General features: G+C 63.8%; 53 protein-coding genes (2 of these 53 running past the window's edge). 23 read left to right on the top strand and 30 right to left on the bottom strand.

Going from position 1 to position 56,270, the window contains the following annotated elements; genetic code table 11:
• On the bottom strand, positions 1-1,668 hold the 5' portion of the coding sequence (locus R6G97_RS01295) for an ATP-binding cassette domain-containing protein (RefSeq protein ID WP_043208189.1). Its footprint begins 243 nt before the window's first position; only the first 1,668 of its 1,911 coding nucleotides appear in the window; its start codon is at positions 1,666-1,668; the stop codon falls past the left edge of the window.
• Between the two features lie 69 nt (positions 1,669-1,737).
• Between R6G97_RS01295 and R6G97_RS01300 the strand changes: the two genes are divergently transcribed.
• Positions 1,738-2,220, top strand: a complete 483-nt coding sequence (locus R6G97_RS01300; protein WP_317847716.1) for a TIGR02444 family protein — start codon at positions 1,738-1,740, stop codon at positions 2,218-2,220.
• Here R6G97_RS01300 and R6G97_RS01305 read toward each other — a convergent pair.
• Complete coding sequence (locus R6G97_RS01305; protein ID WP_317847717.1) at positions 2,196-3,281, bottom strand: AlgP family protein; 1,086 nt, start codon at positions 3,279-3,281, stop codon at positions 2,196-2,198. The genes R6G97_RS01300 and R6G97_RS01305 overlap by 25 nt on opposite strands.
• 224 nt (positions 3,282-3,505) lie before the next feature.
• Between R6G97_RS01305 and R6G97_RS01310 the strand changes: the two genes are divergently transcribed.
• A complete protein-coding gene (locus R6G97_RS01310) occupies positions 3,506-4,168 on the top strand; it encodes an FKBP-type peptidyl-prolyl cis-trans isomerase (protein ID WP_090344264.1) in 663 nt (220 codons plus the stop codon).
• 9 nt (positions 4,169-4,177) lie between these two features.
• On the opposite strand, the gene R6G97_RS01315 is transcribed toward R6G97_RS01310, so the two are convergent.
• The 7 genes from R6G97_RS01315 to R6G97_RS01345 form a co-directional block, all read right to left on the bottom strand.
• A complete protein-coding gene (locus tag R6G97_RS01315) occupies positions 4,178-4,648 on the bottom strand; it encodes an Rsd/AlgQ family anti-sigma factor (RefSeq protein WP_043213381.1) in 471 nt (156 codons plus the stop codon).
• Between the two features lie 231 nt (positions 4,649-4,879).
• Positions 4,880-5,386, bottom strand: a complete 507-nt coding sequence (locus R6G97_RS01320; protein ID WP_043213384.1) for a disulfide bond formation protein B — start codon at positions 5,384-5,386, stop codon at positions 4,880-4,882.
• A gap of 221 nt (positions 5,387-5,607) precedes the next feature.
• Positions 5,608-6,846, bottom strand: coding sequence for a heme biosynthesis protein HemY (locus R6G97_RS01325; RefSeq protein WP_317847718.1), 1,239 nt, complete (start codon positions 6,844-6,846; stop codon positions 5,608-5,610).
• Positions 6,843-7,943: a uroporphyrinogen-III C-methyltransferase gene (locus R6G97_RS01330; RefSeq protein ID WP_043213388.1), complete on the bottom strand. Its 1,101-nt coding sequence runs from the start codon at positions 7,941-7,943 to the stop codon at positions 6,843-6,845. The genes R6G97_RS01325 and R6G97_RS01330 overlap by 4 nt, the downstream gene beginning before the upstream one ends.
• Before the next feature lie 45 nt (positions 7,944-7,988).
• On the bottom strand, positions 7,989-8,759 hold the full coding sequence (locus R6G97_RS01335; RefSeq protein WP_317847719.1) for a uroporphyrinogen-III synthase: 771 nt from the start codon (positions 8,757-8,759) through the stop codon (positions 7,989-7,991).
• Complete coding sequence (gene hemC, locus R6G97_RS01340; RefSeq protein ID WP_043213392.1) at positions 8,756-9,697, bottom strand: hydroxymethylbilane synthase; 942 nt, start codon at positions 9,695-9,697, stop codon at positions 8,756-8,758. The genes R6G97_RS01335 and hemC overlap by 4 nt, the downstream gene beginning before the upstream one ends.
• A 105-nt stretch (positions 9,698-9,802) precedes the next feature.
• Positions 9,803-10,546, bottom strand: a complete 744-nt coding sequence (locus R6G97_RS01345) for a LytR/AlgR family response regulator transcription factor (RefSeq protein ID WP_043213393.1) — start codon at positions 10,544-10,546, stop codon at positions 9,803-9,805.
• Between the two features lie 308 nt (positions 10,547-10,854).
• Here R6G97_RS01345 and argH point away from each other — a divergent pair, with 308 nt between their 5' ends.
• Positions 10,855-12,249: an argininosuccinate lyase gene (gene argH / locus R6G97_RS01350; protein ID WP_070572082.1), complete on the top strand. Its 1,395-nt coding sequence runs from the start codon at positions 10,855-10,857 to the stop codon at positions 12,247-12,249.
• A gap of 196 nt (positions 12,250-12,445) precedes the next feature.
• Here the strand turns inward: argH and R6G97_RS01355 are convergent, their stop codons facing one another.
• On the bottom strand, positions 12,446-13,105 hold the full coding sequence (locus tag R6G97_RS01355) for a glutathione S-transferase (protein ID WP_317847720.1): 660 nt from the start codon (positions 13,103-13,105) through the stop codon (positions 12,446-12,448).
• A 145-nt stretch (positions 13,106-13,250) separates the two neighbouring features.
• On the opposite strand from R6G97_RS01355, the gene R6G97_RS01360 reads away from it, so the two are divergent.
• From R6G97_RS01360 to R6G97_RS01370, 3 genes are all read left to right on the top strand, one after another.
• A complete protein-coding gene (locus R6G97_RS01360; RefSeq protein ID WP_043213398.1) occupies positions 13,251-13,559 on the top strand; it encodes a hypothetical protein in 309 nt (102 codons plus the stop codon).
• A 64-nt stretch (positions 13,560-13,623) separates the two neighbouring features.
• The gene (locus R6G97_RS01365; RefSeq protein WP_043213401.1) at positions 13,624-13,869 is read left to right on the top strand and encodes a TIGR02647 family protein; all 246 of its coding nucleotides are present in this window, start codon (positions 13,624-13,626) and stop codon (positions 13,867-13,869) included.
• A gap of 183 nt (positions 13,870-14,052) precedes the next feature.
• Positions 14,053-16,917, top strand: coding sequence for a class I adenylate cyclase (locus R6G97_RS01370; RefSeq protein ID WP_090344248.1), 2,865 nt, complete (start codon positions 14,053-14,055; stop codon positions 16,915-16,917).
• Between the two features lie 163 nt (positions 16,918-17,080).
• On the opposite strand, the gene rnk is transcribed toward R6G97_RS01370, so the two are convergent.
• The 3 genes from rnk to cyaY all read right to left on the bottom strand — a co-directional run bounded on the left by rnk (position 17,081) and on the right by cyaY (position 18,179).
• The gene (gene rnk, locus R6G97_RS01375) at positions 17,081-17,491 is read right to left on the bottom strand and encodes a nucleoside diphosphate kinase regulator (protein ID WP_043213405.1); all 411 of its coding nucleotides are present in this window, start codon (positions 17,489-17,491) and stop codon (positions 17,081-17,083) included.
• A gap of 133 nt (positions 17,492-17,624) precedes the next feature.
• Positions 17,625-17,846, bottom strand: coding sequence for a DUF1289 domain-containing protein (locus R6G97_RS01380; RefSeq protein ID WP_043213407.1), 222 nt, complete (start codon positions 17,844-17,846; stop codon positions 17,625-17,627).
• Complete coding sequence (gene cyaY, locus R6G97_RS01385; RefSeq protein ID WP_043213409.1) at positions 17,847-18,179, bottom strand: iron donor protein CyaY; 333 nt, start codon at positions 18,177-18,179, stop codon at positions 17,847-17,849. It lies immediately after the preceding gene.
• Positions 18,180-18,456: 277 nt separating this feature from the next.
• Between cyaY and lptM the strand changes: the two genes are divergently transcribed.
• Genes lptM through R6G97_RS01415 form a run of 6 tightly spaced genes read left to right on the top strand, consistent with a single transcriptional unit; the run spans position 18,457 to position 23,082 of the window.
• Positions 18,457-18,675: an LPS translocon maturation chaperone LptM gene (gene lptM, locus R6G97_RS01390; RefSeq protein ID WP_052352483.1), complete on the top strand. Its 219-nt coding sequence runs from the start codon at positions 18,457-18,459 to the stop codon at positions 18,673-18,675.
• A gap of 9 nt (positions 18,676-18,684) precedes the next feature.
• Positions 18,685-19,932 (top strand): diaminopimelate decarboxylase, encoded by a 1,248-nt coding sequence (lysA, locus tag R6G97_RS01395; RefSeq protein WP_070572091.1) that lies wholly within the window; start codon positions 18,685-18,687, stop codon positions 19,930-19,932.
• Positions 19,933-19,936: 4 nt separating this feature from the next.
• Positions 19,937-20,767 (top strand): diaminopimelate epimerase, encoded by an 831-nt coding sequence (gene dapF, locus R6G97_RS01400; RefSeq protein WP_043213413.1) that lies wholly within the window; start codon positions 19,937-19,939, stop codon positions 20,765-20,767.
• Positions 20,768-20,780: 13 nt separating this feature from the next.
• Complete coding sequence (locus tag R6G97_RS01405; RefSeq protein WP_043213416.1) at positions 20,781-21,491, top strand: DUF484 family protein; 711 nt, start codon at positions 20,781-20,783, stop codon at positions 21,489-21,491.
• A complete protein-coding gene (xerC, locus tag R6G97_RS01410; RefSeq protein ID WP_102081141.1) occupies positions 21,491-22,390 on the top strand; it encodes a tyrosine recombinase XerC in 900 nt (299 codons plus the stop codon). The genes R6G97_RS01405 and xerC overlap by 1 nt, the downstream gene beginning before the upstream one ends.
• On the top strand, positions 22,387-23,082 hold the full coding sequence (locus tag R6G97_RS01415) for an HAD family hydrolase (RefSeq protein WP_043213427.1): 696 nt from the start codon (positions 22,387-22,389) through the stop codon (positions 23,080-23,082). The genes xerC and R6G97_RS01415 overlap by 4 nt, the downstream gene beginning before the upstream one ends.
• Before the next feature lie 85 nt (positions 23,083-23,167).
• Here the strand turns inward: R6G97_RS01415 and sutA are convergent, their stop codons facing one another.
• The 3 genes from sutA to glnK all read right to left on the bottom strand — a co-directional run bounded on the left by sutA (position 23,168) and on the right by glnK (position 25,664).
• On the bottom strand, positions 23,168-23,494 hold the full coding sequence (sutA, locus tag R6G97_RS01420; RefSeq protein WP_043213429.1) for a transcriptional regulator SutA: 327 nt from the start codon (positions 23,492-23,494) through the stop codon (positions 23,168-23,170).
• A gap of 457 nt (positions 23,495-23,951) precedes the next feature.
• Positions 23,952-25,283, bottom strand: a complete 1,332-nt coding sequence (locus R6G97_RS01425; RefSeq protein ID WP_043213430.1) for an ammonium transporter — start codon at positions 25,281-25,283, stop codon at positions 23,952-23,954.
• A gap of 42 nt (positions 25,284-25,325) precedes the next feature.
• Positions 25,326-25,664 carry a P-II family nitrogen regulator gene (gene glnK, locus R6G97_RS01430; protein ID WP_002555808.1) on the bottom strand — a complete coding sequence of 113 codons (339 nt, stop codon included), beginning with the start codon at positions 25,662-25,664 and terminating at the stop codon, positions 25,326-25,328.
• A gap of 387 nt (positions 25,665-26,051) precedes the next feature.
• On the opposite strand from glnK, the gene R6G97_RS01435 reads away from it, so the two are divergent.
• The 4 genes from R6G97_RS01435 (at position 26,052) to R6G97_RS01450 (ending at position 30,999) form a co-directional block, all read left to right on the top strand.
• Positions 26,052-26,315: an accessory factor UbiK family protein gene (locus tag R6G97_RS01435; RefSeq protein WP_043213432.1), complete on the top strand. Its 264-nt coding sequence runs from the start codon at positions 26,052-26,054 to the stop codon at positions 26,313-26,315.
• Positions 26,316-26,495: 180 nt separating this feature from the next.
• Positions 26,496-27,983 (top strand): YifB family Mg chelatase-like AAA ATPase, encoded by a 1,488-nt coding sequence (locus R6G97_RS01440; RefSeq protein ID WP_317847721.1) that lies wholly within the window; start codon positions 26,496-26,498, stop codon positions 27,981-27,983.
• A gap of 164 nt (positions 27,984-28,147) precedes the next feature.
• Positions 28,148-29,935: a monovalent cation:proton antiporter-2 (CPA2) family protein gene (locus tag R6G97_RS01445; protein ID WP_090344245.1), complete on the top strand. Its 1,788-nt coding sequence runs from the start codon at positions 28,148-28,150 to the stop codon at positions 29,933-29,935.
• A 152-nt stretch (positions 29,936-30,087) separates the two neighbouring features.
• Positions 30,088-30,999 carry a LysR substrate-binding domain-containing protein gene (locus R6G97_RS01450; protein WP_043213439.1) on the top strand — a complete coding sequence of 304 codons (912 nt, stop codon included), beginning with the start codon at positions 30,088-30,090 and terminating at the stop codon, positions 30,997-30,999.
• A gap of 95 nt (positions 31,000-31,094) precedes the next feature.
• On the opposite strand, the gene R6G97_RS01455 is transcribed toward R6G97_RS01450, so the two are convergent.
• The 4 genes from R6G97_RS01455 to ycaC all read right to left on the bottom strand — a co-directional run bounded on the left by R6G97_RS01455 (position 31,095) and on the right by ycaC (position 35,326).
• Positions 31,095-32,936, bottom strand: coding sequence for an amidohydrolase (locus tag R6G97_RS01455; RefSeq protein WP_317848183.1), 1,842 nt, complete (start codon positions 32,934-32,936; stop codon positions 31,095-31,097).
• Between the two features lie 291 nt (positions 32,937-33,227).
• Positions 33,228-34,046: an alpha/beta fold hydrolase gene (locus tag R6G97_RS01460; protein ID WP_043213444.1), complete on the bottom strand. Its 819-nt coding sequence runs from the start codon at positions 34,044-34,046 to the stop codon at positions 33,228-33,230.
• Between the two features lie 39 nt (positions 34,047-34,085).
• The gene (locus R6G97_RS01465) at positions 34,086-34,637 is read right to left on the bottom strand and encodes an antibiotic biosynthesis monooxygenase (protein ID WP_090344239.1); all 552 of its coding nucleotides are present in this window, start codon (positions 34,635-34,637) and stop codon (positions 34,086-34,088) included.
• Positions 34,638-34,696: 59 nt separating this feature from the next.
• Positions 34,697-35,326, bottom strand: coding sequence for an isochorismate family cysteine hydrolase YcaC (ycaC, locus tag R6G97_RS01470; protein WP_043213448.1), 630 nt, complete (start codon positions 35,324-35,326; stop codon positions 34,697-34,699).
• 237 nt (positions 35,327-35,563) lie between these two features.
• Here ycaC and R6G97_RS01475 point away from each other — a divergent pair, with 237 nt between their 5' ends.
• Positions 35,564-36,991, top strand: a complete 1,428-nt coding sequence (locus R6G97_RS01475) for a mechanosensitive ion channel family protein (RefSeq protein ID WP_253131342.1) — start codon at positions 35,564-35,566, stop codon at positions 36,989-36,991.
• A 91-nt stretch (positions 36,992-37,082) separates the two neighbouring features.
• Here the strand turns inward: R6G97_RS01475 and amaA are convergent, their stop codons facing one another.
• Complete coding sequence (gene amaA, locus R6G97_RS01480) at positions 37,083-38,369, bottom strand: L-pipecolate oxidase (protein WP_043213452.1); 1,287 nt, start codon at positions 38,367-38,369, stop codon at positions 37,083-37,085.
• A gap of 157 nt (positions 38,370-38,526) precedes the next feature.
• Positions 38,527-40,017 (bottom strand): L-piperidine-6-carboxylate dehydrogenase, encoded by a 1,491-nt coding sequence (gene amaB, locus R6G97_RS01485; RefSeq protein ID WP_043213031.1) that lies wholly within the window; start codon positions 40,015-40,017, stop codon positions 38,527-38,529.
• 136 nt (positions 40,018-40,153) lie between these two features.
• On the opposite strand from amaB, the gene R6G97_RS01490 reads away from it, so the two are divergent.
• Positions 40,154-41,044, top strand: coding sequence for a LysR family transcriptional regulator (locus tag R6G97_RS01490; RefSeq protein WP_043213029.1), 891 nt, complete (start codon positions 40,154-40,156; stop codon positions 41,042-41,044).
• Between the two features lie 119 nt (positions 41,045-41,163).
• On the top strand, positions 41,164-42,549 hold the full coding sequence (gene hglS, locus R6G97_RS01495) for a 2-oxoadipate dioxygenase/decarboxylase HglS (RefSeq protein ID WP_317847722.1): 1,386 nt from the start codon (positions 41,164-41,166) through the stop codon (positions 42,547-42,549).
• A gap of 64 nt (positions 42,550-42,613) precedes the next feature.
• Here the strand turns inward: hglS and R6G97_RS01500 are convergent, their stop codons facing one another.
• The gene (locus R6G97_RS01500; RefSeq protein ID WP_052352480.1) at positions 42,614-43,564 is read right to left on the bottom strand and encodes a LysR substrate-binding domain-containing protein; all 951 of its coding nucleotides are present in this window, start codon (positions 43,562-43,564) and stop codon (positions 42,614-42,616) included.
• Between the two features lie 156 nt (positions 43,565-43,720).
• On the opposite strand from R6G97_RS01500, the gene R6G97_RS01505 reads away from it, so the two are divergent.
• On the top strand, positions 43,721-45,109 hold the full coding sequence (locus tag R6G97_RS01505) for a NorM family multidrug efflux MATE transporter (RefSeq protein WP_090344226.1): 1,389 nt from the start codon (positions 43,721-43,723) through the stop codon (positions 45,107-45,109).
• A gap of 61 nt (positions 45,110-45,170) precedes the next feature.
• On the opposite strand, the gene R6G97_RS01510 is transcribed toward R6G97_RS01505, so the two are convergent.
• Positions 45,171-46,835 (bottom strand): putative bifunctional diguanylate cyclase/phosphodiesterase, encoded by a 1,665-nt coding sequence (locus R6G97_RS01510; protein ID WP_317847723.1) that lies wholly within the window; start codon positions 46,833-46,835, stop codon positions 45,171-45,173.
• Positions 46,836-47,087: 252 nt separating this feature from the next.
• Here R6G97_RS01510 and rep point away from each other — a divergent pair, with 252 nt between their 5' ends.
• Both rep and xpt read left to right on the top strand, forming a co-directional pair.
• Complete coding sequence (gene rep, locus R6G97_RS01515; RefSeq protein ID WP_043213020.1) at positions 47,088-49,097, top strand: DNA helicase Rep; 2,010 nt, start codon at positions 47,088-47,090, stop codon at positions 49,095-49,097.
• A gap of 71 nt (positions 49,098-49,168) precedes the next feature.
• Positions 49,169-49,741, top strand: coding sequence for a xanthine phosphoribosyltransferase (gene xpt, locus R6G97_RS01520; RefSeq protein WP_043213018.1), 573 nt, complete (start codon positions 49,169-49,171; stop codon positions 49,739-49,741).
• 29 nt (positions 49,742-49,770) lie between these two features.
• On the opposite strand, the gene R6G97_RS01525 is transcribed toward xpt, so the two are convergent.
• The 6 genes from R6G97_RS01525 to dadA all read right to left on the bottom strand — a co-directional run bounded on the left by R6G97_RS01525 (position 49,771) and on the right by dadA (position 55,772).
• Entirely contained in the window at positions 49,771-51,636 is a 1,866-nt protein-coding gene (locus R6G97_RS01525; RefSeq protein ID WP_317847724.1) for an acetyl-CoA hydrolase/transferase C-terminal domain-containing protein, read from the bottom strand.
• A gap of 127 nt (positions 51,637-51,763) precedes the next feature.
• A complete protein-coding gene (locus tag R6G97_RS01530) occupies positions 51,764-52,168 on the bottom strand; it encodes a c-type cytochrome (protein ID WP_043213033.1) in 405 nt (134 codons plus the stop codon).
• Positions 52,169-52,321: 153 nt separating this feature from the next.
• The gene (locus tag R6G97_RS01535; protein ID WP_043213014.1) at positions 52,322-52,870 is read right to left on the bottom strand and encodes a cupin domain-containing protein; all 549 of its coding nucleotides are present in this window, start codon (positions 52,868-52,870) and stop codon (positions 52,322-52,324) included.
• A gap of 110 nt (positions 52,871-52,980) precedes the next feature.
• Complete coding sequence (gene alr / locus R6G97_RS01540; protein WP_043213012.1) at positions 52,981-54,054, bottom strand: alanine racemase; 1,074 nt, start codon at positions 54,052-54,054, stop codon at positions 52,981-52,983.
• A 91-nt stretch (positions 54,055-54,145) separates the two neighbouring features.
• Positions 54,146-54,499: a RidA family protein gene (locus tag R6G97_RS01545; protein ID WP_043213010.1), complete on the bottom strand. Its 354-nt coding sequence runs from the start codon at positions 54,497-54,499 to the stop codon at positions 54,146-54,148.
• Complete coding sequence (gene dadA / locus R6G97_RS01550; RefSeq protein ID WP_317847725.1) at positions 54,471-55,772, bottom strand: D-amino acid dehydrogenase; 1,302 nt, start codon at positions 55,770-55,772, stop codon at positions 54,471-54,473. Before dadA ends, R6G97_RS01545 begins: the two co-directional genes overlap by 29 nt.
• A 155-nt stretch (positions 55,773-55,927) precedes the next feature.
• Between dadA and R6G97_RS01555 the strand changes: the two genes are divergently transcribed.
• Positions 55,928-56,270 carry the 5' portion of an Lrp/AsnC ligand binding domain-containing protein gene (locus R6G97_RS01555; RefSeq protein ID WP_043213006.1) on the top strand. Its footprint extends 146 nt past the window's final position, so the window shows 343 of its 489 coding nt (coding positions 1-343); it begins with the start codon at positions 55,928-55,930; its stop codon lies beyond the right edge, outside the window.

A 56,270-nucleotide genomic window follows, 5' to 3' on the forward strand; every position in this document is an offset into this window, starting at 1 on the left:
TGCCAGTTGCTGACGCAACGCGGCGGCGGCCTGACGCTGGGCCTTCTTGTCGGTCTTGTCCGGGTTGGCCGGGGCATTGCTGACCGGCGCACTGCGTTGGCGATAGTCGATCAACCACCGGCTGTAGTCGTCCAGGTCACCGTCGAAGGCTTCGACCTTGCCATCGGCCACCAGCAGGAAGTCGTTGGTGGTGCTCTTGAGCAGGTGACGGTCGTGGGAAACCACCACCACCGCGCCGCTGAACTCCTGCAGGGCCATGGTCAGGGCCAGGCGCATCTCCAAGTCCAGGTGGTTGGTCGGCTCATCGAGCAACAGCAGGTTCGGACGCTCCCAGGCGATCAACGCCAGGGCCAGGCGCGCCTTTTCGCCGCCGGAGAAGTTCACCACCGGCTCGTCGACGCGGTTGCCGTGGAAATCGAACCCACCGAGGAAGTCACGCAGGGTCTGCTCACGTTCGGCCGGCGCAATGCGCTGCAAGTGCAGTAGGGGGCTGGCCTTGTCGTCCAGGGAGTCGAGCTGGTGCTGGGCGAAGTAGCCCACCGCCAGGTTCTCACCCCGCACCAGGCGCCCGGCGATGGGTTCGAGCTCACCAGCGAGGTTCTTGATCAGGGTCGACTTGCCGGCGCCGTTAGGGCCCAGCAGGCCGATGCGTGCACCGGGCGCCAGCTGCAGCTTGACCTTCTCCAGGATGGCCTTGTCGCCATAGCCCAGACGGCCTTCGGAAAGGTCCAGCAGCGGGTTGGAGATTTTCTCCGACTCGCGGAAAACGAAGTCGAACGGCGAGTCCACATGGGCGGCAGACAGCTCCTCCATGCGCTCCAGGGCCTTGATCCGGCTCTGCGCCTGACGGGCCTTGGTGGCCTGGGCGCGGAAGCGCGCGATGTACTTTTCCATGTGCGCGCGGCGGGCCTGCTGCTTCTCATAGGCCTGTTGCTGCTGTGCCAGACGCTCGGCACGGGTGCGTTCGAAGGCGCTGTAGCCACCTTTGTAGAGGTTGAGCTTGCGCTGCTCGACATGCAGCACATGGTCGACCACCGCATCCAGGAAGTCGCGGTCGTGGGAAATCAGCAGCAGCGTGCCGGGATAGCCCTTGAGCCAGTCCTCCAGCCAGAGGATTGCGTCCAGGTCCAAGTGGTTGGTGGGCTCGTCGAGCAGCAGCAGATCGGATGGACACATCAGGGCCTGTGCCAGGTTCAGGCGCATCCGCCAACCGCCGGAGAAGTCGCCGACGCGTCGGTCCATCTGCTCGGTGGTGAAGCCCAGACCTGCCAGCAGCTTACGCGCGCGGGCATCGGCGGTGTAACCGTCGGCGCTGTCGAGCTCACTGTGCAGACGCGCTACGGCGGTGCCATCGTGGGCTGCCTCGGCGACAGCCAGGTCAGCCTGGATCTTGCGCAGGCGTACGTCGCCGTCGAGCACATAGTCCACCGCCAGGCGATCGAGGGTGTCGACCTCCTGGCGCATGTGGGCGATGCGCCAATCGCCAGGCAGTTGGCAGTCGCCTGCATCGGGCGATAGCTCACCGCGCAGCAAGGCGAACAGGCTGGATTTTCCGGCACCGTTGGCGCCGATCAGGCCGGCCTTGTGACCGGCGTGCAGGGTCATCTCGGCGCCTTCTAGCAAGCGCTGCGGACCACGCTGTAAAGTGAGATTCGATAGTCTGATCATGATGGTCGCGGAGTCTATCAGCTTCCCTTCTGGGCACACAGGCCACCTTGACCACTGGCGAGTCCGAACATGCAGAACGAATTGTGGAATCACGCCTTGGCGCTGTATCGCCAGCCCGGGGTCGAAGCGGCCTGCCTTGCACTGCAAGGGGCAGGCGCGGATGTCTGTCTGCTGCTTTGCGGGACTTGGCTACAGGCCCGCCGTGTCGCACCCGATGCGATGCGCGCGGCTGCGCTACAAGCCATTGCCGGCCCATGGCAGCAACAGGTCATAGCTCCCCTGCGCGTGCTGCGCCAACAATGGCGCGAAGCGGCGCAAGGCGATGCGCAGTTGGCGTCGCTGCGCGAGCAGGTGAAGGGATTGGAGCTGGAAGCGGAGCGCACGTTGCTGGCGCGTTTGCAGGCGTGTGCGGGGCAATGGCCTGCGGACCCGAGCGGCCCGCCAGGCGATTGGCTGCAATGGCTGGTGCCCGAGCAAGCCCGTGGCCACGACGCGCTGAATCAGCTGCGCGCCGTGGCCAATGGGCGTCAGGAGGCCGACGGCGCCGACTGAGCCGGGGTGCTGGCCGGTGCTGGCGACGCGGCGGCAGGCGCTGCCGAGTTGGTCGCTGGCGCAGGGCTGCTGGTCACCGGTGCGGCAGGCTTGGCTTCTGCTGGCTTGCTGGCGGCAGGCTTGGCCGCAGCTGGTTTGGCCGGGGCCTTACGCGCAGCAGGCTTGGCAGCCGTGGTCTTGGTTGCGGCTGGTTTGGCGGTAGTCGCCCTGGCTGCGGCGGGCTTGGCTGCAGGCTTGGCGACGGCAGGTTTGGCGGCAGTCGGCTTAGCGGCGGCTTTGGCAGCGGGCTTGGCGGCGGCGGTCTTGGTCGTAGCCGGCTTGGCGGTGGCCTTGGCAGCGGCAGGTTTTGCGGCAGGTTTTGCAGCCGCGGTACGGGCGGCAGCCGGCTTGGCGGCGGCTTTGGCTGGGGCCTTGGCCGCAGGCTTGGCAGCGGCTTTCGCCGGGGCCTTGGCCGCAGTCTTGGCAGCGGCTTTCGCCGGGGCCTTGGCCGCAGGCTTGGCAGCGGCTTTCACCGGCGCCTTGGCAGCGGGCTTGGCGGCTGCGGTCTTGGCAGCGGCGGTTTTGGCGGTGGGTTTTGCGGCTGGTTTTGCAGTCGCCTTGGCAGCCGGACGGGCAACGGCTTTAGTCACTGCCGGCTTGGCAGGTGCCTTAGCGGCCGACGCGCGCTGGTCGAGCGCCTTGCTGGCAGCCTCGCGCACTTTGCCAACACCCTGCGCAAGTTTCAGGCTTTCCTGAGCGTCACGTTTAAGTTGTTGAATATAAGTGCGAGTCTGCGCCTGACGCTCCTTGAGCGAGTCGAGCAACTCCTCAAGTTCAGCGGACACTTTATGTGCCTTGTTCTGAGCCTTGGCTTTACCGGCCTTGGCGGCGTCCTGCAACTTCAGGCGTGCGTTGTGCAGTTTTTCCTGGGCTTTGCCGCGCTGTTTTTCCAACTTGGCCAGCAGTTTCTCGGCATCCGCCAGCGCTTGCGAGCAGGCATCTTCCAAATGTTCGAGCAGACTACCCGAAAGTTGCTGGAGCAGGTGCAACGGCGTACTGACTGGCTTCTTCTTGGCCGACATGGTTTACCTCCTGGCTGACGAGATTGCGGCTCATACTATGCTTCTGCTGCTACCGCCGCTAGGGCATGTGGACAGTATTATGAACGCCGCGTTGCATGCCTGGGCAAAGTTGTCATCTTGCAGCTCGGTGCAAGTGTAGTTGCCCAATAAAGTGTTGCTGATATTTACACATCTTTGGCCAACAAGGCTGGCATACTTTGCGCTCATCGCAGCAGGAGTTGACCGTGCCTCGTTATCTTATTCTCGGCCTGTGCCTGACAGCGCCTTTGGCCTGGGCCAACCCTGAAGCATCCCCCTCCAACCACGACCTGGCGTACAGCCTTGGCGCCAGCCTGGGTGAACGCCTGCGTGACGAAGTGCCCGGCCTTGAGCTCGACGCTTTGGTCGAGGGCCTGCGCCAGGCCTACCAGGGCAAGCCACTGAAGCTCGACAAGCCGCGCATGCAAGCCATTCTCCAGCAACACGAAGAACAAGCCAGCGCGGCCGCCGAACAGGCCCAGATTGATAAAAGCCTGGCAGCGGAGAAACGCTTCCTGGCCAACGAGCGGGCGCGGGCCGGTGTCCACGAGCTGCCAGAAGGCATTCTTTACAGCGAGCTGGCAAGCGGTACGGGCAACTCACCCAAAGCCGGTGGCAAGGTCCAGGTACGCTACGTAGGAAAGCTGCCGGACGGCTCGGTGTTCGACCAGAACCAGCAGCCCCAATGGTTCAACCTGGACTCGGTGATCGAAGGCTGGCAAGTGGCATTGCCGCACATGAAGGCAGGGGCGAAGTGGCGCCTGGTGATCCCGTCGGCACAAGCCTATGGAGCCGAAGGTGCGGGCGACCTGATCGCGCCCTACACCCCCTTGGTCTTTGAAATCGAACTGCTGGCGGTGGCCGACTGACGCCTGCCCTCAGGCCTGCACCGCGCCCTCTTCCTTGTGCGCGTTGTGCAGTACCTCGATCAGGCAGTCCTCGAGTTCGAAGCGCTCGTGCAACAGGCTGCCGAGTTCGCCCAATTTCTTGGAGAAGCGCTCGGGGTCCTTGCACTCGCCCTTTTCGCAATGGTCGTTAAAGGCCAGTGCAATCTGGGTGATGTCGTTGATTCGCGGGTTGATCTGCTCGGCGAGCTGCAGCGCACCCTCGTCACCGAACGCCTTGGCCTCGGTGACCAGTTGCTCACTCACTTCGAAATGCCACGCCGAAACGTAGTCGACGAGCACCGCGCAAAAATCACGGTTTTTGTCTTTGTCGGCGAAGGCCGGTTTGGCGTCGCGCAAGGCGCGAAAGGCCTGGACCAGCTCCGCTCGTTCCTGGAGCCAACGGTCGATCAGCTTGTGAACCCCACCCCAGCGTTCCTGAGCGTTCTGACAACTATCGAGCATGGCGATCTCTTCCCTTCTGGGTAGATGCCGCTGCACCTCGTGCGCTAATACCGCGGCACAAAGGTGACATCAGCAGGACGGCATCGAGCAGTTGTGTTTTCGGTAAGCGTGCTGCGAGATTATTCCCGCACGTGCTGGGCTTCAAGGTACGCAGTGGACAAAGTTCATACAAGCGTTTAATACCCTGGCAGGACACCGCTGGTCGTGCGATCCCATGACATTTGTCGTGGATCAACCTTTGCCGAGTTGGCGCATGCGGTAGCCCAGCAACCAGCTCAGCGGAAGGGCCGACAAAGACAGGAACGCCAGCAGACTCCACTCGGGCAAGGTCAGGTCAACGAAGCTCCAGGTCAGCGAGGTGCAGTCGGGGCCACCCAGTACCAGCATCTTCAACGCCTGCTCCCACGACTGCTCCAGCATCCACGCGAACGGCATCTGGCAGGCATCGACCGTCAGCCCCGCCCCTTGCAACCAGACATGCCTGGATGCCAGCAGCGCCCCACTCAACGAACAACCCAGCGCCAGCACCGCATAGTTGCGCTTGCCGACCATGCCCGGCGAATGCAACACCGCACACATACACACCCATGCGTACAACCCAAGCAGCAATCGCTGACTGAAACACAGGGAGCACGGCACCAGGCCAAGGGTGTTTTCGAGACAGAACGAGGCAAGCAGGACCGCCGCCGAGGCGAAACCGCCAATCAGAAAAAAGGTGCGCAAGCGGGCCGGCAGCATGAGCGAGAAGGTCCCGGATCAAAATGAAGTAGCCCGGAACGGTAGTGGAAAGAGGCGCTTTGTTTCAAGGCGCTACAGGAGAGACAACTCCCTGATTGAAAAAGGAAAGTCTGCAACTTCGAGTAGGAGATTTCCGAAGAGAGTTAGCGTAAATGCCGCCAACCTAACAGGAGAAGTTACAGCGCCAGGTACCCACGGCTCGGCGTGGGTACCTGGTTCGGTCAGGCTCGCACGCCCTCGGGCAGTGGCAAAGCCAAGAGTCGCTCGTCCAGCAGGCCCAGCCCCTCCTGGAATAACTGATTACTGCGTTCGGTCTCACCCAGCCCGGCCAACAGCCGGGCCAGCTCAGCACAGGCTTCCGGATTGCGCTCCATACGCAGGCTGCTTTCGAGGTAGTCCCGGGCCTTGCCCCACAGTCGGTTCTGCAGGCTCAGACGGCCCAGGGTGAGCAGCAGGCTTGGGTCCTGCGGGTGGTCCTTGAGCCAGCCTTCGGCCGTTTGCAGCTGTCGGGCCGGATCGTCGCCGCGCACCAGCCCATACAGACGGGCCAGGTGGCTTTCGTATTGACGCTTGAGCGCCGTGCGCAGCACCTGTTCGGCTTCGCCCTGGGCACCGAGCTGGCGCAGCTGCTCAGCGTAGGCCGATACCAATTGCGCCTCCTGGCGCTGCGCCGCCGTAAGCTGTTGCCAGGCCCGCTCCAAGGCTTGGCGGGCAGCTTGGGCATCTTCGCCGCGGGTCGCCGCCAGGCCGAGGTTCTGACCCCAGGCGCGTTGCTCCAGCTCGGCGAGTTCCTTGGCCGGCAGCACTTTGCCTTTGCGCAGCTCCGGCAGCAGACGGATCAACGCCGACCAGTCACCTTGCTCCAGATGCAGGCGGTACAACAGGCGCAGCACCTGGTTGTTGTGAGGGTGACGCTCCTGCATGGCCAGCAGGGTTTCATGGGCACCGCCAATGTCGCCGCGATCCATCTGCAATTGCGCATGAGTCAGGGCGATGGCCAACTCGGCCTGGGGCTGACGCTCCAGGGCGCGCTCGAGCAGACTGTCGCTGTCTTCGACACGCCCCAGCTCATTGGCGGCTCGGGCCGCGCCAAGGTAGTAAAGCAATGGCTGGCGCTCGGCCTCGGCAGCGCGGTGCAGGTGGCGCTGGGCACTCGCCCAACGGCCTTCGGCAAGGTCCAGTTGCCCCTGCTCGATAGCGATGCGTGTACGACGGCTGCGGTTGCGCCGCGACCAGGGGTTGACCACACCGCTCGAAGTCAGCACCAGACCGATCAAGTAACGCACCAGCCAGAGCACCACGACAATGCCGACCAGCGCTGCCAAGGCCGCCCACAGTCCGGACTGGTAGCGGAACCCACCGTAGGCGACCAATACATAGCCACTGTGCTTGGCGACTGCGATGCCCAGTGCCGCGGCTATCACGATCGCCAGCACCGCCAGCAGGTAGACGCGCTTCATGGCTTGCCCCCTTCGGCTTCCGCTGGCAGGTGGCGACGCTGGATGTACGCCTGCACCGCGGCCAGGCTCTCGGACAGGTCAGGAGTGACCACCGAGACCGGCTGTTCGGCCAGTTCGTTGAGGCTGGCGAGCATGGCCTTGCTCTGCGGGTTGTCGGCGTTGAAATTGGCCAGCAATACGCTGCGGGCATCGTCCAAGGCCTGTGTATAGACCTTCGCTTGGCCGTTGAGCGCCGCCCATTGTGCCTGCTCGATGGTCAGACTCAGCGCCAGACGCAGCTGGTTGAGCGATTGTCCGGACAACAGCGGCCGCACGTTCTCGTCGGCGTTGAACTCGATCTGGAAGTACTTGGAAATCTCCGCCCACCATTGGGAGAGGCGGCTGGCGCCATCGCCATCGGCCGTCAGGGCGCCCAGGGCATCGGCCTTGGTTTCGAACTCAGGCGATTGTGCACTGAGCTGCTGGACCAGCTCGCGCTGGGCTGCCAGCTTGAGGAACAGACCGGTGCGGTCCGGCTGCTCGGTGCTGTTCAGGGTGGCCAGGCTGCGCGCCAGTTGTTCTCGGGCAGCGAATGCCCCAGGGTCGCTTTGCTCGCGAAGAATCTCGTCCGCCCCTTCGACCAGGGCCTTGGCGCTGGCGATGTCCTGCAGCGCAGAAAGACGCAGTGTCGCCAGGCGCAGCAGGTGCTCGGCCTCGGCCAGGCGCCATTCCTTGCGGCTCTCGCCCAGAATGGTTTCCAGACGCTGGTTGAGGCGTTGCTGGTCGCCCTGCAACTGTGCCACCAGGCGACGGCGGTCCTCCAGCTCGCTGGCCGCCGGCAGGGTGGCCAGTTGCGCGCTGATCTGCTGCTCGCGTTGTTGCAACGCCTCGGTGCGCTCGTTCAGGGCCTGCAGATGCTGGCCCTGGCCCTGCTCGCTGCCTTGCAGCTGACGGACCTGCCAGACACCCCAGCCACCGACGGCGACCCCTGCCGCGCCGAGCAGCAGGGCCAACAGTGCCAGGCCGTTGCCAGAGCGCTTGGCAGGCGTGGCGGAGGTGGATTCCGGCGTATCGGACGCCGTGGGTTGTTCGTTGTTGGACAAGACAGTTTCGCTCACGTATCCATCCTTTGCATGGGGGCGCGTCGCATTGAGCTTAGCGCCTTAGTCGGCAGGTGCAGTAGTTCGCTGCACGGCTGCCATCAAGGCCGCGGCATTGGCGCCACGGCAATCCACTATCTGTTGGGCGCCCAACGCCCTGGCTTGTTCGGCTACCCGCGGGCTCGGCACGAACAATGGCAGGCGCGCCAGGCGTGGCCAGTCGGCCCCCGCCAGCTGCAGCAGGTGCTCCAGCCCCTGCCCACTGCTGACCACCAGGCCATTCAGGCGTTCCGCCTCGATGCGGCGCAGCAGGGTGCCAGCCGGATACACCGGCAGGTTGCGTCGATACAGTTCCAGATAATCGACACTAGCACCTTGCTCTGCGAGACGCCCGGCCAGCAGTTCGCGACCTCCGACGCCCCTCGCGATCAAAACGCGAGGGGTGGCGGCCCGGTTCATAGCCTCGCGCAGGTGCGGTAGCGCGAGCAAGGCCTCGCTGTCGTCACCTTGCGCCGAAAAGTCAACTTTCAAGCCCTGCGCCTGCAGCACTTGCGCCGTGGCCGCCCCCACAGTGAACCAACCTTCTCGCGGCGGCTGCAGGCCGGCCTGGCCCAACTGCTCGAGTAACAGGCGCGCGGCTGGCTTGCTGACCACGATGATCACCTGGTAACCGTGCAAGTCCGCCAGGTATTGGCGCTGCCCGGCCTGCAGCGCCACCGGTTCGATGGCCAGCAAAGGCAGGCTGCTGCTGGCGATCCCTGCCTGCGCGAGGCTTTGCGCCAGCGCCTGGCACTCCTCTTCGGGGCGGGTCAGCAGCAGGCGCCAAGGGCTCACGGGTGCCCAGCCTCGCCGTAGACCTCCTTGAGGATGGCCTCGGCCCCCTGGCCAAGCAGATCTTCAGCGACCTGCACACCCAAAGCCTCGGCCTGGCCACGCGGGCCGCGGGCTTCGGCCACCAGCAACGTGCCGCCGCTGGGCTGGCCGACCAGGCCACGCAGCCACAGTTGCTCGCCTTCAAGTACCGCGTAGCAGGCGATCGGCACCTGGCAACCGCCGTTCAGGCGTTTGTTCAGCGCCCGCTCGGCCACCACGCGATCGGCGGTGTCGGTGTGATGAAGCGGCGCCAGCAAGGCGTGGATCGCCTGGTCCGCACTGCGGCATTCGATGCCCACCGCGCCCTGGCCACCGGCGGGCAGGCTCTCGTCGACGCTGATGGTGGAACTGATGCGGTCTTCGAAACCAAGGCGGATCAAGCCAGCCGCGGCGAGGATGATGGCGTCGTACTCGCCAGCATCGAGCTTGGCCAGGCGGGTATTGACGTTGCCGCGCAGGAAGCGGATCTGCAGGTCCGGGCGTCGCGCGAGCAACTGAGCCTGGCGGCGCAGGCTGGAGGTACCGACGATACTGCCGGCCGGCAGCGCATCGAGGCTGGCGAAGGTATTGGATACGAACGCATCGCGTGGATCTTCGCGCTCGCAGATGCAGTACAGGCCCAAGCCTTCAGGGAAGTCCATGGGCACGTCCTTCATCGAATGCACGGCGATATCGGCCTCGTGCTCGAGCAGGGCGGTTTCCAGTTCCTTGACGAACAGGCCCTTGCCGCCGATCTTCGACAATGGCGAGTCGAGCAGCTTGTCACCGCGGCTGACCATGGGCACCAGGGTCACGACCAGGCCAGGATGGGCCTCTTCCAGGCGGGCTTTGACATATTCGGCCTGCCACAGGGCCAGGGCACTTTTACGGGTGGCAATGCGGATTTCACGAGTGGACATGGAACGCCCCGATCCAGGAGAAATGCCGCCGATGATAACAGCTCCGCCAGCGCACCTAGCAGATTCAGGTCATCACCCGGCCTTCCCTGGCCGACATCCGCCGGTTCAGAGCGTCTGCATCATCTTGCGCACACCCGCCACGTGGCGGCGACTGACTGTCAGCGCATCGCCGTCGAGCCCTTTGAGGAACAGCTGGAAGTGCCCAAGCGGCGTGCGTTGCAGGCGTTCGATACGCTCCCGGGCGACCAGGGCGTTGCGGTGGATGCGCACGAAGCGCTCGCCGAACTCGTCCTCCAGGGCTTTGAGCGGCTCGTCCAGCAAGACCTCCCCGGCCTCGTGGCGCAAGGTCACGTACTTGTGGTCGGCAATGAAATAGATCACCTGGGGCAAGGGAATCAGCTCGATACCCTTGCGGGTCCGCGCACTGATATGACTGCGCGGGCCGCCGCCTTCATTGGCCGGGCGGGTGAGCGCGGCGAGCTGGGCGCGGTTGGGTTTGTCGGCCTTGCGCAAGGCTTCGCGCAGGGCCTGAGGCTGGATGGGTTTGGTCACATGGCTGAGGGTGCTTTCCCGGAAAGCCTGGCTTCCGTACTCGTCGTCACCGGTACAGAACACCACCGCCGGTGGCGCTTCGCGCTCGCACAGCCGGGCGGCCACCTGAAGGCCATCCAGACCAGGCATGCCGATGTCCAACAGCACCACATCAGGCTTGAGGCTGTCGATCAAGGCCAGGGCCTCCTCGCCGTTGGTGGCACTGGGCTCCAGCACGGTGTAGCCCTCCAGCTCGCCAAGCATCCGGGTCAGGCGTTCACGGGCCAGGGGTTCGTCATCAACGATCAGGACATTCATAATTACGCTGGATTCCTGAGTGAGTCTCGCATGGGTATAGCGTAGACAAGGTGTAGGGCGACCGACACGCGGTCACGCTCTAGACCGATGCGACGGCCAAAGATTCACTGGCCCGGCAGATTCGCCGCCAGTCCTCTGTCCAACTGTAGACGGTCCGTGGAACACTGCCGTTCAATCGTTGAATATCCCCACACACCGATTCACCCTGGGCTTTGCGAGATTTCTCTCGACCAGCGCCCTGCGGCGCGCGCTCCAACCCTGTTATGATCGGCGCCACTTTTTCGTTCACGCCTTCAACGAGTGAATCCATGAGCACCGACAAGACCAATCAGTCCTGGGGCGGCCGCTTCAGTGAGCCCGTCGACGCCTTCGTCGCCCGTTTCACCGCCTCGGTCGATTTCGACAAGCGCCTCTACCGCCACGACATCATGGGTTCGATCGCCCACGCCACCATGCTGGCGCAGGTCGGCGTACTCACCGACGCCGAGCGCGATGCCATCATCGACGGCCTGAAGACCATCCAGGGCGAGATCGAAGCGGGCAGCTTCGACTGGCGCGTCGACCTGGAAGACGTGCACATGAACATCGAGGCCCGCCTGACCGACCGCATCGGCATCACCGGCAAGAAGCTGCACACTGGCCGCAGCCGCAACGACCAGGTGGCTACCGACATCCGCCTGTGGCTGCGCGACGAGATCGACCTGATCCTGGCCGAGATCACCCGCCTGCAGCAGGGCCTGCTGGAGCAGGCCGAGCGCGAAGCCGAGACCATCATGCCCGGCTTCACCCACTTGCAGACCGCGCAGCCGGTGACTTTCGGTCATCACCTGCTGGCCTGGTTCGAGATGCTCAGCCGCGACTACGAGCGCCTGGTCGACTGCCGCAAGCGCACCAACCGTATGCCGCTGGGCAGCGCCGCGCTGGCCGGCACCACCTACCCGATCGACCGTGAGCTGACCTGCAAGCTGCTGGGCTTCGAGGCCGTCGCCGGCAATTCGCTGGATGGCGTCTCGGACCGCGACTTCGCCATCGAATTCTGCGCCGCGGCGAGCCTGGCGATGATGCACCTGTCGCGCTTCTCCGAAGAGCTGGTGCTGTGGACCAGCGCGCAGTTCCAGTTCATCGACCTGCCCGACCGCTTCTGCACCGGCAGCTCCATCATGCCGCAAAAGAAGAACCCGGACGTCCCGGAGCTGGTGCGTGGCAAGAGCGGCCGCGTGTTCGGCGCCCTGACCGGCCTGCTGACCCTGATGAAAGGCCAGCCGCTGGCCTACAACAAGGACAACCAGGAAGACAAGGAGCCCCTGTTCGACGCCGCCGATACCCTGCGCGACTCCCTGCGCGCCTTCGCCGACATGATTCCTGCGATCAAGCCCAAGCACGCCATCATGCGTGAAGCGGCCCTGCGCGGCTTCTCCACTGCCACGGACCTCGCCGATTACCTGGTCCGTCGTGGCCTGCCGTTCCGTGACTGCCACGAGATCGTCGGTCACGCGGTGAAGTATGGCGTCGACACCGGCAAGGATCTGGCCGAGATGAGCCTGGACGAACTGCGCCAGTTCAGCGATCAAATCGAGCAGGATGTCTTCGCCGTGCTGACCCTGGAAGGCTCGGTCAATGCGCGCAACCACATTGGCGGCACCGCACCGGCCCAAGTACGTGCAGCCGTGGCCCGCGGCAAGGCACTGCTGGCTTCGCGTTAAGCCGCTTCGCGAGGGTTTGCCCTCAGTCGCGGCAGTTCGGCGCCTCGATGAACTCACGCCCCCAGCGTTTTAGTGATTTCAGTGGGAGCGGGTTCATCGAGGTGCCGAACCGCCGCGAACACCGGCAAAGCCGGTGCCTTGCAGCACGATGGGTGATGAACCCGCTCCTCTTGGCCGCATACGGCCGCTACTTCTCTCAGCGCTTGCTGCGAACCATCTCCAGGAAAGCCGGCATCGCCGCCTCCTTGTCCGCCACGATCTTCGCCATGTGCGGGTTCGCCCCCAGCACCTCCAGCAATGCCTTGGCCTCGGGGAATTCGGCCAGGAAATCGACGTTCAGCACCTTCTTGCCCACTGCGCAGGCCAGGTCCACCGAGAAGCAGAACATCAGATCGGCCAGCGTCAACGTTTCGCCTGCCACGTAAGGGGCAAACTTGCCGTTGCGCTTGAGCGTGGCAAAACCGGCCAGCAGCTCGGTGCGGGCGCGCTCCTTGATCAGCGGCTCGACGGCCATACCGAAGAAAGCCTCGGAATAACAGGTCCGCGCCGGAAGCTCGATATACAGTTCGATTTCCTTGACCAGCTCCCGCACCTTGGCCTGTGCGAAGGCATCTGCCGGCAACAGCGGCTTACCGCTCTGGGTCTGCTCGATGTAATCGAGGATCACTGTGGTTTCGCTGAGAAAACCGTGCTCGGTCTCGAGCACCGGTACCTTGCCGCGGGGACTGATCGCCAGGGCTTGCGGGGTCTGATTGGGAACGAACAGCACCTCTTCGAATGGCAGGCCTTTCTCCAGCAAGGCCAGTTTGACCATGTTGTAGTAGTTGCTGACCGCGAATCCGTGAAGCTTGAGCATTGTTACAGCCTCCAGGCCGTGTGGGGATGGCCCGGCTTTTATAGACTCATCCCCAGGCTCTGACCAGCATCATCGACCCTATCGATGGCCAGGCATGGCCCGCGCAAGCATGGCAAACTGTGCATCCCACTCCAGGAGCACTGCCATGAGCGAGCCCAGCGACATCGACAACAACGAAGAGGAAGCCTTCGTAGAGGCAACCCTGACCCAGGCCATCGAGAACCAGATCGAAAGCGGCGAGCCGCCGGCAGCCAAGGCCACATTCAACAAACTGACCCTGGTCGGCTACGAACGCGAGGACATCCTCAACCTCATGGCCCATGTCCTGGCCATCGAGATCGACGCCATGCTCGACGAGGACCGCCCCTTCAATGGCGAGTGGTACGAGAACGCCTTGCGCGCCTTGCCCGAGCTGCCACCTGAAGCAGATCAAGGCGACGACGACGAAGCCTGACTACACTCCAGGATCAGGCACCGATCACGGTGCCTCCGTCCTTGTCTGGAAGTCAGGAGTCCCCATGTCCTTTACCCCCGAACTGATCGCTGAACTGGAAGTCCTCGCCCTGTTCAACCTGGATTCCCACCAGGAAGGCATCAAGGTCCACAGCAACGCTGCCCCTGCCCTGGTGGCCGCAGCCCGCCGCCTGTACGACAAGCAACTCACCGACCAGCCCGATGGTGGCTACCTGACCAGCCTGGGGCTGGATGCCGCCCAGAGCGTTCAGCAAGTGCTGACCATCCTCAAGGCCGCGCAGCCAGCCTGAGTCTTTCGCCGCCGTTACGTACAGCCCAATCCGCCCGACATGTCTGTCGGGACGGGTTTGGTTGTGAATGCGGCCTGCAATGACGGGGAAATGACGCCAAAAAACCCGTTTTTTTGCTTATCCGACCCCATCACTCAGGCTAAACTCGCCGGTGCTTCCCCTGGCCGTGTCCTTGAGTGTGCAATGAACAGCCCCCACGAAATCCGCCCCGACCTCGAGCAAGGCATCGACCGCAAGGAACTGGCGAAACTGCGTGCGCGCTTTCTGCACCTGAACCAAGGCCGCCTGGAGCGTGCGCGGGAAGGGCTCTCCACCCGCCAGCAACAGGTGCTGACCGCACTGCCCCTGCTGTTTCACGTCAACCACCCCGTGCTCCCAGGTTATGTCTCGGGCACGACGCCAGCGGGTGTCTCGGGCTTCGAGCCTGGCCCCGATCTGCTGGCCGAAGCCCAGCGCCTGGCCCGCTCCTTCACCTACAAACCCCGCCACGGCACGGCGCCGCAGCCGATCCACGGGCTTTTTCTGATGGGCAGCCTGGGCACGCTGGCCCAGGCCGAGCAGAGCGACATGGACCTGTGGGTATGTCACGCCCCAGGGTTACAGGAAGACGAACTGGCCGAACTGCGGCGTAAATGCCAGCTTCTGGAAACCTGGGCCGCCAGCCAGGGCGCCGAGGCGCATTTCTTCCTCATCGAGCCCCAGGGGTTCGTCCAGGGCGAGCGCAATGGAGAGCTCAGCTCCGACGACTGCGGGACTACCCAGCATTACCTGCTGCTCGATGAGTTCTACCGCACCGCGATCTGGCTGGCCGGGCGCACACCACTGTGGTGGCTGGTGCCCGTGTACGAGGAACACAACTACCGGGCCTACACCCAGACCCTGCTGTCCAAACGGTTCATCCGCGCCGAGGACGACCTGGACCTCGGTCACCTGGCGCATATCCCGCCCGGAGAATTCGTCGGCGCCGGCTTGTGGCAGTTGTTCAAGGGGATCGACTCGCCCTACAAGTCATTGCTCAAACTGTTGCTCACCGAGGTCTATGCCAGCGAACACCCCGATGTGCGCTGCCTGAGCCTGGAATACAAGCAGGCGGTGTTCGCCAACCAGCTGGACCTCGACGCGCTGGACCCCTACGTGATGGTCTACCGGCGCATCGAGCAGTACCTGCAACAACGGGGTGAGTCCACCCGCCTGGAGCTGGTACGTCGTAGCCTGTACCTGAAAGTGAACAAGAAACTCAGCGAGCTCGGCCGCTCCCGCGCCAGCGGCTGGCAACGCCAGTTGCTCGCGCGTCTGACCAATGAGTGGGGCTGGGACGAACGCCAACTGGCCATGCTCGATACCCGTAGCCAATGGAAGGTACGCCAGGTAGCCGCGGAACGCCGTGAGCTGGTAGCCGAGCTCAACCACAGCTATCGCTTCCTCACCCAGTTCGCCCGCGACCAGAGCGCCAGCAGTCGTGCCGACCAACGCGACCTCAATGTGCTGGGTCGACGGCTATATGCGGCCTTCGAGCGCCGGGCCGGCAAGATCGAGGTGATCAACCCGGGTATCGCGCCGGACCTGGCCGAAGACACCCTGACCCTGGTCCAGTCGCCCAACCGCAAGGAGCCGGGCACCACCCATTGGGGCCTGTACAACGGCAACCTGGGCGTACACGAATGGGAGCACTTCAGCCCACTCAAGCGTTGCCGCGAGCTGCTAGAGCTGCTCACCTGGGCCCATCGCAATGGCGTGATCGACAACACCACGCGCCTGGCCTTGCACCCCGGCGACAGCGACCTGACCGACTTTGAGCTGTTCAATCTGCTGGGCAGCTTGCAACAGAGCATCCCGCTGCCACTGGGGACGGTCAGCGAAGTCCGCCTGCTGCAACCGAGCGTGGCCGATGAGGTCCTGCTGCTGGTCAACGTCGGCGTCGATCCGCTGCGTCATCATCGCGATCTGAACATCCTGATGACCACCGAACGCACCGACTCGCTGAGCTACGCCGGGGTGCGCGAAAACCTCGTCCTGACGCTCGATCAGGTCACCCTCAACAGTTGGAACGAGGTGCTGGTCCAGCGCTACGACGGCGAACACGCGCTGGTGCGCTGCCTGCGCGACTTCCTCAACAGCCTCGGCCAGCGCAATCAACGCCCCCGGCTACGGGTGCGCTGCTTCTGTCGCAATCGCGCCCAGGCCATCGCCCTGCGGGTCGAGGAAATCTTCGACACCGCTCAATTGCTGCTCGAGCAGAGGCTCAACCATCGCTACCTGCTGCAGGTGGCGCAGCACACCCACGTACTGGAACTGCAACCTGGACAAGTCACCCTGACCACCCTGCCCGATCATGACGCGGTACTGGGTTGTCTGGGCGAGGAGCGCGGCCAGTACAGCCCTCTGCACCTGGATGCCAACGCCTTGCAGGACCATGACCTGCCGCTGGTGCTGGAACAGGGCCGCCGCGATTGCCTGCAGGTGTTCTATCGCCTGCTGGAGGGGTGGGCCGACCTGTACGTGCTGGATGAATACAACGCCCTGTGGCATCAACGCCTACCGTTGCAGGACGAGGCACACTTGTTGCTGCCGCTGCAACGCTTCCTGCGCTCGGTCGTGGTGCGACACGATGCGCAGCTGCCGCTGGACAGCCTGCAGCAGGCGTCGCTGGAAATCCTTTACTACCAGTTGCTGCCATCAGGCCCTGGCAAGGCGCGCAGCCTCGAGCCACGGCCGTCACCGCGCGAAGGCATCGGCCAGCCCTACTACGAGGTTCAGGCGATCCTGCAGGCCGGGGCGGCAGACGAGATGCACATCACGCTCTATTGCAACCAACAGGAGTTCTCCGAGCTGGAGCATGGCGACCAGCTGTACGCCGTGGTCGCTCGGCAGATCCTGGGGCAACGCCGTGGCGCGGGCAGCTATCGGTGCTACATCACCGACCTGGACTTGTCCGAACTGCTAGGTGACGACCAAGGCTCCACCGCGCTTTATCTGCGCTACAAAACCGAGTTGGAGCGGGCGCTCAACGATGGCCTGGAGCAGTTGCAGGCGACCTTGGAGCCTTGATGCCTCCAGGGCGCGGACCGGGCCAAGAGCCTGGCGGTGGCACTTGCGTAGTATCGCGGGTGGACCCCGCTCCCACAGGGCCGACGTAGATCCTTGCGAGAGCGGGTCTACCCGCGAAAGTACCCGATCAGACAATGCAAGACGGTGAGCCCATCTGTGTGTCTCAGAGGTCGTAGTCGCCCGCAGCTTCCGGCTGGTACTCAACGGCCAGCAGCTTGAGCTTGAGCGTCTTGCCGCCCGGGGCTGGCCAGTCGATCTGGTCCCCGACCGACAGCCCCAGCAACGCACAACCGATCGGCGCCAAGATCGAGACGTTGCCTTCGGGGCCGGCATCCTTCGGGTAGACCAGGGTCAGGTGATAGTCCTTGCCACTGGCTTCCTCGCGGCAGTGCACACGCGAGTTCATGGTCACCACACCGGCCGGGACGTCCTCGTGACCGACCACCTGATCGGCGCGGTCCAGCTCGTCCTGAAGGGCGAGCACACCCGGCGTACTTTCGTCGAGGCTGTCGATCAGGCGCTCGAGACGCTGTACGTCCAATCGGGTGAGGATGAGGGAAGGCTTGGTGCTCATGATCCAGTCAGACTCCTTTTTAACAGGCAGATAAAGCAAAACCCCGCCCAAGGGCGGGGTTTGTGAATGCTTTTGACGTCATCGACGCAAGCCCGACACTACCACAGCCGGACAAATACTCAAGCCCGGACCGTCAATGGCCGATGTGCTGCCCTCGCAGGGCCTGGGCTTCACGGCAGATCTGCCGGCGCCGTTCGTCGTCGGCCGAACGCCATTCGCGGATGTGCTCGACATGACGGAAACACCCGGTACAGACCCGGCGCTCGTCGAGCCGACACACGCTGATGCAAGGCGACGGCACCGCCGGGCTGACGTTACTGTAAAGCGGCTTGGGTGGCCGAGGCTGGTCGCTCATTCAGATCTCGTCGAAGTCCAGCTTCTCGCCGGCTCGCTCCCAGACGATACGCTCGAGCATCTCGCCCAGCAGCTCTTCGCTCTTCTCGCAGACCCACTTGCCGCTCTCTTCGTCGTAGTCGAAGTGGAATCCCCCGGAACGGTCGGCCAGCCAAAGCTGGCGCAGCGGCTCCTGGCGGCTGAAGATCAGCTGGCTGCCGCTGTCGAACTTGATGGTGAGCACCCCGGCGGAGTTCTCCATGTCCACGTCCAGGCCGCTCTCATCGAACAGGTCTTCCAGGGCCTGTTGGGTCGCGTCGACCAGATCGTGGAAACGCGCTTCGCTCAAACTCATTGCAGGTACCTCGAAATTGGCTGCTTACGGCAAGCCGGGCAAGATACGGGCGACTTGCCGGGAATGCAAAGCATCAAGCTATAAGCTTCGCGCTATAAGCTTCAAGCTTCGAGCGGGAAGCTGCAAGCGGCGGAAAAAAAGCTGAGCCTGCGTCGAACCGTACGTCCTTGTCAGTGAAGCTTGATCGGGCCGCCAGGCGGACCGGTCCTTGCATAGGCAATCCGGCAGGCGCTCGGTATACTCGGGCGCAATACTGCATATTTCAAAGGATTCGCCAATGAAGCGCCTGATTTCCTCCCTCGCGGCGCTGGTCGCGGTTGCCTGCCTCGTTTCGGCCTGCGGTCAGAAAGGCCCTCTGTACCTGCCGGAAGACGGCAAGGACGGCAAGGACGCCCGTAAATCGCACCAGCATCAAGCGGTCCAGCCGGCCCAACCGGCCGAGACGCTCGAGCCTGCCGAACCCGCCCAGCCAGAGTCGCAGCCCGCGCAGTACTAAGGAAATCCAATGGACGCTTTCAACTACCGCGACGGCGAGCTGTTCGCGGAAGGCGTGGCCCTGTCGGCCATCGCCGAACGTTTCGGCACCCCGACCTACGTGTACTCGCGCGCCCACATCGAGGCCCAGTACCGCAGCTACACCGATGCCCTGCAAGGCACCGAGCACTTGGTCTGCTTCGCGGTCAAGGCCAACTCCAACCTGGGCGTGCTGAACGTCCTGGCGCGCCTGGGTGCAGGCTTCGACATCGTTTCCGGCGGTGAATTGGAGCGTGTGCTAGCCGCTGGCGGACGCGCCGATCGGGTGGTGTTCTCCGGTGTCGGCAAAACCCGTGACGACATGCGTCGCGCGCTGGAAGTCGGCGTGCACTGCTTCAACGTCGAATCCACCGAAGAGCTCGAGCGCCTGCAAGTGGTGGCGGCCGAGATGGGCAAGGTCGCCCCGGTCTCGCTACGCGTGAACCCGGATGTCGATGCCGGCACCCACCCGTACATCTCCACAGGTCTCAAGGAAAACAAGTTCGGCATCGCCATCGCCGACGCCGAAGCCATTTACGTGCGCGCCGCGCAACTGCCCAACCTGGAAGTGGTGGGCGTGGACTGCCACATCGGCTCGCAGCTGACCACCGTCGAGCCCTTCCTCGATGCCCTGGACCGCCTGCTGGTGTTGGTCGACCGCCTGGCCGAGTGCGGTATCCACCTGCGTCACCTGGACCTGGGCGGTGGTGTCGGCGTTCGCTACCGCGACGAAGAGCCACCGCTGGTATCGGACTACATCCAGGCCATCCGCGAGCGCGTCGGCGAACGTGACCTGGCCCTGGTGTTCGAGCCGGGCCGTTACATCGTCGCCAATGCCGGTGTCCTGCTGACCCGCGTCGAGTACCTCAAGCACACCGAACACAAGGACTTCGCCATCATCGATGGAGCGATGAACGACCTGATCCGCCCGGCCCTGTACCAGGCCTGGATGGGCGTCAGCGCGGTCAAGCCGCGTGCCGGCGAAGGCCGCACCTATGACCTGGTCGGTCCGATCTGCGAAACCGGCGACTTCCTGGCCAAGGACCGCGTACTGAACCTGGCCGAAGGCGATCTGCTGGCCGTTCAGTCCGCCGGCGCCTATGGTTTTGTCATGAGCTCGAACTACAACACCCGTGGCCGCTGCGCCGAAGTGCTGGTCGATGGCAACGAGGCTTTCGAAGTCCGTCGCCGGGAAACCATTGCCGAACTGTTCGCCGGCGAAAGCCTGCTGCCGGAGTGAAACCATGCTGCTGCGTTTCACCAAGATGCACGGGCTGGGCAACGACTTCATGGTCCTGGACCTGGTCAGCCAGCACGCGCACATCCAGCCCAAGCATGCCAAGCAGTGGGGTGACCGCAACACCGGCGTCGGCTTCGACCAGCTGCTGATCGTCGAGGCGCCGAACAACCCGGACGTGGACTTCCGCTATCGGATCTTCAATGCCGACGGTTCCGAGGTCGAGCAGTGCGGCAACGGTGCGCGCTGTTTCGCCCGCTTCGTGCTGGACAAGCGCTTGACCGCCAAGAAGCGCATCCGCGTGGAAACCAAAGGCGGCATCATCGAGCTGGACGTGCGCAACGACGGCCAGGTGTGTGTCGACATGGGCCCGCCGCGCTTCGCCCCGGCCGAGATACCCTTCATCGCCGATGAACAGGCCCTGAGCTATCCACTGGAAGTCGACGGCCAGGTCCATTCGATCGCTGCCGTGTCCATGGGCAATCCCCACTCAGTGCTGCGTGTCGACGACGTGAGAACGGCCCCGGTGCATGAGCTGGGCCCGAAAATCGAACACCATCCGCGCTTCCCGCAGCGGGTCAATGCCGGCTTCATCCAGGTCGTCGACCGCCACCACGCCAACCTGCGGGTCTGGGAGCGTGGCGCCGGCGAAACCCAGGCGTGCGGTACCGGGGCCTGTGCGGCCGCGGTAGCCGCCATCAGCCAAGGCTGGATGGATTCGCCGGTGAGCATCGACCTGCCGGGCGGCCGCCTGAACATCGAGTGGGCCGGCCCCGGCAAGTCCGTACTGATGACTGGCCCAGCCGTACGCGTGTATGAAGGACAGGTTCGTCTCTAATCGAGTAACCGCCATGACCGATCAGCCCCAGGTTGTACCCGAGCAGGCCCCCAGCCTCGATGCCGAGGCCGTGGTCGCCTACCTGCGCGCCCACCCGACCTTCTTCGCCGAACACGACGAGCTGCTGGTAGAGCAGCGCATCCCCCACCAGCGTGGCGACAGCGTGTCGCTGGTGGAGCGTCAGCTGAAGTTGCTGCGCGATCGCAACATCGAGATGCGTCATCGCCTCTCGCAATTGATGGATGTGGCCCGGGACAACGACCGGCTGTTCGACAAGACCCGTCGCCTGATCCTCGACCTGCTCGACGCGGGCAGCCTCGAGGAAGTGGTCATGGCCGTGGAGGACAGCCTGCGCCAGGAATTCCAGGTGCCTTTCGTCAGCCTGATCCTGTTCGGCGAAAGTGCAGCCCCTGTCGGCCGCTGGGCCAGCAACGGCGAAGCCCAACAGGCCATCGGCGCGCTGCTGGGCAGCGGCAAGACTGTCAGCGGCAACCTGCGCGAGCATGAGCTGGCGTTCCTGTTCGGCGAGGAGCAGCGCAAGGAAGTCGGCTCCAGCGCGGTCGCCGCGCTCGACTACCAAGGGCTGCACGGCGTACTGGCGATCGGCAGCCGCGACCCGCAGCACTACAAGAGCAGCGTCGGCACCCTGTTCCTGAGCTATATCGCCGAAGTGCTCGGCCGCGTCGTCCCGCGCTTCACCCAGACCCTGCGACCGGTGCGCTGATGGAACGCCAGTTGGAGGCTTATTGCGCTCATCTGCGCAATGAGCGCCAGATGTCCGAACATACCCAACTGGCTTACCGTCGCGACCTGCAGAAGGTCATCGAATTCTGCGCCGCCCAAGGCATCACCGACTGGAATGCCCTGCAGGTCCAGCAGTTGCGCCAGATGGTGGCGCGCCTGCACCAGCATGGCCAGTCCGCTCGAAGCCTGGCACGCCTGCTTTCGGCAGTGCGCGGGCTGTACCGATACCTGAACCGCGAAGATCTGTGTCAGCACAACCCGGCCAATGGCCTGGCCGCGCCCAAGGGCGAGCGCCGACTGCCCAAGGTCCTGGACACCGATCGAGCCTTGCAGTTGCTCGACGGCGGCGTGGACGATGACTTCATTGCCCGTCGCGACCAGGCGATTCTCGAGCTTTTCTACTCCTCCGGGCTACGCCTGTCTGAGCTGACCAACCTTGACCTGGACCAGCTGGATCTGACCGCCGGGCTGGTTCAGGTACAAGGCAAGGGCAACAAGGCCCGTGTGTTGCCGGTCGGGCGCAAGGCCCGCGAGGCCCTGCAGCAGTGGCTGAAGCTGCGCGGCATCAGCGCACCTCGGGACAACGCAGTGTTCCTGACCCGCCAAGGCACCCGCCTCGGCCAACGGGCGATCCAGATGCGGGTCAAGGCCGCGGGCGAGCGCGAGCTGGGCCAGCACCTGCATCCCCACATGCTTCGCCACTCTTTCGCCAGCCACCTGCTGGAGTCCTCCCAGGACCTGCGCGCAGTGCAGGAAATGCTTGGCCACGCCGACATCGGCACCACGCAGATCTACACCCACCTGGACTTCCAGCACCTGGCCGCGGTGTACGACAGCGCCCATCCTCGGGCCAAACGCAGCAAAGGCACAGACTCATGAGCATCAAGCTGATTACCTTCGACCTGGATGACACCCTGTGGGACACCGCACCGGTAATCGCCAGCGCCGAAATCGTCCTGCGCGACTGGCTCGCGGCCAATGCCCCGATCCTGGGCGGCGTGCCGGTCGAGCACCTGTTCGCCATCCGCGAGCGCCTGGTGCAGGCCGAACCCGGTCTCAAGCACCGCATCAGCGCCCTGCGCCGCCGTGTGCTGTTCCATGCGCTGGAAGAGGTCGGCTATAGCGAGAAACAAGCCTTGGAGCTGGCCAACGAAGGCTTCGAGGTGTTCCTGCACGCACGCCATCAGGTGGAGGTGTTCCCCGAAGTGCAACCTGTGCTGGAAATCCTGCGCCACCAGTACATGCTCGGCGTGGTCACCAACGGCAACGCCGACGTGCGTCGCCTGGGGCTGGCGGACTACTTCAGGTTTGCCTTGTGCGCCGAGGACCTGGGCATCGGCAAGCCGGACCCGGCACCGTTCATGGAAGCCCTGCGTCGGGGCGAGGTCCAGGCCGGTGCTGCAGTGCACATTGGCGACCATCCCGCTGACGATGTCGCGGGCGCCCAGCGCGCCGGGCTGCGGGCGGTGTGGTTCAATCCCCAAGGCAAGGCGTGGGTGGGCGAACGGGCACCGGATGCAGAAATCCAGCGGCTGTCGCAGTTGCCGGACGTTCTGTCGCGCTGGCGCTGAAAGGGGCGGTTTACCGCACAGCCCGACAAAACCCGCGCCCACAAAAAAGCCCGCAGCGACGGCGGGCTTTTTTGCGTTCAGCCACTCAGATAGGGCGGCTGCCGTACTTGTTGTCCGGCTTTTTGGGTGGATCGGCGACCACGTTGGCTTCGACCTCCTGAACCTTGCCACCACGCGCAAGGAACTCTTCCATGGCCTTGGCCAGCGCATCGCGCTCCTTCTGCTTGGCTTCCATGCTTGGCATCTCGTCCACCGAGACCGCCGCCTTGGATTTACCCTTGGCTACCGGTGCGGGGCTGTCGTCTTCGCCAGCGTCTTCCGCGCCGTCGTCGGCCGCAGCTTCAAGGCCCTCATCGGCCTCGTCTTCATCGCCTACTTCGAGGTCGTCATTTTCCAGATCGTCGTCGCTCATGTTCTACCTCATGACTTGCGAAAAGCAGGTTAGTTATAGACCAGTGGAGCCGTAGACCGGCAGCCACCAGTGAAAATTCAACTGGCCGTGGGTTGGCCACTGCCCGGGCGTCCCTCTCCTGATGTGGAGACTGTCGCCCAACAGGCTCTGCTCCTGGCAGAACCTGAAAAATCATCGAGCCATCGGCCGGAAAAAAGCGCCGGCAGCACCTGCTGGCCATGCGCTACTGGCAAGCCTAGCAAAGGGTGGAGAAGTGTGTGGACAGCTCATCGAACACCCTTCGGCGCGCATTCTAGCGCGCTCGTTGAAAAAGCAAAGCTCCCTGAACGCCCAGCGCGTTGTAAGTTTTAGGCCTGTGTCACGAACGTGCCGGGTAAACCGTTTGCTCTTCGCTAAACAGCGAATTCCAGGCAAAAAAATGCCCGGCGAACCGGGCAAGTTTTCCAGCGCGTCGCGGTTACAGGTTGTAGCCGCGCTCGTTGTGTTGAGCCAGATCGAGGCCGACCGACTCTTCTTCTTCGTTGACCCGCAGCCCCATCAACACGTCCAGCACCTTGAGGATCACGTAGGTGACGATGGCGGTGTAGACCACGGTGAACAGCACGCCCTTGGTCTGCACCCAGACCTGCGCGGCGATGTCGGTGACCGCGCCGAAGCCGCCCAGGGCAGGCGCCGCGAACACACCGGTGAGAATGGCGCCGACGATACCGCCGATGCCGTGCACACCGAAGGCGTCCAGGGAGTCGTCATAGCCCAGCTTGCGCTTGAGGCTGGTGGCGCAGAAGTAGCAGATCACGCCTGAAGCCAGGCCGATGATCAGCGCGCCCATCGGCCCCACGGTGCCTGCCGCCGGGGTGATGGCCACAAGGCCTGCGACCACACCGGAGGCGATGCCCAAGGCGCTGGGTTTGCCGTGGCCGATCCACTCGGCAAACATCCAGCCCAGCGCTGCGGCGGCGGTGGCGATCTGGGTGACCAGCATCGCCATGCCGGCGGTACCGTTGGCCGCGGCGGCGGAACCTGCGTTGAAACCGAACCAGCCGATCCACAGCATGGCCGCGCCCATCAGCGTATAGCCCAGGTTGTGCGGGGCCATCGGGGTGGTCGGGTAGCCTTTGCGCTTGCCCAACACCAGGCAGCAGACCAAGCCGGCGATACCGGCATTGATGTGCACCACGGTGCCACCGGCGAAGTCGAGTACGCCCCAATCCCACATCAGCGCGCCATCACCGCTCCAGACCATGTGCGCGATCGGCGCATAGACCAGGGTGAACCAGACACCCATGAACACCAGCATGGCCGAGAACTTCATGCGTTCGGCGAAGGCGCCGACGATCAGCGCCGGGGTGATGATGGCGAAAGTCATCTGGAACGTGATGAAGACTGCCTCGGGGAACAGCGCGGTGGCCGAGGTCAGGTTCTGAGGCGTGACGCCGCTCAAAAACGCCTTCGAGAAGCCGCCGACGAAGGAATAGAGATTGACCACGCCCTTTTCCATACCGGTGGTATCGAATGCCAGGCTGTAGCCGTAGACCACCCACAGAATGCTCATCAGCCCGGTAATGGCGAAGCATTGCATCATCACCGACAGCACGTTCTTGGAGCGGACCATGCCGCCATAGAACAAGGCCAGACCCGGAATGGTCATGAACAGCACCAGCGCCGTGGCAGTGAGCATCCAGGCGGTATCGCCGGAATTCAACGCCGGGGCAGCTTCCTCTGCCAAGGCCAGGCCGGGCATTACGAGGGACAATAGGGCTCCTAGCCCTGCGATCTTACGCAGAGTCATGTTGTTTTCTCCTGGGGCGTTGGGTTTGTGAGGCGGTGTTACTTAGATCGCGTCGGTATCGGTTTCGCCGGTACGGATGCGGATGGCCTGCTCCAGATTGACCACGAAGATCTTGCCGTCACCGATCTTGCCGGTGTTGGCGGCCTTGGTGATGGCTTCGATGACACGGTCAAGGTCCTTGTCGTCGATCGCGACGTCGATCTTCACCTTGGGCAGGAAATCGACCACGTACTCGGCACCGCGGTACAACTCGGTATGGCCTTTCTGCCGACCGAAGCCTTTTACTTCGGTCACGGTGATGCCCTGCACGCCGATTTCCGACAGCGACTCGCGCACGTCGTCCAGCTTGAACGGCTTGATGATGGCAGTGACTAGCTTCATGAAACTTCTCCCGATTTGGTGGACTTGCCCCAGGAAAACAAACCCGTCTCAAGTCTAAGCGCAGCGGTTGGCTTTGTAACCCGTCGTCGGAGCCCTCTCGCCAAAGTCGAGGGGCCGTTGGTTCCAGCCTCGCACTGCCTGGTCACAAGAACTGCATCAGTGCATGGCTCGAAATGGTCTTTGCAGAAACCTTGCCACTTCGAATAACCCGAGCAAAAACAGTCGATTACGCTCAGAGGCAGGCTTTGGCCAATCGCCAGCAGAGAAAACACGCACAACTTCGGTGCGTCGAACCGCTGCAGACTGCGCAAAAAATGTGCAGGGCAAACGCCATCCAGGTGCGTGCTACACTGCGCACCTCTCAACGATTCAAGCGGACAGCCCAACATGCTCGCGCCCAAAGCCTTTCTCGACGCCCTGAGCGACCAGGCCTCTCGCCTGTTCAGCGGCGACACCGCACAGCCACGCGCCGAACTGGAGAGCCAGTTCAAGGTCCTCATGCAGGGCGCCTTCAGTAAGCTGGACCTGGTCAGCCGGGATGAATTCGACAGCCAGATGGTAGTCCTGGCGCGCACTCGCGCACGCCTGGAAGCCCTGGAAAAGCAGGTGGCCGAGCTGGAAGCGCGGATCGCTCCGTCCGCTGAGCAATAACAGCCGCCCGCTTTCGCCGATGCCTGTTCTGCGGTGTTCTCATGAACACCGCTGTCCCTACAGGCCGTCGGTCACTCCCTGCAAAACCCCGACGCACTCTTTCGCAATCGCCCTTCCCCAGGCGCTCTATGCTTGCCCAACCGCAGGAAGCGGTTTTCCCCAAGCGACCACGGAGTGTCCATGTCCCTCGCCCTCGTCCACAGCCGCGCCCAGGTCGGCGTGCTGGCGCCTGCTGTCAGTGTCGAAACCCATCTGGCCAACGGCCTGCCCACCCTGACCCTGGTCGGTCTGCCCGAAGCCACGGTCAAGGAGAGCAAGGACCGCGTGCGCAGCGCCATCGTCAACTCCGGCCTGGACTACCCCGCCCGACGCATCACCCAGAACCTCGCCCCGGCCGATCTGCCCAAGGACGGCGGGCGTTACGATCTGGCCATCGCCTTGGGCATCCTGGCCGCCAATGGCCAGGTTCCGGTGGCGCCCCTGAGCGAAATCGAGTGCATCGGCGAGCTGGCGCTGTCGGGTGGATTGCGCCCAGTGCAAGGCGTGCTGCCTGCTGCACTGGCCGCGCGAGAGGCTGGGCGAGCCCTGGTGGTACCCAGGGAGAACGCCGAGGAAGCGAGCCTGGCGAATGGCTTGGTGGTCTACGCGGTGGGCCATCTGCTCGAGCTGGTGGCCCACCTCAACGGCCAGTGGCCCCTATCACCCTTTGCAGCCAACGGCCTGCTGCTGCGGGAGCGGCCCTACCCGGACCTCAGCGAGGTCCAGGGCCAGACTGCCGCCAAGCGTGCGCTGCTGGTGGCTGCGGCCGGTGCACACAATCTGCTTTTCACCGGACCGCCCGGCACGGGCAAGACCCTACTCGCCAGCCGCCTGCCCGGGTTGCTCCCGCCGCTGGATGAGCACGAGGCTCTGGAAGTGGCGGCAATCCAATCGGTCAGCGGTCATAAGCCGCTGGACTGCTGGCCCCAGCGCCCCTTCCGTCATCCTCATCACTCGGCGTCAGGCCCGGCCCTGGTGGGCGGTGGCAGTCGACCTCAACCGGGCGAGATCACCCTGGCGCATCATGGCATGTTGTTTCTGGACGAACTGCCGGAGTTCGAGCGACGCGTGCTCGAAGTGCTCCGCGAGCCGCTGGAGTCAGGGGAAATCGTGGTGGCCCGTGCCAAGGATCGCATACGCTTTCCTGCACGCTTTCAGCTGGTAGCGGCCATGAACCCCTGCCCTTGCGGTTACCTGGGTGATCCCACCGGGCGTTGCCGGTGCAGCACCGAGCAAATCCAGCGTTATCGCAACAAGCTGTCCGGCCCGCTGCTCGACCGGATCGATCTGCACCAGACCGTGGCCAGGGAAAGCACCGTACTGACCCACCAGCCCTGCGGCGAGTCCAGCGCCAGCGTCGCCCGCCTGGTGGCCGAGGCACGTGAGCTACAGCAGCGGCGCCAGGGCTGCGCCAATGCCTTTCTCGACCTCAACGGCCTGCGTCGCCACTGTGCGCTGGAAGCGGTCGACCAGGCCTGGTTGGAAAATGCCTGCGAGCGCCTGACTTTGTCCCTGCGGGCGGCCCATCGCCTGCTCAAGGTAGCCCGTACCTTGGCAGACCTTGAACAGAGAGAATGCATTGGGCGTGCGCACCTGGCCGAAGCGCTCCAGTATCGACCAAGCACCTGATCATCAGACAGCAACCGGTTCGCGGATAATCCGCTGCCCAAAGGTATCGATTCCGGAACGATGCTTCCCGAAGCGACGGGATTGTCCTGTTTGCTGCTCAAGACGAAAATGCCCGCCTCTGCTATCCATTGCCTAACCCTCTCGTCGCTCAAGGAGTCCGAGCCATGCCCCACGAAGCCAGCCTGCTGCAAACGGCGGTGATTTTCCTGCTTGCCGCCGTCGTTGCCGTACCCCTGGCCAAGCGCCTGCAACTGGGGGCGGTGATCGGCTATCTGCTCGCTGGTGTGGCCATCGGGCCCCAGGCACTGGGACTGATTCGCGACACCGAGAGCGTCGCGCACATCTCCGAGCTGGGCGTGGTCCTGCTGCTGTTCATCATTGGCCTGGAGCTCTCGCCACGGCGGCTGTGGCTGATGCGCAAGGCGGTGTTCGGCGTGGGTCTGGCCCAGGTGCTGATGACCGGTGCGGTCATTGGCGCCATCGCCCTGTTCGGCTTCGGCCAGCCGCTGCCCAGCGCCATGGTGCTGGGCTTGGGCCTGGCCTTGTCGTCCACCGCATTCGGCTTGCAGAGCCTGGCCGAAAGCAAACAGCTCAATGCCCCTCACGGTCGCCTGGCCTTCGCCATCCTGCTGTTCCAGGACATCGCCGCCATCCCCTTGATCGCCCTGGTGCCACTGCTGGCCGCCAGCGGCCCGGACACCAGCCATGGCGACAGCCTGCAGCATGGTCTGCAGGTATTCGCCAGCATCGCCATCGTCATCGTCGGCGGCCGCTACCTGCTGCGCCCGGTATTCCGCACCGTGGCCCGTACCGGCCTGCCGGAGGTGTCCACCGCGACTGCGTTGCTGGTGGTGATCGGCACCGCCTGGCTCATGGAGCAGGCCGGCATTTCCATGGCCTTGGGCGCCTTCCTCGCCGGTCTGCTGCTGGCGGACTCGGAGTACCGTCACGAGCTGGAGTCACAGATCGAGCCGTTCAAAGGTCTGTTGCTGGGGTTGTTCTTCATCAGTGTGGGCATGGGCGCCAACCTCGGGTTGCTGCTGGAGATGCCGCTGGTACTGCTCGGCCTGACCCTGCTGCTGGTGGCAGTGAAACTGCCGTTGCTGATGCTGGTCGGGCGCCTGGCCGGCGGCTTGAACACCGCCAGCGCCCTGCGCCTTGGCGTGGTGCTGGCGGCAGGTGGCGAATTCGCCTTCGTAGTGTTCAAGCTGGGCAAGGACCAGGGCCTGTTCGATGCCCGTACCCACGACATGCTGCTGATGACCATCACTCTGTCGATGGCCATCACCCCGCTGTTGCTGCTGGCCTGCGCACGCCTGCTCAAGCGCCCGCAACCGGCTCGCGAGGTGCCGGAGCACTACAAGAGCATCCAGGCCGACACGCCACGGGTGGTGATCGTCGGCATGGGCCGCATGGGCCAGATCGTCTCGCGCATCCTGCGGGCGCAGAAAATCCCCTTCATTGCCCTGGACACCTCGGTGGACACCATCGAGATGACTCGCACCTTCGAACAGGCTCCGGTGTTCTACGGCGACCCGCAGCGCCCGGAGGTCTTGCATGCGGCCAAGGTTGGCGAGGCCGAGTACGTCATCATCACCACGGATGATCCGGAAGTGACCACCCGCACCGCCGAGCGGGTCAAGCGCCTGTATCCGCACCTGAAGGTGATCGCCCGGGCGCGCAACCGCCAGCATGTGCACAAGCTGATGGACGTGGGCGCCGAGCCGATCCGTGAGACGTTCTATTCCAGCCTTGAGATGAGCCGCCGCACCCTGCTCGGACTGGGCTTGTCGGGCGAGCAGGCCGCAGACCGCATACAACGCTTCACCGAACACGACGAACAAGTGCTCGAAGCCCAAGGCCGCGTGCGCGACGACCGGGCCAAGGTGATGCAGACCGCCCAGGAAGCGCGCAAGGAGCTGGAGCGGCTGTTCGAGTCGGATGCACCGTAGGCCATAGCCTCAGCGCACCGCTATGCCTGCGAAGATGGACTGATCCTGCATGGGCCGCACAGCGGCCCCTACTCATTCATGGGCCTTCGCCGCTCAAAACAGACTCGCTACGGTAGACTGCGAAATCCCTCGCCTGCGTTTCGAGAATGCCCATGGAAGACCTCAACTCCCTCTACTACTTCACCCAGGTAGTCGAGCACGGCGGTTTCGCGCCGGCCGGCCGAGCCCTGGACATGCCCAAATCCAAGCTCAGCCGGCGCATCGCCGAACTGGAAGAGCGCCTGGGCGTGCGTCTGCTGCATCGCACCAGCCGGCACTGCTCGCTGACGGAAGTCGGCCAAGCCTATTACCAGCGCTGCCTGGCCATGCGGGTGGAGGCCGAGGGGGCCGCCGAAATCATCGAGCGCAACCGCAGCGAGCCCCGCGGCCTGGTACGCATCAGTTGCCCCACGACCTTGCTCAATGCCTGGGTGGGGCCGATGCTGACGCGCTACATGGCCAAGTACCCGCAGGTGGAGTTGTTCATCGAGAGCACCAACCGCCGGGTCGACCTGCTTCACGAAGGCTTCGACATCGCACTGCGGGTGCGCTTCCCGCCGCTGGAGAATACCGACATGGTGATGAAGGTGCTGAGCAATAGTACTCAGTGCCTGGTGGGGCAGCCGTCGTTTCTCGAACAACTGCCGGAAAACTTCGAGCCGCAGATGCTGGGCCAACTGCCCAGCCTGCATTGGGGCAGTTCGCAGCGTGAGTACCAGTGGGAATTGTTCCAGGACGAAAGCATGGCGCAGAAGCTGGTGATCGCACATAAGCCCAAGGTAGTCACCGACGACCTGTTCGCCTTGCGTCACTTTGTGGTGGCAGGTGTGGGAATCGCGCATTTGCCACGAGTAGCGGTGCGCGAAGACCTGGCGGCAGGCAGGTTGGTGGAAATGCTGCCGGGTTGGCACCCGCGCTGCGGGATCGTCCATGCGATCTTCCCGTCCCGGCGGGGGTTGCTACCGTCAGTGCGGGCGTTGATCGATCATCTGGCCGAGGAGTTCGCGGTCAGCGATATGGCGTGAGTTGGCGGGTGACGCTTTGCAGCCCTGGCACGCGGTCGCCAGCCCCCACAAGAGCCTGTTGAATGCTGTGGGGGCCGGCGCCAGCCTGGTGGCTTTCAGAAGGCGAAGCAGGAACAGCCCAACGCTCCCCAGAAGCCCTGGAAGTCATTCACCGGCACGGTCGAATGACGCGCTTTCTCATGGCTGTGCGCATGTACGCCGCACGGCCCGACACATTGATGTGCCACCGCCGCCAAGGACGGTGTACCCACCCGCCAATGCCCCGGAACCTTGGTCACCGGCGACCACTCCGGCAGCACCGGCACCTGGGGCGGTCCGAGCTTGTCGAACTCCGCTGCGCCATAGACCACCTTGCCATCGACAATGGTCAGCACCGACTCGATGCCCTTGATCGCCTCTTCATCGACACTGAAGAAGTCAAGTGACAGTGCCGCCAGGTCCGCCAACTGCCCCACCTTGATCTGACCTTTCTTGCCCTGCTCGCTGGAGAACCAGGCGCTGCCCTGGGTGAACAGTTGCAGCGCAGTCTCGCGGCTCAGTCCCTGCGGATACAACGCCATGCCACCCACGGTCTTGCCGCTGACCAACCAGTACAGCGAGGTCCACGGGTTGTAGCTGGACACCCGTGTCGCGTCGGTACCGGCGCCCACCGGCACGCCCATGTCGAGCATGCGCTTGATCGGTGGCGTCTGCTCGGCAGCCTTGGCGCCGTAGCGGTCGACGAAGTATTCCCCCTGGAAGGCCATGCGGTCCTGGATGGCGATGCCACCGCCCAGCGCACGCACTCGCTCGATGTTCTGCGGGGTGATGGTCTCAGCATGGTCGAAGAACCATGGCAAGCCATTGAACGGGATATCGCGATTGACCTTCTCGAACACGTCGAGCATGCGCGAGATCGATTCGTTGTAGGTGGCGTGCAGGCGGAACGGCCAGCGCTGCTCAACCAGATGGCGCACCACCGGCTCCAGTTCCTGCTCCATGGTCTGCGGTAGATCCGGGCGCGGCTCGAGGAAGTCCTCGAAGTCGGCGGCGGAGAACACCAGCATCTCGCCGGCGCCGTTATGGCGGAAGAAGTCGTTGCCGCCATGCAGCTTGACGCTGGAGGTCCAGTTCTTGAAATCGGCCAGCTCCTCCTTAGGCTTCTGGGTGAACAGGTTGTAGGCAATCCGCACGGTCAACTGGTTGTTGTCGGCCAGTTCCTGGATCACCTGGTAGTCGTCCGGGTAGTTCTGGTAGCCACCACCGGCATCGATAGCGCTGGTCAGGCCCAGGCGGTTGAGCTCACGCATGAACTGGCGCGTGGAGTTGACCTGATACTCCAGCGGCAGCTTCGGCCCCTTGGCCAAGGTGGCGTAGAGGATCATCGCGTTGGGACGCGCAATGAGCATGCCGGTCGGGTTGCCGAACTTGTCACGCTGGATCTCGCCGCCTGGTGGGTTGGGCGTCTCCTTGGTGTAGCCCACGGCGTTGAGGGCGGCACGGTTGAGCAGCGCGCGGTCGTAAAGGTGCAGCAGGAACACCGGCGTGTCCGGCGCGGCCTGGTTGATTTCTTCCAGCGTCGGCATGCGCTTTTCGGCGAACTGGAATTCGTTCCAGCCACCGACCACTCGCACCCATTGGGGCGTGGGGGTGCGTGCGGCCTGGTCCTTGAGCATGCGCAGGGCATCGGCAACCGATGGCACGCCTTCCCAGCGCAGTTCCAGGTTGTAGTTCAGGCCACCGCGGATCAGGTGCAGGTGCGAGTCGTTCAGACCGGGGATCACCGTGCGTTGCTTGAGGTGGATGATCTGCGTGGTGTTGCCTTTGTGGGCCATGGCCTCGGCGTCGCTGCCCACGGCAATGAAGCGGCCGTCCTTGATGGCGACGGCGGTCGCGGTGGGCTTCTCGCGGTCAACAGTATGCAGTTTGCCGTTGAACAGAATCAGGTCGGCGGACATGGAACCTCCTTGGCTTGTTGCGTAAGCGGAACCGGCTTGGCCGGCGAAAGGCAATGCGGACCAGAGCGCGCCGGCGGCACCGAGGACAGTACTGGTGGCGAGGAACTGGCGACGGGTCTTGTCGTTGCGATCCTTGGACATGGTCTTCTCCGTCTAGGCGGCAGCGGCCGGAGCCGCTGCGGGGCATGCCGATAAGTGCAGTGCGGTGGGTTGTGAAAGGGTAGCCCTGTTCACCATTTGTGCTGCCTGGCGAGCTTGATTCGCGGGCTCACCCGTGAAAGCCTGCCACGATCACTTCTGAAGAAACGCCAGCAGATCTTCGTTCAGCTGCTGGGCATGGGTCACTGCAAACCCATGCGGTGCCCCGGCATACACCTTCAGCTCAGCCCCGCGGATCAACGCCGCCGCCTGCTTGCCGGTGGTCTCGAACGGCACGATCTGGTCGTCGTCGCCATGGATGACCAACGTCGGTACATCGATCTTCGCCATGTCCGGACGGAAGTCGGTCTCGGAGAAGGCTGTCACGCAGTCCAGGGTGCCCTTGATCGAGGCCATCAGGGCGATGTTCAAGGTCTGGGTCTGCACCCCTTGGGAGACCTGCTGCCCATGGTTCAGGCCATAGAACGGTGTGGCGAAATCGGCGATGAACTGCGCACGGTCGGCACGCAGACCGGCACGGATGCTTTCGAACACCGACAGGTCGACCCCCTCGGGGTTGTCGTCACGCTTGCCGAACACCGGGGTCACCGCCCCCAGCAACACCAGCCCGGCCACCCGCTCGCTGCCGTGACGGGCGATGTAACGGCTGACATCACCGCCCCCCATCGAGAAGCCGACCAGGGTCACGTCACGCAGATCGAGGTGTTCGATCAACTGGGCGATGTCATCGGCGAAGGTGTCGTAGTCGTAGCCATCCCAGGGCTGGCTCGAACGCCCGAAACCACGGCGGTCGAAGGCGATGGCGCGGTAGCCGCGGCTGGCCAGGAACTCCATCTGCGAATCCCACATGTCGGCGTCCAGTGGCCAGCCGTGGCTGAACAGCACAGGCTTGCCGCTGCCCCAGTCCTTGTAATAGATCGAAGTGCCATCGCGGGTAACGAGGGTGGTCATATCGGTATCTCCTTGAAAGTGTCGAGCTAAAGGCGTGGTTCAGCCGCGCAGCCAGTCGGCGCAGCGACGGGTTACCCACGGCATGATGTAGAACACCACGGGCAGGATGACGAACAGGTTGACGATCAAGTTGCCGGTGATCGCGCCGCCCAACTGCGGAAAGCGCGCGAAAAGCGGCGACAGCAGTTGCGGGATGACCAAGGTCATGGGGCAAATCACCAGGTAAGTCAGCAGCGCCTGCTTCCAGCGCGGCGGTTGGGATGCACCGGTGGTGGGCGGGGTGAACCAGAACTCCGGATCGTCATGGACCTGGGTCTGGTCGCCCTCCTCCAGCAGCGGCAGCACCTCGTTGATCAGCGCCTGGCGCTCGGGAGAGTCGACCCAGGCCTGCAGCTGGTCGGCCTCGGCGAAGCGCACCACGGTGGTGAACTGACGGCCATCGTCGTCAGGACGGATCACATTCACATCCAGATGACCCGGCTGCTGGCGGGCCACGCTGACGGTGTGCCGCAACCAGGCTTCATAACGCGCCAGCGCATCGGTGCGCACTTTGTGCTGGATGACCAGCGTCACCACGGTACGGTTGTTCATCGGCCTTCCCCTGGACAAGATGAGGCCAGACGCCGGGATCCGGCGCCTGGTGAAGTGGGTTACTTGCCAGCAGTCAGCGTGCTGTAGCTGGTCATCAGGTTGCGGTAGTCCGGGATGTGGTTGGAGAACAGGGTACCCAGGCCCTCGATGTCGTTGCGCCAGTCGCGGTGCAGCTCACAGGCCACGCCGAACCAGGTCATCAGTTGCGCACCGGCCGCTTCCATCCGGCGCCAGGCGGCGTCGCGGGTCATCTCGTTGAAGGTCCCGGAGGCATCGGTGACCACGAACACTTCGAACTCTTCTTCCAAGGCCGACAGCGCCGGGAAGGCCACGCACACTTCGGTCACCACACCCGCGATGATCAGTTGCTTCTTGCCGGTGGCCTTCACCGCCTTGACGAAGTCTTCGTTGTCCCAAGCGTTGATCTGGCCTGGACGCGCGATGTAGGGGGCGTCCGGGAACTGCGCCTTGAGCTCCGGTACCAGCGGGCCGTTGGGGCCTTGCTCGAAGCTGGTGGTGAGGATGGTCGGCAGGTTGAAGTACTTGGCCAGGTCCGCCAGGGCCAGCACGTTGTTCTTGAAGCGGTCAGGCTCGATGTCCCGTACCAGCGAGAGCAGGCCTGCCTGGTGGTCGACCAGCAGTACGGCAGCGTTGTTCTTGTCCAGGCGGTTGTAGGTGAATTTGCTCATGGTCTGTGTTCCTTCAGTGAGTGAGTTGGGGTGTTGCCTTGACTGCATGGGCACAGATTAAAAACATCACCTTTGAAGCACTAGATAGCGAAAACTGGCTCTAGCGTTCTATTTTCGGAACGATGATCGAAGCGACACCCTTTGCGAGCCTTTTGCCGCTGTGCGGCCCCGGCTCCATTGCCTGCCCGCCCAACCTGCTCTTTACTACCCACAGCCTTTCTCTGTCGCGAGACTTCCATGCTGGCGTTCATTCAGTCCTCCCCGCTGTTGCTCGGCGCCGCCCTGCTGCTGCTCGACCTGGTGTTATGGCAATTGATCCCGGTCCAGCGCCGGGCCTGCCGTATCGGCGCTCGGCTGGTTATTTTCCTGTTGTTCAGCTGGGTCCTGTTGGCGGCGGGCATGAGCCCGTTGCAACCGGCGCCCTGGGTGGACGACGTGCCCCGCAACCTGATGGCCACCGCGCTGGAGATCGCCTGGTGGCTGTTCTTTGCCCGTACCGTGACAGTGGTGTTCGGCCTGGTGCTGATCGCCCGGGGCGGTCATGGCGGGCGGTTATTGCAAGACGTGCTCGGGGCACTGATCTTCGTGGCAGCGGTGATCGCGGCAGCGGCCTACGTGATGCAACTGCCGGTCAAGGGGCTGCTGGCAACCTCAGGCGTCATGGCCATCGTCATCGGCCTTGCATTGCAGAGCACCTTGGCGGACGTGTTCTCAGGCATCGTGCTCAACACTACGCGGCCTTATCAGATTGGTGATGCGATCTCCATCGACGGTACCGAGGGCAAGGTGCTGGACATCGACTGGCGCGCCACGCGCCTGCTCACCGGCAATGGCAGCCTGGCGGTGGTGCCCAACTCGGTGGTGGCCAAGGCCAAGCTGCTCAATTTCAGCCGTCCGGCGGACGTGCATGGGGTGTCGATCAGCGTGGTGGTGCCGGCCAAGGTGCGCCCCAAGCGGGTATTCGATGCGCTGGAAAAAGCCCTGCAGGGCACCAGCGCGCTACTCACGACACCGCCGCCCAAGGTGACCGTGAAAGCCTCAACGCTAGAGTCGGTGGAGTACGAGGCCAGCGGGTTCGTGGCGACCATGGAGCGCAAGGTCGAGGTGCGCAACCAACTGTTCGACCTGGCCCATCGTCATCTGGAGGCCAACGGGGTGATGTGGAACGTGGACCTCGCCCTGCCCCCACGCAGTCGCCAGCGCGAGCTGCTGGATGACGTGCGGGTGTTCCGCTCCTTGACCAGCGATGAACGCGACGCCTTGAGCCAGCGCATGACCGCGGTGGAATACCTGGCGGACCAGGTGATCCTGGGCGTGGGGGAACACTCCGACTATGTGCTGGTGATCGGCAGCGGCGTGGTGTCGGCGTCGATTCGCGATGGCGAACGCCTGATCGAAGCCGGGCGCATGGGGCCTGGCGAGGTGCTGGGAATCGAAGGCCTGATCGACGAGGAGGAGTCGCTGGCCGAATTTCGGACCCTGACAGGCTGCCTGCTCTATCGCATCGACAAGGAGCAGGTGCGCAACTGCCTGGCCCAGCGGGGCGAGGTACAGACCGCTCTGACCAAACTGCAGCGTTTCCGTCGTCAGAACCGGGAGTCCTTGCTGATGCAGAAACCGCCCGTGGTGAAGAAAGGCGGCTTCCTCAGCTGGCTGCACAAGTGATGCGCCCAGGCGCCTTTCGCGGGTAGACCTAGTCCTACAAGGCCAGCGCTGCCCTGTGGAAGCGGGTTTGCCCGCGCACAAGCCGACGCGGTCAGAGCACCACCCGCAGGCATTGCCCCGCGTGATACAGCGAGAAGCCCGACTCATAGAAGGCCGTGCGCAGCGAAGGCGCGCTGACCGGCTTCATTGGCGAGAACGGGATCGGCAGGCTGTTCGGGTCATCCTTGAGCAGGAACTCGGCGAACGCACGGCCAATCACCGTCCCGGTCGTGTTGCCCCGGCCGTTGTAGCCAGTCACCGCCACCAGCCCAGGGGCCGGCTCGAACAGGCGCATCAAGTGATCCGGCGTGAAGTCGATGCAACCGGTCCAGTGCATCTCCCACTCGACCTTGCCCAGCTCCGGGTAGTAATGGCTCTGGATGCGGTCTGCCCAGCTGCGCACGAACCAAGCCGGCTTGTTGTCCACTCGGCCGAGGCTGCCGAGCAGCAGACGGCCTTGGTCGTCGCGGCGAATGCTGCTGAGCACGGTGCGGGTGTCCCAGGAGCCCTGGCCATGAGGCAGGACCTTGTCGGCCGCGGCGCCCTGCAGCGGCTTGGAAGCCACCTGGTAGTAGTAGCCACGGAAGAAGTGCTTCTGCAGGTTGCTCCACTCGCCTTCGGTGTAGGCACCGGTGGAGATCACCACCTTGTCGGCGCGCACCGAGCCGCGAGCGGTGTTCACTCGCCAGCCATCGCCGTCGCGCTCAAGGCCTTCGACCGAAGATTGCTGGAATACCCGTCCGCCCAGGCGTGCCACGGCGGCAGCCAAGCCCTGGGTGTAGGCCATTGGGTTGATGGTGCCGGCGCGGCGGTCGAGCAGCGCGGCGGAAATCTTGTCGGTGCCGCAGTATTCCTGGCAGCGGGCCCCGGTCAGCAGCTCGACATCCGCGCCGCGACGACTCCACTGGGCGTGACGCGCCTCGAGGTCGGCAATGCCAGTGGCGTTGTGTGCCATGTGCAGGGTGCCTTTGTGCTGGGCCTGGCAGTCGATGCCGAGGCGCTCGATCATCGCGAACACTTCGGCAGGCGCTGCGCCGAGCACTTTGTTCAGGCGGCTGCCCTGCTCCAGGCCGAGGGTCGCCTCGACATCGTCGGGACGGATCCAAGTGCCGGCATTGACCAGACCGACGTTGCGTCCAGAGCCACCATGGCCGATCTTCCAGGCCTCCAGCAGGATCACCGACTTACCCTGTTCGAGCAGGTGGATCGCTGCGGACAGCCCGGTGATGCCGCCGCCGATCACACAGACATCGGCCTTGTGCTCACCCGCCAGCGCCTGGGCGGCGACGGTCGGCTTGGTGACGAACTCCCACAGACATTCTTGACGCAATTCGGACATGGCCCGGCTCCAGCAGTGTTGTTCTTGTTGGGGCCGCTGCGCGGCCCTTTCGCGGCTGGACCCGCTCCCACAACTACATCACAGGTCAAAAACCCTGTTGTACCTGTGGGAGCGGGTCCACCCGCGAACCGGGGGCAAGGCCCCCGGCCTGCGATCATCAGTCGAACACGATCCCCTGCGCCAGCGGCAGCTCGCGCGAGTAGTTCACGGTGTTGGTCTGACGACGCATGTAGCCTTTCCAGGCATCGGAACCGGACTCACGACCACCGCCGGTTTCCTTCTCGCCACCGAACGCGCCGCCGATTTCCGCGCCGCTGGTGCCGATGTTGACGTTGGCGATACCGCAGTCGCTGCCCGAGGCGCTCTGGAAGCGCTCGGCCTCACGCAGGTCGGTGGTGAAGATGCACGACGACAAGCCTTGCGGTACTTCGTTATTCAGGCGCAGGGCCTCTTCGAAGTCGTCATAGGCCAGCACATAGAGGATCGGGGCGAAGGTCTCGTGGCGCACCACCTCGCTCTGGCCCGGCATCTCGACGATGGCCGGCGAAACGTAGTAGGCGTTGGGGTATTCGCTGGCCAGCTGGCGCTCGCCGCCGAAGACCTGGCCACCTTCGTCGCGGGCCTTGGCCAGCGCGCCTTGCATGGCGTCGAAGGATGGCTTGTCGATCAGCGGGCCGACCAGGTTGTCCTTGCGTGGGTCACCGATGCGCACCTTGCCGTAGGCGGCTTTGACGCGGGCAACCACTTCGTCCTTGATGGAGCGGTGCACGATCAGGCGACGCAGGGTGGTGCAGCGCTGGCCCGCAGTACCGACCGCGGCGAACAGGATGCCGCGCACGGCCAGGTCGAGATCGGCGCTCGGGGCCAGGATCATGGCGTTGTTGCCACCCAGCTCGAGGATGCTGCGGCCAAATCGGGCGGCTACACGTGGGCCCACTTCGCGGCCCATGCGGGTGCTGCCGGTGGCGCTGACCAGCGGTACGCGTGGATCATCCACCAGGGCTTCGCCGGCTTCGCGACCACCGATCACCAGCTGGCTCAGGCCTTCTGGTGCATCGCCAAAGGCTTTCAGGGCCTTTTCGAACAGTGCCTGGCAGGCCAGGGCGGTCAGCGGGGTCTTCTCGGACGGTTTCCACACCACGGCGTTGCCGCAGACCAGCGCCAGCGCGGTGTTCCAGGCCCAGACCGCTACGGGGAAGTTGAAGGCGCTGATGACGCCGACCACGCCCAGCGGGTGCCAGGTCTCGCGCATGTGGTGGCCTGGACGCTCGGAAGCGATAGTCAGGCCGTACAGCTGACGCGACAAGCCAACGGCGAAGTCGCAGATATCGATCATTTCCTGCACTTCACCCAGGCCTTCCTGGGTGATCTTGCCGGCCTCGATGGACACCAGTTCGCCCAGCTCGGCCTTGTGTGCACGCAGCACTTCACCGAACAGACGCACCAGCTCGCCACGGCGCGGGGCCGGCACGCTGCGCCAGGCTTCGAAAGCTTTGTGGGCCTGGTCGATGCGGGCAGTGGTCTCGGCTTTGCCGAGCAGTTTCACCGAGGCGATCTGGCTACCGTCGATCGGGGTGTGAACAGGGTAGTCACCCTGGGTGTAAGCCTCGGCGGCAACGCCAAGGCGCTCGAGCAATCCAGCGACCATGTGCTTCTCCTACAGGGGGTGAAGGGTTGAAAACCTGATGTGGATCAGTATTAATCCGATGACACTAGCGCAACAAACGACCTTTATTCCGCATATCATTCCGTCAGGTAATGATCCTCCTGCCGTAGAGACCGCTATGTCCAAACGCCTGGTACCCTCGATGACCGCCTTGCAGTGCTTCGAGGCTGCTGCTCGCCACTTGAGCTTCACCCGCGCGGCCGAAGAGCTGCACCTGACCCAGAGCGCGGTCAGCAAGCAGGTCGCGCAGCTCGAAGAGATGCTCCGGCATCATCTGTTCCTGCGTATCCGCCGACGTTTGCAACTCACACCAGCCGGCTCGCTGTACCTGGCCGAAGTCAACAAGATTCTCACCCAGGTGGACATGTCCAGCCGCTACGTCCTGACCTATGGCGAGCAGACCGAAGTATTGAAGGTAGCCACCCAACCAAGCTTTGGCGTGCGCTGGTTGATTCCGCACCTCAAGGGTTTCGGCAAGCGCTACCCGAACATTCATTTGGACATCCGCAACGAAATGGAGCCTTTCGCCCTGCTTCAGGGCTCGGCGGATGCAGTTTTTTTCTATGGCCAGGGCACCTGGCCAGGCGCCACCTGCGTGGAGCTGTTCGGCGAAGAGGTGGTGCCGGTGTGCGCGCCGGAGCTGTTGCAAGGCCGTGAGCTCAAGGACGCCAGTGCGGTGGCGCAGCTTGTGTTGTTGCAAAGCACCTCGCGCCCGGAGGCCTGGCACGAGTGGTTCCTGGAGCAAGGGCTGCATACCGACAACAGCTACCACGGGCCACGCTTCGACACCTTCTATATGGCGCTGAGCGCGGCACAAGCCGGTTGCGGCGTGGCGCTGGTGCCCCGCTACCTGGTGGCCAAGGAACTGGCCGAGGGCAGCCTGGTGATGGCCTGGAACCATGCGATGAAGAGCAACGGCGCGCATTACCTGGCGTTCGCCGAACATGCCGCGGAGGTGCCGAAGGTGCGGGCGTTGGTGGAGTGGATCAAAGACCAGCTGCAAGGCTGATAGGTGGGACCAGAAGGTCGATCCAAAAAGGAATGACACCTGCACTTTTTTTCGCTTGTGGGGAAAGTGCATTCCCAGCTTTCATGTAAGGGTACTCACTCACCCCCAGGAAGCTAGCGATGCCCGCCCACGATTTCGTCAGCCCCGACAGCATCCGCGCGCAGTTCTCTGCCGCAATGTCCCTCATGTACAAACAGGAAGTGCCTCTGTACGGCACGCTGCTGGAGCTGGTGAGCGAAATCAACCAGCAGGTCATGACCCAGCAGCCCAAGATCGCCGAAGCCCTGCGCTGGACCGGTGAAATCGAGCGCCTCGATCAAGAGCGCCACGGCGCCATCCGCGTCGGTACCGCCGAGGAGCTCGCGACCATCGCCCGCCTGTTCGCGGTCATGGGCATGGAGCCGGTCGGCTACTACGACCTGAGCAGCGCCGGCGTGCCTGTGCATTCCACCGCGTTTCGCGCGGTACACGAGCAGTCCCTGCACATCAGCCCGTTCCGCGTGTTCACCTCGCTGCTGCGCCTGGAACTGATCGACAACCCGCAGCTGCGCGAACTGGCCCAGGGCATCCTGGCCAAGCGCAAGATCTTCACCCCGCGGGTGCTGGAGCTGATCGCCCAGTGCGAGCGCGACGGCGGCCTGAGCGCCAGCGATGCCGATACGTTCGTGCAGGAAGCGCTGCACACCTTCCGCTGGCACCAGGACGCCACTGTCACGGGCGAGCAGTACCAGCAATTGCACGACCAGCATCGCCTGATCGCCGATGTCGTGGCCTTCAAGGGCCCGCACATCAACCACCTGACCCCACGTACCCTGGACATCGACGCCGTCCAGCTGGGCATGCCAGCCAAAGGCATTCCGCCCAAGGCTGTGGTCGAAGGCCCGCCCACCCGCCGACACCCGATCTTGCTGCGCCAGACCAGCTTCAAGGCGCTGCAGGAAAAGGTCGCGTTCAGCGATGCACAAGGCAGCCACACCGCGCGTTTCGGCGAGATCGAACAACGCGGTGCGGCGCTGACCCCCAAGGGTCGCCAGCTCTATGACCGCTTGCTCGACGCCACCCGCGAGGCCCTGGGCGGCGCACCGGCCGAAGCCAACGCCGAACGCTACATGGCGCTGCTCAAGGCGCAGTTCGCCGAATTCCCGGACGACCTGGTGCAGATGCGCGAACAGGGGCTGGCGTACTTCCGCTACTTTGCCACCGAAAAAGGCTTGGCCGCCCGCGACCAGCAAGGTCGTCCGACCACCCTGCAAGGCCTGATCGATGCCGGCCACGTGCATTTCGAGGCGCTGGTGTACGAAGACTTCCTGCCGGTCAGCGCCGCCGGGATCTTCCAGTCCAACCTAGGCGACGATGCCCAGGCCGAGTACGGCAGCAACGCCAACCGCGAGGCATTCGAAGCGGCACTGCAGATGAAGGTACAGGATGAACTGGCGCTGTATGCCCAGAGCGAGCAGCGCTCACTCGAGGCTTGTGCCCAGGCGCTGAACCTCAAGTCGCTGTAAGCCATTAGCCGGTAAACCCGCTCCCAGGCCCCTCCAGGAGCGGGTTTACCCGCGAACAGCCAGATCAATCGGAATTCGAGCGATCCCGCGATTGGGTCTCAAGGATGCTCACATCCGGTAGGTTCATCGCCGCCGCCTCTTCCTGCAAGAAGGCGCTCAACCTGCGCAAACGCTCTCCCCCAGGCCTCGTTCGTGGCCACACCAAGTAGTAATCCATGCCACTGGGCACCGCTGTCGGCCACGGCAGACTCAGGCGTCCCTGGGCCACGTCCTCGGCCACCATCAGCAGATCGCCCATGGAGATGCCATAGCCACGGGCAGCTGCGATCATGCCCAGTTCCAGGGTATCGAACACCTGCCCGCCCTTGAGCGAGACCTTGTCGGTGAGCCCCATGCGCTCCAGCCAGGCGCGCCAATCGCGTTTGTCCGGCGTCGGGTGCAACAGCTCGATGCCGGCCAGGCGTCGCTCGTCCCATGGGCCATCATCGAGCAGGCCCGGCGCGCCCACCGGGATCAGCAGCTCGGAGAACAGCCGACGCACCTCCCAGTCCGCGGGAAATAACCCATCGCTGAGCAACACCGCACAGTCGAACGGCTCCTGATTGAAGTCCACATGGTCCACGTCCATCCAGGCGCTGGTCAGTTGCACCTCGTTGCCTGGCTGCAGGTGACGGAACTGGCTCAGGCGCGACAACAGCCAGCGCATGGTCAAGGTCGACGGGGCCTTCATGCGCAAGATGTCGTCTTCGCCGCGCAAGGTGTCGCAGGCCCGCTCCAGCGCACTGAAGCCCTCACGCACGCCGGGCAACAGCACCCGCGCCGCCTCGGTCAGTTGCAGGCTGCGACCGTTGCGCACGAACAAGCGGCAGGCGAAGTGATCCTCCAGGGTGCGGATATGCCGGCTGACCGCGCTCTGGGTGATGGACAGTTCCTCACCGGCGCGGGTGAACGAGCTCAGCCGAGCGGCGGCTTCGAATGCGCGTAGCGCATAGAGCGGGGGAAGCTGACGAGACATCTGGCACCTGCCCAGCGGGGCGAGAATGGAATGCACAGGATCATATATGCATGAGTCCGACTCATGCCAACGATCGCATTTATCCTTTTGTGCAAAGTTGACCGAAGCCTCAGAATCAACGGCTCGCTCAACAGATTCAGGAAAAAGGACATCCCAATGCACGTCGCGCCCACCACCGAACTCAAGGCTCTGCTGCGCCTGGCCGGCCCGCTGATCGCCTCGCAGTTGGCGCACATGCTGATGGTACTGACCGACACCCTGATGATGGCCCGCATCAGCCCACAGGCCCTGGCCGGGGGTGGACTGGGGGCCGCCAGTTATTCGTTCGTGTCGATCTTCTGCTTGGGCGTGATTGCTGCGGTCGGCACCTTGGTCGCCATCCGCCAGGGCGCCGGGGACGTTCCCGGCGCGACCCGTCTGGCGCAGAACGGCCTGTGGCTGGCCTGGGGCCTGGCCCTGGTGGCCGCGCTGGTGCTGTGGAACCTGGAGCCGGCCCTGCTGCTGTTTGGCCAACAGCCGGAGAACGTCGCCTCGGCGATGGAATTCCTCACGCTGCTGCCGCTGGCTCTGCCCGGCTACCTGACCTTCATGGCCCTGCGTGGCTTCACCAGCGCCCTGGGCCGTTCGACGCCGGTGATGGTCATCAGCCTGGTGGGCACGGTGCTCAACTATGTGTTCAACCATGCGCTGATCGAAGGCATGTTCGGCCTGCCCAAGCTGGGCCTGATGGGCATCGGCCTGGTCACGGCGGTGGTGTCGATGGGCATGGCCATTGCGCTTGCCCTGTACATTCGCTGGCACAAGGCCTACGCCGCCTACCCGCTGCGCAAGGGCCTGTCGCGCCCATCCCTGCCCGCCTTGCGCGAGCTGTGGCGCCTGGGCCTGCCGATCGGTGGCACCTACATGGTAGAGGTCGGCCTGTTCGCCTTCGCCGCCCTGTGCATGGGGGTGCTGGGCAGCACGGAGCTGGCGGCGCACCAGATCGCCCTGCAGATCGTCTCCACCGCGTTCATGGTGCCGACGGGCCTGTCGTATGCGGTGACCATGCGCGTGGGGTTGTACTACGGTGGTGGGAATCTGCTGGCCGCACGCAGCGCCGGGCGGGTGGGGATCGGTTTCGGGGCGATGATCATGTTCGCTTTCGCGGCATTGTTCTGGTTACTGCCCGATACGCTGGTCGGTTTGTTCATCGACCGTGACGACCCAGCTTTCGCGGCGATCTTCCAATTGGCCGTGAGCCTGGTGATGGTCGCGGCCTGGTTCGAATTGTTCGATGGCATGCAGACCATCGCCATGGGCTCTATCCGCGGGCTGAAAGACGCCAAGACCACCTTCCTCATCGGCCTGTGCTGCTATTGGCTGGTGGGGGCACCCAGCGCCTGGCTGTTCACCTTCACCCTCGGCGGTGGCGCGGTGGGTGTGTGGTGGGGCCTGGCCTTGGGGCTGGCCTGCGCAGCGGTGGCGCTGACCCTTGGCTTCGAGTGGCGGACCAAGCGGATGCTGGGCAAGGCGCACAAGGCTGAAGCTGCACCGATGTCGGTGTGATCCCACAGGGCTGGCGAAGCCCCTGTGGGAGCGGGTTCCCCCCGCGAAAATACCGCCGCAGCTATAGACTCACTACCTGCGCCTGCGCCGCCTGCTGCAGGTAATCCATCAACGCCTCCACCGGAAGGGGTTTGCTCACCAGGTATCCCTGCACTTGGTCGCAGCCGAACCCACGCAGCAGCGCTAACTGCTCTTCGGTCTCCACCCCTTCGGCCACCACCTCCAGGTTGAGGTTGTGCGCCAGGTTGATCATGGCGTGCACCAGCTTGCGGTTCTCCTCGCGTAGCTCCATGCCGCCCACGAAGCTGCGATCCACCTTGAGCAGAGTGATCGGCAGGCTGTTCAGGTGCACGAACGACGAAAAACCTGTGCCGAAGTCATCCAGGGAAAAGCGCACGCCCAGGCGCCCCAAGGCGTCCATCGTCTGGCGGACCAGCTCGTTGCGGCGCATGACGGCAGTCTCGGTGAGTTCGAATTCCAGCCAGCGGGCATCGACACCATGCTCGATGATCAAGCGGCTGAGCGTGGCCAGCAACTGGCTGTCCTGGAATTGGCGGAAGCTCAGGTTAACCGCCATGTGCAAGGGTTCGAGCCCGCGCTCTCGCAAGGCCTGCATGTCGCGCAGGGCCCGGGAGATCACCCAGTAGCCCAAGGGCACGATCAAGCCGCTCTGCTCGGCCAGGGGCACGAATTCGCTCGGTGGCAGCAGGCCTCGCTCGGCATGACGCCACCGCACCAGGGCCTCGAGGCCGACGATGCGTCCATCGCCCAGGCTCAGCCGGGGCTGGTAGTGCAGCTCCAGCTCGTCGCGACGCAGGGCCCGGCGCAGCTCGCTTTCCAGATCGGCCAGGCTGCGGGCGTTGCGGTTGATCCGCTCGTTGAACACATGGAAGGTGCAGCCCTGGCTGCCCTTGGCCTGACGCATGGCGATATGGGCGTGCCACATCAGCGGATCGGCGCCGGCCTGGGCCCGGGCGCGGGCCACGCCCAGGCTGGCACCGAGCAACAGGCTCTCGCCATCGACCCAATAGGGTTCGGCGAGAGCCTCGACGATGCGCTCGGCCATCCACTCGGCGCGGTTGGCATCACGCCGGGTGTCGATCAGCAGGGCAAATTCGTCGCTTCCCAGGCGGGCCAGCTGGTCCCCGGCCTCCAGTTGCTGCTTCAACCGCGCCACCACTTGCAGGATGAGGCGGTCGCCGCCCTGATGGCCCAAGGCATCGTTGACGTGGCGGAAGTTGTCCAGGTCCAGGTGACCCAGCGCGACGCCACGGCCTTCGTTTTCCGCCAGACGCGCCGTCAGCAGCGCCTGGAAGCCCTGACGATTGGCGATGCCGGTCAAGGGGTCCTGCTCGGCCAGGCGCTGCAAGGTGGCCACCAGCACGCCCCGCTCGCGCACGTGGCGCAGGGAACGACGCAGCGCATCGCCACTCAACTGCTCGCGCACCAGCCAGTCGCTGACCGCGCTGGGTGGCGTGTCAGGCTCTTCATCGAGCAACAGGATGGTGGGCAGGTCACAACGACCGGGGGCCGGCTGCAATGCCGGCCTCGCCAAAACGACGGCTTGGCGGTCATTGGCGAACAGACTGTCCACCGATTCCCAATTCGGTGCGGTCAACAAGACCGCGCTCCCGGCCAGCGGCTGCAGGCACTCGCGCAGCAGGGTGGCCCATTCCGGCTCATCAGCCAACAGCAGCAAACGCAACGGTTCGACAGGCGTGGACAAGCGAGCTCCTTAGGCTTGAACAGTAGGACGACGGGCGCGGAGCATCCAGCCCTCACGAATGAAAATAATTTTCACTTAAAGTGCCACTCCATAGCCAGTATCCCGACGCATTTTGTCGTGCATCCTGCGCGAAAGTAACAAAAGCGGCAAATCCGATTCGCGCCTTGCATCACACTGTCAGACGGTAACGCCACAACCGCCCCATGCCTGCTAGAATGCGCGGCTATTTTCTGGTGACCCCCGGTTTCTAGCATGTCCCGACTCAATCCCCGGCAACAAGAAGCCTGTGACTACGTCGGCGGCCCTCTATTGGTGCTCGCCGGTGCAGGCTCCGGCAAGACCAGCGTGATCACACGCAAGATCGCCCACCTCATCCAGAACTGCGGCATCCGTGCCCAGTACATCGTGGCCATGACCTTCACCAACAAGGCCGCGCGCGAGATGAAGGAGCGGGTCGGCACCCTCCTGCGTCCAGGTGAAGGCCGCGGCTTGACCGTGTGCACCTTCCACAACCTGGGGCTGAACATCATCCGCAAGGAGCATGAGCGCCTGGGCTACAAGCCGGGCTTCTCGATCTTCGACGAGACCGACATCAAGGCCTTGCTGTCGGACATCATGCAAAAGGAATACTCAGGCGACGACGGCATCGACGAGATCAAGAACATGATCGGTGCCTGGAAGAACGACCTGATCCTGCCCGCCGAGGCCCTGGAAAAAGCCCGCAATCCCCGCGAGCAGACCGCCGCCATCGTCTACACCCACTACCAGCGTACGCTCAAGGCGTTCAATGCAGTGGACTTCGACGACCTGATCCTGCTGCCGGTGAAGCTGTTCGAAGAACACAAGGATGTACTCGAACGCTGGCAGAACCGTGTGCGCTACCTGCTGGTGGACGAATACCAAGACACCAACGCCAGCCAGTACCTGCTGGTGAAAATGCTGATCGGGATGCGCAACCAGTTCACCGTGGTGGGCGACGACGACCAGTCGATCTACGCCTGGCGGGGCGCACGTCCTGAAAACCTCATGTTGCTCAAGGAGGACTACCCCTCCCTGAAAGTGGTGATGCTGGAGCAGAACTACCGCTCCACCAGCCGCATCCTGCGCTGCGCCAACGTGCTGATCGCCAACAACCCACATGCTTTCGAGAAGCAGCTGTGGAGCGAGATGGGCGTGGGTGACGAGATCCGTGTGATCCGCTGCAAGAACGAGGAAGCCGAGGCCGAGCGCGTGGCCATGGAAATCCTCACCTTGCACCTGCGCACCAACCGGCCCTACAGCGACTTCGCCATCCTCTACCGGGGTAACTACCAGGCCAAGCTGATCGAGCTCAAGCTCCAGCACCACCAAGTGCCGTACCGCCTTTCCGGCGGCAACAGCTTCTTCGGACGCCAGGAGGTCAAGGACCTCATGGCCTACCTGCGCCTGCTGGTAAACCCGGACGACGACAACGCCTACCTACGCGTGATCAATGTGCCGCGCCGGGAAATCGGCTCCACCACCCTGGAAAAACTCGGCAACTACGCCACCGAGCGTGGCGTGTCGATGTACGCTGCCAGCGAGGAGCTGGGCCTGGGCGAGCACCTGGATGCCCGTTACACCGAGCGCCTGCAGCGCTTCAAGCACTGGCTCGACGGGGTGCGCCAGCGCGTGGCCCTGGAAGACCCGATCGCGGCCCTGCACGACATGATCCGCGACATCGACTACGAGAACTGGATCCGCCAGAACACCGCCAGCGACAAGGCGGCGGAGTTCCGTATCAGCAACGTCTGGTTCCTGATCGATGCCTTGAAGAACACCCTCGAGAAGGACGAAGAGGGTGACATGACCATCGAGGACGCCATCGGCAAGCTGGTGCTGCGCGACATGCTCGAGCGCCAGCAGGAAGAGGAAGAGAACGCCGAAGGTGTGCAGATGATGACCTTGCACGCCTCCAAGGGCCTGGAATTCCCTTACGTGTTCATCATGGGCATGGAGGAGGAAATCCTTCCGCACCGCTCCAGCATCGAGGCCGACACCATCGAGGAAGAGCGGCGTCTGGCCTACGTGGGCATTACCCGCGCCCGCCAGACCCTGGCCTTCACCTTCGCCGCCAAGCGCAAGCAGTACGGCGAAATCATCGACTGCACCCCCAGCCGGTTCCTGGACGAACTGCCGCCGGACGACCTGGCCTGGGAGGGCCTGGACGACGCGCCTGTCGAAGTGAAGGCCGCGCGCGGCAACAATGCGCTGGCCGACATCCGGGCCATGCTCAGACGCTGATCAACCCTTATTATTCAACCTTTGCCGCGGCCTGGTCCGTGGCCACCTTTGCTACATCGAGGAATACCACAGTGGAAGCACTGAAGCAGAAGATTCGCGAAGAAGGCATCGTGCTTTCCGATCAGGTTCTCAAAGTCGACGCGTTTCTCAACCACCAGATCGATCCGGCGCTGATGCAGCTGATCGGTGACGAGTTCGCCCGTTTGTTCGCCGACTCCGGTGTGACCAAGATCGTCACCATCGAAGCCTCAGGGATAGCCCCGGCGGTGATGACCGGCCTGAAGCTGGGCGTGCCGGTGATCTTCGCCCGCAAGCACCAGTCGCTGACCCTGACCGAGAACCTGCTGACCGCCTCGGTGTACTCCTTCACCAAGCAGACCGAGAACACCGTGGCCATCTCGCCGCGTCACCTCAACAGCAGCGACCGCGTGCTGGTGATCGATGACTTCCTGGCCAACGGCAAGGCATCCCAGGCGCTGATCTCGATCATCAAGCAGGCCGGTGCCACCGTTGCGGGCCTGGGCATCGTGATCGAAAAATCGTTCCAGGGCGGCCGCGCCGAACTGGACAGCCAGGGCTACCGCGTCGAGTCGCTGGCTCGGGTCAAGTCGCTCGAAGGCGGCGTGGTCACGTTCATCGACTGATGCCTCCTGGGGCCGCCTTGCGGCCCCTGCTACCTCCGGGTGGCGGCCAACCCTGCCAGCAGCAATCGCTGGTACAGCTCTTCCTTAAGCCCCTGCGGCTGCGCCAACCCCATCCGCGCCAACTGCGCCGGATAGGCCTCGGGCGCGGGCGCATCCAGCGCTGCCTTGCCCAACGCCAGCACTTCACTCAATTTGAATTTGCTCTTGAGCCAGTTGAGTGCCCGAAGCAAATCCCGCTCCTCGGCCGTGAAATCACACCCCAATGGATACTCCGGGAACAGCCGCGCATGCCGCTCGCGTATCGCCTCCAGACGCTCGGGCGTGTTGTCGGTAAAGCGCGTGGCCAGCGTGAAGCCTTTGGGCAGCTTGCCCGCCGCCTTCGCCTGCTCCATCAACGGCTGCTGGAAACGTGAATCGCTGATCGCCAGCAACCTGGCGATGACTTCGCTATCGGTCTGTCCACGCAGATCGGCGATACCGTATTCGGTCACCACGATGTCACGCAGATGCCGGGGAATGGTGCAGTGACCGTAGTTCCAGAACAGGTTGGAAGTCACCTCGCCCCCGGACTCGCGCCAGCTGCGCAGGAGCAGCAGGGAGCGCCCGCCCTCCAGGGCATGCGCTTGCGCGACAAAGTTGTATTGCCCGCCTACCCCGCTGAGCACCCGTCCATCCTCAAGCTGGTCGGCCACGCCGGCACCGAGCAAGGTCATGCCGAATGCTGTGTTGATGAAACGAGCGTCGCGGCGCTGGCGACGCTTGAGCGACTCCTGCCCGTACAGCTCGTTGATGTAGCTGATCGCGGTCATGACGAAACGGTCGCGTTGCTCAAGAGGCATCTCCCGCAGACGCCGGTAGAACGCCTCGGGGCCCAGGAAGAATCCGCCGTGCACCAAAGCCCCGTCCTCGTCGGCCGGGCGCCGTACTACCCCCGCCTCGGCCAGCACCAGCAAACCGTTGACGAACATCTCGCTGCAGCCATACAGCCCCTGGGCAAAGGCATCGCGCCCACCCTCGCGCTCGATCAATCCCTGCCAGGGCGTGAGGTCCAGAGCATCGAGCAATGCCCGGTAGCCGGCGTTGTCACCCTGGCGCGCCAACAAGGCCGCGGTCACCGCATCGCCTATGGCGCCGATGCCGATCTGCAGGGTACCGCCATCGCGCACCAGGGCACTGGCGTGAAGCCCAATGCAGTGGTCCTGGCTGGTGACCGGCATGTTCGGGGTACAAAACAACCGGCGCCGCTCAGGCTCGTCGATCAACAGGTCGAAGGCTTCCCGGCCAAGTTCGGCCCCTGCAGGCATGTAGGGCAGCTCGGTGTGCACCTGGCCGAGCAGCAGGATGGTCTCACCGGCGGCGCGACGACGGGCGATCATCGGCAACAGGTCGAGGGTGATGTCCGGGTTACAGGCAAGGCTCAGGTGATCGGGGCGCTCGGGCGTGGCGGCTACCAACTGGGCGATCAGGTTCAGGCCCTTGGCGTTGATGTCCCGCGCCGCATGGGTGTAGTTGCTGCTGACATAGTCCTGCTGGGCGCTCTCGCTGTGCAGCAGGCTGCCAGGCTGCAGGAAGAACTGCTCGACGCGGATGTTGCCGGGCAGGCTGTCGTTGCGCAGGTCGGCGAGGTAGTCGAGCTCTTCATAATCGGCAAAAACCCGCTCGACGAAGGGCTCCAGAAAACGACGTTGCAAGCCATCGCCAAGCGGCGGCCGCCCGAGGCTCAAAGCGGTGTAGATCGTCAGTTGGCGCTCGGGTAGCTGGCGCACCCTGGCATACAACGCGTTGACGAAGGCATTAGGTTTGCCCAGGCCCAAGGGCAGGCCCATGTGGATGTGGGCGGGTAGACGGGCCAGGACCTGTTCTACCGCCTGGTCGAGGGAACAGCATTGGGTCATGGGGCCTCCTGTGAACATCCATGCGCAGGGGTTGGACCGTTATTACCCGTGAAAAAGCCACCCCATTTCGTAGCCCAGAAACACAAAGCCCGCCATGGGAGGCGGGCTTAGGGGAATCAGGCAGGGATTACAGCCCCGACATCTTCTTGATGGCGCCCTTGAGCTCGTCATCCGAGCAGTCGGCACAGGTGCCTTTGGGCGGCATGGCGTTGATACCGGTAATGGCCTTGGCCAGGATGCCGTCCAGACCACCCTGGTGGTCAGCACGCTCCTTCCAGGCGGCGGTATCGCCGATCTTCGGCGCGCCGAGCAAGCCGCTGCCATGGCAAGCGTTGCAATGCTTGGCGATGATTTCATCTGGGGTCTTGGCACCACCGCCACCTGCGGTAGCAGCCACTGCCATGCCTTTGCACTCCTGGCCCTGGACACACACCTGGCCGACCGGCTCGAGGCGCTTGGCGATTTCGTCGTTGGTCGCAGCGGTTGCGCTCATTGCCCAAAGGGCGAATACGGCTGCTGGTACGGCCAGCATCTTCTTGATTTGGTTCACGCGAACACCCTCATGGTGGCTAATCACGCCCGCGGCCACGATCTGCGAGCGTTTGAAAGTATAGCGGGAACCCCGAAACCGTGGAACGACCCCACAAGGGAAAGGGGTATTGCCGAAACAATGCACTGCGCTGGATCAAAAGTTCGAGGGTGTCGCCGCGCTGATCAGCCGGGCAGGCTCTTCGAAGGGGTTGCGAAAACGGTGTGGACGGGTGCTTTCGAAGTAGTAGCTGTCGCCGGCCTCGAGGATGAACGTCTCGGTACCGACCACCAGCTCGAGCCGGCCTTCGAGCAGGATGCCGGTCTCTTCGCCGTCGTGGGTGAGCATTTCTTCGCCGGTATCGGCCCCGGGCGGATACACCTCGTTGAGGAAGGCGATCGCCCGGTTGGGGTGCGATTTGCCCACCAGCTTCATGGTCACTGCACCGTCGGAGATGTCGATCAGTTCGTGAGCCTTGTAGACGACCTGGGTAGGGCTTTCAGGCGCCAGCTCCACGGAGAAGAACTCGACCATGGACATGGGGATGCCGCTGAGCACCTTGCGCAGGGAGCTGATCGAGGGGCTCACGCTGTTCTTCTCGATCATCGAGATGGTGCTGTTGGTGACGCCCGCGCGTTTGGCGAGTTCACGCTGGGACAGGCCCTTGAGCTTGCGGATGGCTTGCAGTCGTTCACCGACGTCCAAAGCTGGAGCCTCCTGAAACGGTCGAGGTGGGAGCGAAGTGTGAACGATATGATGGCAACGCCGTTCAGTATTTACAACACTTCGCCCCGCAGCCTGTCCGCTTCAGCGCCTCATTCGCCGATATAGTCCAGCGGTACACGCTTGAGGTTGCAGAAGATCTGGTACGGGATCATCCCGGCCTGGGCAGCCACGTCGCTGGCCAGCACCTGCTTGCCCCACAATTCCACCGGACTGCCGACCGTGGCTTCGGGTACGTCGGTCAGATCGACGCAGAGCATGTCCATCGACACCCGGCCGATCAGTTGGGTACGTTTGCCGGCGACCATCACGGGCGTGCCGGTCGGTGCCTGACGCGGATAGCCGTCGGCATAGCCCATGGCGACCACGCCGACGCGGGTCGGGCGTGGGGTGATGAACTTGGCGCCGTAGCCTACCGGCTCACCGGCCGGCAGTTCGCGCACGCTGATGATCCGCGATTGCAAAGTCATCACCGGCTGCAGGCGCTCGGCCTGGGGCTGGGACACTTCGAACGGGGTGGCGCCGTACAGCATGATGCCGGGGCGCACCCAGTCGCTCGGCACCTGGGGCCAGCCCAGCACCGCAGGCGAATTGCGCAAGCTGCACTCGGCCGCCAGGCCCTGGCGGGCGGCTTCGAACACTGCGACCTGTTGGGCTGTGGCGTCGACATCCAGTTCGTCGGCGCGAGCGAAGTGGCTCATCAGCACGATACGCGCCACTTTCCCGCTGGCCAGCAGGCGCTGGTAGCTTTCTTGGTAATCCTTCGGGTGCAGGCCGACCCGGTGCATGCCGGTGTCCATCTTCAACCAGACCGTCAATGGCTTGTGTACTGGCGTCTTCTCGATCGCTTCGAGCTGCCACAGCGATTGCACCACGCACCACAGGTCATGTTCGGCGATCAGCGCCAGCTCGCTCGCCTCGAAGAAACCTTCGAGCAACAGCACCGGGGCTTTGATCCCGGCGGCGCGCAGCTCCAGCGCTTCCTCGATGCAGGCCACGGCAAAACCATCGGCCTCGGTTTCCAGGGCCAAAGCGCAACGCACCGCGCCATGGCCGTAGGCATCGGCCTTGATCACGGCAAGGGCTTTGGCGCCGGACAGCTCACGGGCCAGGCGGTAATTGTGGCGAAGGGCTTGAAGGTCGATCAGGGCACGGGCGGGACGCATGGCGGCAGCCTTCTGGCAGTCTGGTTATGAATTAAGTCCCTGGCGCGACAGGCGTGGGGTAGTGCCCGCCGAGCCAGGGTGAGGGAACGGTTTACGGCAGCGCGGCGACTACCGACATCTCGACGAGGATTTCCGGCTCGCACAGCTTGGCCTCGACCGTCGCGCGGGCCGGAGCGACGCCTTGGGGCAGCCACTGATCCCACACCGCGTTCATGCCCAGGAAATGCGCGTCGATGTCCTTGAGGTAGATGGTCACCGAGAGCAAACGGGTCTTGTCGGTGCCGGCCAGCTCCAGCAGGCGCTCGATGTTGGCCAGCACCTCGCGGGTCTGCTGTTCGATCCCGGCGTCCAGATCGTCCCCCACCTGGCCCGCCAAGTAGACAGTGCCGTTATGGGTGACGATCTGGCTCATGCGCTCATTGGTGAGCTGGCGCTGGATTGCCATGCTTGGAAATCTCCTGGTTGTTGCCGTAACGCGAAATATCGAGGCCTTCGGCGCTAATCTGTGGCTTCTTGCGCGCGATCAGGTCGGCCAGCAGGCGACCGGAACCACAGGCCATGGTCCAGCCCAAGGTACCGTGACCGGTGTTCAGGAACAGGTTGCGGTACGGGGTGGCGCCCACGATCGGGGTCCCGTCCGGGGTGGCCGGGCGCAGGCCGGTCCAGAAGCTGGCCTGGCTCAGGTCGCCGCCGCGAGGATAAAGATCGTTGACGATCATCTCCAGGGTTTCGCGCCGACGCGGGTTCAGCGAAAGGTCGAAGCCTGCGATTTCGGCCATGCCGCCCACACGAATACGGTTGTCGAAACGGGTGATGGCGACCTTGTAGGTTTCGTCGAGAATGGTCGAGGTCGGGGCCATGTCCGCGTTGGTGATCGGTACGGTCAGCGAGTAGCCCTTGAGCGGGTAGACCGGCGCCTTGATGCCCAGCGGCTTGAGCAGCTGCGGAGAATAGCTACCCAGGGCGAGGACGTAGCGGTCGGCCGTTTCCAGCTTGCCGTCGATCCATACACCATTGATGCGGTCACCCGCGAAGTCCAGGCGCTGGATGTTCTGGTCGAAGCGGAACTCGACGCCCAGCTTGACCGCCATCTCGGCGAGCTTGGTAGTGAACAGTTGGCAGTCGCCGGTCTGGTCGTTCGGCAGACGCAGGGCGCCAGCCAGGATGTCCTTCACACCGGCCAGGGCAGGTTCTACGCGGGCGATGCCGTCGCGGTCGAGCAGCTCGTAAGGCACGCCGGATTGTTCGAGGACAGCGATGTCCTTGGCGGCAGCGTCCACCTGGGCCTGGGTGCGGAACAGCTGGGTGGTGCCCAGGGAGCGGTTTTCGTAGGCAATGCCGGTTTCGGCGCGCAGTTCATCGAGGCAGTCGCGGCTGTACTCGGACAGACGCACCATGCGCTCCTTGTTCACCGCATAGCGGTTGGCGGTGCAGTTGCGCAGCATCTGCGCCATCCACAGGTACTGGTCGACATCACCGGTGAGCTTGATGGCCAAAGGGGCGTGGCGCTCGAGCAGCCACTTGATGGCCTTGAGCGGCACACCTGGGGCAGCCCATGGAGAGGCATAGCCGGGCGAGATCTGGCCTGCGTTGGCAAAGCTGGTTTCCATGGCCACCGCTGGCTGGCGGTCGACCACCGTCACTTCGAAACCTTGCCGGGCCAGATAGTAGGCACTGGCGGTTCCGATCACACCGCTACCAAGTACCAGAACTCGCATTGTTTATTCCTCGCACGCGGCGCACCGCAGACTTTTGTTGAAATGGCTGGATTGGGCGCAGTATAGGGAGGAATAGCCAGTGCATTTCACTATATAAAAGCCTATATTTGGCGAGAATTCTCGGCAAAATCGCCTTTCACGGAGGGGCATCCCCTATGAGAACCCAGCACCAGACCAAGCGTGAACTGGACAAGATCGACCGCAATATTCTGCGTATCCTGCAGAACGATGGCCGTATCTCGTTCACTGAACTGGGCGAAAAGGTCGGCCTTTCCACTACCCCTTGCACCGAGCGGGTTCGCCGCCTGGAACGCGAGGGGATCATCATGGGCTACAACGCCCGGCTCAATCCGCAGCACCTGAAGGGCAGCCTGCTGGTGTTCGTGGAGATCAGCCTGGACTACAAGTCCGGCGACACCTTCGAGGAGTTCCGCCGCGCCGTGCTCAAGCTGCCTCACGTGCTGGAATGCCACCTGGTCTCCGGCGATTTTGACTACC

Origin of the sequence: Pseudomonas sp. HTZ2 (assembly GCF_033173945.1) — a bacterium.
Lineage (GTDB): Bacteria > Pseudomonadota > Gammaproteobacteria > Pseudomonadales > Pseudomonadaceae > Aquipseudomonas > Aquipseudomonas guariconensis.

Bases quoted from the DNA above. Each gene is read 5' to 3' on its own strand.
- R6G97_RS01525 (WP_317847724.1), bottom strand. From the start codon at position 51,636: ATGACCCAATGCTGTTCCCTCGACCAGGCGGTAGAACAGGTCCTGGCC.
- R6G97_RS01460 (WP_043213444.1), bottom strand. From the start codon at position 34,046: ATGACCACCCTCGTTACCCGCGATGGCACTTCGATCTATTACAAGGAC.
- amaA (WP_043213452.1), bottom strand. From the start codon at position 38,369: ATGTCCGAATTGCGTCAAGAATGTCTGTGGGAGTTCGTCACCAAGCCG.
- R6G97_RS01530 (WP_043213033.1), bottom strand. From the start codon at position 52,168: ATGCTGGCCGTACCAGCAGCCGTATTCGCCCTTTGGGCAATGAGCGCA.
- R6G97_RS01370 (WP_090344248.1), top strand. From the start codon at position 14,053: ATGAACAGCCCCCACGAAATCCGCCCCGACCTCGAGCAAGGCATCGAC.
- R6G97_RS01450 (WP_043213439.1), top strand. From the start codon at position 30,088: ATGGAAGACCTCAACTCCCTCTACTACTTCACCCAGGTAGTCGAGCAC.
- R6G97_RS01345 (WP_043213393.1), bottom strand. From the start codon at position 10,546: ATGAATGTCCTGATCGTTGATGACGAACCCCTGGCCCGTGAACGCCTG.
- ycaC (WP_043213448.1), bottom strand. From the start codon at position 35,326: ATGAGCAAATTCACCTACAACCGCCTGGACAAGAACAACGCTGCCGTA.
- R6G97_RS01355 (WP_317847720.1), bottom strand. From the start codon at position 13,105: ATGCTCAAGCTTCACGGATTCGCGGTCAGCAACTACTACAACATGGTC.
- R6G97_RS01325 (WP_317847718.1), bottom strand. From the start codon at position 6,846: ATGAAGCGCGTCTACCTGCTGGCGGTGCTGGCGATCGTGATAGCCGCG.
- R6G97_RS01505 (WP_090344226.1), top strand. From the start codon at position 43,721: ATGCACGTCGCGCCCACCACCGAACTCAAGGCTCTGCTGCGCCTGGCC.
- R6G97_RS01475 (WP_253131342.1), top strand. From the start codon at position 35,564: ATGCTGGCGTTCATTCAGTCCTCCCCGCTGTTGCTCGGCGCCGCCCTG.
- R6G97_RS01455 (WP_317848183.1), bottom strand. From the start codon at position 32,936: ATGTCCGCCGACCTGATTCTGTTCAACGGCAAACTGCATACTGTTGAC.
- R6G97_RS01445 (WP_090344245.1), top strand. From the start codon at position 28,148: ATGCCCCACGAAGCCAGCCTGCTGCAAACGGCGGTGATTTTCCTGCTT.
- sutA (WP_043213429.1), bottom strand. From the start codon at position 23,494: ATGAGCGACGACGATCTGGAAAATGACGACCTCGAAGTAGGCGATGAA.
- dapF (WP_043213413.1), top strand. From the start codon at position 19,937: ATGCTGCTGCGTTTCACCAAGATGCACGGGCTGGGCAACGACTTCATG.
- glnK (WP_002555808.1), bottom strand. From the start codon at position 25,664: ATGAAGCTAGTCACTGCCATCATCAAGCCGTTCAAGCTGGACGACGTG.
- R6G97_RS01415 (WP_043213427.1), top strand. From the start codon at position 22,387: ATGAGCATCAAGCTGATTACCTTCGACCTGGATGACACCCTGTGGGAC.
- R6G97_RS01360 (WP_043213398.1), top strand. From the start codon at position 13,251: ATGAGCGAGCCCAGCGACATCGACAACAACGAAGAGGAAGCCTTCGTA.
- R6G97_RS01320 (WP_043213384.1), bottom strand. From the start codon at position 5,386: ATGCTGCCGGCCCGCTTGCGCACCTTTTTTCTGATTGGCGGTTTCGCC.
- R6G97_RS01305 (WP_317847717.1), bottom strand. From the start codon at position 3,281: ATGTCGGCCAAGAAGAAGCCAGTCAGTACGCCGTTGCACCTGCTCCAG.
- R6G97_RS01405 (WP_043213416.1), top strand. From the start codon at position 20,781: ATGACCGATCAGCCCCAGGTTGTACCCGAGCAGGCCCCCAGCCTCGAT.
- cyaY (WP_043213409.1), bottom strand. From the start codon at position 18,179: ATGAGTTTGAGCGAAGCGCGTTTCCACGATCTGGTCGACGCGACCCAA.
- rnk (WP_043213405.1), bottom strand. From the start codon at position 17,491: ATGAGCACCAAGCCTTCCCTCATCCTCACCCGATTGGACGTACAGCGT.
- rep (WP_043213020.1), top strand. From the start codon at position 47,088: ATGTCCCGACTCAATCCCCGGCAACAAGAAGCCTGTGACTACGTCGGC.
- R6G97_RS01500 (WP_052352480.1), bottom strand. From the start codon at position 43,564: ATGTCTCGTCAGCTTCCCCCGCTCTATGCGCTACGCGCATTCGAAGCC.
- R6G97_RS01465 (WP_090344239.1), bottom strand. From the start codon at position 34,637: ATGAACAACCGTACCGTGGTGACGCTGGTCATCCAGCACAAAGTGCGC.
- hglS (WP_317847722.1), top strand. From the start codon at position 41,164: ATGCCCGCCCACGATTTCGTCAGCCCCGACAGCATCCGCGCGCAGTTC.
- lysA (WP_070572091.1), top strand. From the start codon at position 18,685: ATGGACGCTTTCAACTACCGCGACGGCGAGCTGTTCGCGGAAGGCGTG.
- R6G97_RS01440 (WP_317847721.1), top strand. From the start codon at position 26,496: ATGTCCCTCGCCCTCGTCCACAGCCGCGCCCAGGTCGGCGTGCTGGCG.
- lptM (WP_052352483.1), top strand. From the start codon at position 18,457: ATGAAGCGCCTGATTTCCTCCCTCGCGGCGCTGGTCGCGGTTGCCTGC.
- R6G97_RS01315 (WP_043213381.1), bottom strand. From the start codon at position 4,648: ATGCTCGATAGTTGTCAGAACGCTCAGGAACGCTGGGGTGGGGTTCAC.
- R6G97_RS01490 (WP_043213029.1), top strand. From the start codon at position 40,154: ATGTCCAAACGCCTGGTACCCTCGATGACCGCCTTGCAGTGCTTCGAG.
- amaB (WP_043213031.1), bottom strand. From the start codon at position 40,017: ATGGTCGCTGGATTGCTCGAGCGCCTTGGCGTTGCCGCCGAGGCTTAC.
- xerC (WP_102081141.1), top strand. From the start codon at position 21,491: ATGGAACGCCAGTTGGAGGCTTATTGCGCTCATCTGCGCAATGAGCGC.
- alr (WP_043213012.1), bottom strand. From the start codon at position 54,054: ATGCGTCCCGCCCGTGCCCTGATCGACCTTCAAGCCCTTCGCCACAAT.
- dadA (WP_317847725.1), bottom strand. From the start codon at position 55,772: ATGCGAGTTCTGGTACTTGGTAGCGGTGTGATCGGAACCGCCAGTGCC.
- hemC (WP_043213392.1), bottom strand. From the start codon at position 9,697: ATGTCCACTCGTGAAATCCGCATTGCCACCCGTAAAAGTGCCCTGGCC.
- argH (WP_070572082.1), top strand. From the start codon at position 10,855: ATGAGCACCGACAAGACCAATCAGTCCTGGGGCGGCCGCTTCAGTGAG.
- R6G97_RS01545 (WP_043213010.1), bottom strand. From the start codon at position 54,499: ATGGCAATCCAGCGCCAGCTCACCAATGAGCGCATGAGCCAGATCGTC.
- R6G97_RS01380 (WP_043213407.1), bottom strand. From the start codon at position 17,846: ATGAGCGACCAGCCTCGGCCACCCAAGCCGCTTTACAGTAACGTCAGC.
- R6G97_RS01435 (WP_043213432.1), top strand. From the start codon at position 26,052: ATGCTCGCGCCCAAAGCCTTTCTCGACGCCCTGAGCGACCAGGCCTCT.
- R6G97_RS01425 (WP_043213430.1), bottom strand. From the start codon at position 25,283: ATGACTCTGCGTAAGATCGCAGGGCTAGGAGCCCTATTGTCCCTCGTA.
- R6G97_RS01365 (WP_043213401.1), top strand. From the start codon at position 13,624: ATGTCCTTTACCCCCGAACTGATCGCTGAACTGGAAGTCCTCGCCCTG.
- R6G97_RS01300 (WP_317847716.1), top strand. From the start codon at position 1,738: ATGCAGAACGAATTGTGGAATCACGCCTTGGCGCTGTATCGCCAGCCC.